Here is a 56515-nt window from a genome sequence, read left to right on the forward strand (position 1 = left end):
AGCGGCCGGCACTACCGTGTCCGTCTGCCGGAAGGGCTGGCGCCCCTCCGGCAACACAGTTGCTACATGGACGTATTTACGGCGTCCCCCTCAACCGGACCCACCCCGCCATCCCACGGAAAGCCAGCTTTTGAAGTTGACGTTGACGTTGATCTGCAGCGGGTGCAGGGCTGCAAGCCCTGCCGGAACCCTTACCCCGCCGGGGTAGCAGCACCATTCAAGTAATCCAGGCTCACCTGCATCAGCGCGCGGAACCCGACGTCCAACGCCTTCTCATCCAACAGGAACTTCGGCGAGTGGTTCGCCGGCGCCGTCGCCGGGTCGATGCCCACGCTGGTCGAACCCACGAAGAAGAACATGCCCGGCACCTCCTTCGCGTACAGCGAGAAATCCTCCGCGCCCATCTGCAGCGGCGGCTCGTACACGTTGTCCTTGCCCACCACCGCCTGCAGGCTCGGCAGCATCTTCGCGGTCAGCGCCGGGTCGTTCACCGTGGCCGGGTTGCCCTCCGCTTCGTAGATGTCGGTCACCGCCTTGGCACCGTGCGCGGCCGCGGTGTGCTCGGCCACGTTGCGCAGGTCGGCGAAGATCTGCTGGCGTATGCCCTCGTCGAAGGTGCGGATGGTGCCGACCATCTCCACTTCATCCGGAATGATGTTGTAGCGGATGCCGCCGTTGATCGCGCCGAAGGTCAGTACCGCCGGCTGCTTGGACAGGTTGGCGCGGCGGCTGACGATGGTCTGCGCGGTACCGATCAGATCGGCGGTGGCCACGATCGGGTCCACGCCATTCCACGGTGCCGAACCATGGGTCTGGCGACCGACCACCTTGATGCCGAAACGATCCGACGCCGCCATCAGCGGGCCGCCGCGCACCGCGATCTGGCCCGCCTGCACGCTGGAGAACACATGCAGGCCGAACACCGCTTCCGGCTTGAAGTCGGCGAACAGGCCTTCCTTCAGCATCAGCGCCGCACCGCCCTCTTCCGGCGGCGGCGCGCCTTCCTCGGAGGGCTGGAAGATCAGCATCACCTGGCCGGGCAGGTCCTTCTTCATCGCCACCAGCGCCTGCGCCACACCCAGCAGGGTGGCGGTGTGTGCATCGTGGCCGCAGGCATGCATCACGCCCACGGTCTGCCCGCGGTACTGCGCGGTGGCCTTGGAGGCGAACGGCAGGCCGGTCTGTTCGGTCACCGGCAACGCATCCATGTCCGCGCGCAGGGCGATCTTCGGGCCGGGCTTGCCGCCTTCGATGATCGCCACCACGCCGTGGTGGGCGATGCCGGTCTTCGGCTTCAGGCCCATCGCGCGCAGGCGCTTGGCGACCTCGGCCGAGGTGCGCTCCTCGCGGTTGGACAGTTCCGGGTGCTGGTGGAAATCACGGCGCCACTCCACCACCTGGGCCTGCAGGCGCTGCGCGGCGGCAGTCACCTCCGGGCGCTCGGCCTGCTGGGCGTGGGCAAGGGCCGGCAGGGCCAGCAGCAGGGCGGACAGCAGCAGCGAACGGCGCATCGGGGTCTCCACGGAAGGGGTCTGCACCTGAATGTAGGCCAACACCGCCGCTACGGGAACCTCCTTCGCTGCGCCCGGTCTTAGCGCCCGTCCCATACGTCATGCAGGAAACGTAGCGGGCCACAGGTATGCTTTGCGCATTGCCACCCGGGGTCCGCCCCGACCAGCCCTCTTGGAGTCCTTGAATGTCACGTGTTTGGAAGATCGTGCTGCTGGTCGTGGCAGTGCTGGTGCTGGCGGTGGTGGGCGTGCGCGTCCTCGGTGGCGGCAAGGACAAGGCCGGTGGCCAGGCCGCAGGTGCGCGCCAGGGCGGTGAGGATCCCGATGCCGGCCCGGTGCCGGTGACCGTGGTCGATGCCACGCGCCAGGACGTGCCGGTGTATGCCAGCGCGCTGGGCACGGTGACCGCGATGAACACCGTGACGGTGAGCCCGCAGGTCGGCGGCCAGCTGATGAGCCTCAATTTCCGCGAGGGCCAGGAAGTGAAGCAGGGTGACCTGCTGGCACAGATCGACCCGCGCAGCGCCCAGGCCAGCTACGACCAGGCCGTGGCCGCCAAGCGCCAGAACGAGGCGCTGCTGGCTACCGCCCGCTCCAACTACCAGCGCTCCAACGCGCCGGAGTACCGCCAGTTCGTCGCCAAGACCGATCTGGATACACAGCGAAACCAAGTGTCACAGTACGAAAGCGCCGTGGCCGCCAACGAAGCCAGCGCGCGTGCCGCGCAGGTGCAGCTGCAGTACACCCGCATCACCGCGCCGATCTCGGGCATCGCCGGCATCCGCGCGGTCGACGCCGGCAACGTGGTCAGCGCCGGTACCGCACTGGTCACCCTCACCCAGATCCATCCGATCCACGTGCTGTTCAACCTGCCCGAGCGCCAGCTCGGCGACGTGCGCCAGGCACAGAACGCCGGTGCCGTGCCGGTGGCCGCGCTGGACCGCGCCGATTCGCACGTGCTGTCCGGTGACGGCAAGCTGGACGTGGTCGACAACCTGATCAGCGCCGACAGCGGCACCTTCAAGGCCCGCGCGATCTTCGACAACACCGACAACGGCCTGTGGCCGGGCCAGTTCGTCAACGTGCGCATGCAGCTGCGCACGATCGGCGGCGGCGTGGTCATCCCCACCCAGGCGGTGCTGCGTGGCCCGGACGGCGAGTACGTCTATGTCGTGCAGGGCGACAACACGGTGAAGATGCAGACCGTGCGCAGCGGCGTGGAAGTGGGCGACAGCCAGGTGCAGATCGCCGAAGGCCTGAAGGGCGGCGAGCGCGTGGTCAGCGAAGGCCAGTTCCGCCTGAAGCCGGGCAGCAAGGTGACCGCGCTGAAGCCGGGCGAGACGCCGGCGGCACCGACCGAGGCCGAACTGAAGGCCGCCGAACAGAAGAGTGGCGGCAGTGCCCGTCGTGGTGGTGGCCCGCGCTGAGCGCAGGCCACCCTTTCCTTTCGCGCCGGCCTTGTAGCCGGCGCTGCCATTGAAGCGCCAGCAAGGATCAGTCCGTGGGCTTTTCGACGATCTTCATCCGCCGTCCCATCGCTACCTCGCTGTTGATGGCGGGCCTGTTGCTGCTGGGCATCCTCGGTTACCGCAAGCTGCCGGTGTCGGCGCTGCCGGAAATCGATGCGCCCAGCCTGGTGGTCACCACCCAGTACCCGGGTGCCAACGCGACCACCATGGCCTCGCTGGTGACCACGCCGCTGGAGCGCCAGTTCGGGCAGATCTCCGGGCTGGAACTGATGACCTCCGATTCCTCGGCGGGGTTGTCGACGATCATCCTGCAGTTCTCGATGGACCGCGACATCGACATCGCCGCACAGGACGTGCAGGCGGCGATCCGCCAGGCCACCCTGCCCTCCTCGCTGCCCTACCAGCCGGTCTACAACCGGGTGAACCCGGCCGATGCGGCCATCGTCACCCTCAAGCTGACCTCGGACACGCGCCCGCTGCGTGACGTCAACAACTACGCCGACTCGATCCTCGCCCAGCGCCTGTCGCAGGTGCAGGGCGTGGGCCTGGTGTCGATCGCCGGCAACGTGCGCCCGGCCGTGCGCATCCAGGTCAACCCGGCACAGCTGTCGAACATGGGCCTGACCATGGAGGAGCTGCGCAGCGCGCTCACCCAGGCCAACGTCAATGCGCCGAAGGGTTCGTTGAACGGCAAGACCCAGTCCTACAGCATCGGCACCAACGACCAGCTGGCCAGCGCCGCCGAGTACCGCGACACCATCATCAGCTACAAGAACGGCCGCCCGGTGCGGCTGTCCGACGTGGCCGACGTGATCGACGGCGTGGAGAACGACCAGCTCGCCGCCTGGGCCGATGGCAAGCCGGCCGTGCTGCTGGAAGTGCGCCGCCAGCCGGGCGCCAACATCGTGCAGACCGTCGAGCGCATCCGCGCGATCCTGCCGCAGCTGCAGGGCGTGCTGCCGGCCGACGTGCACCTGGAAATCTTCAACGACCGCACCGAGACCATCCGCGCCTCGGTGCACGAAGTGCAGTTCACCCTGATCCTCACCATCGGCCTGGTGGTGGCGGTCATCTTCGTGTTCCTTCGCCGGTTCTGGGCCACCATCATTCCCTCGGTGGCGGTGCCGCTGTCGCTGGCCGGCACCTTCGCGGTGATGGCCTTCACCGGCATGTCGCTGGACAACCTTTCGCTGATGGCGCTGGTGGTGGCCACCGGCTTCGTGGTCGACGATGCGATCGTGATGATCGAGAACATCGTCCGCTACATCGAGCAGGGCAAGAGTGGCAAGGAAGCGGCCGAGATCGGCGCGCGCCAGATCGGCTTCACCGTGCTGTCGCTGACCGTCTCGCTGGTGGCGGTGTTCCTGCCGCTGCTGCTGATGCCCGGCGTCACCGGCCGCCTGTTCCACGAGTTCGCCTGGGTGCTGAGCATCGCCGTCGTGCTGTCGATGCTGATCTCGCTGACGCTGACCCCGATGATGTGCGCCTACCTGCTCAAGCCCGATGCCCTGCCCGAGGGCGAGGACGCGCATGAGCGCGCGGCGGCGGCCGGAAAGCAGAACCTGTGGACGCGCACCGTGGGCCTGTACGAGCGCAGCCTGGACTGGGTGCTGGGCCACCAGCGCCTGACCCTGGCCGTGGCCGGCGCCGCACTGGTGCTCACCGTGCTGCTGTACGTGCTGATTCCCAAGGGCCTGCTGCCCGAACAGGACACCGGCCTGATCACCGGCGTGGTCCAGGCCGACCAGAACATCGCCTTCCCGCAGATGGAGCAGCGCACCAGGCAGGTGGCCGAAGCACTGCGCCAGGATCCGGACGTGACCGGCGTGTCGGCCTTCATCGGTGCCGGCAGCATGAACCCCACGCTCAACCAGGGCCAGCTGTCGATCGTGCTGAAGGAACGCGGCGAGCGTGACGGCCTGGATGAGATCCTGCCGCGCCTGCAGAAGGCCGTGGCCGGCATCCCCGGCGTGGCGCTGTACCTCAAGCCCGTGCAGGACGTGACCCTGGATACCCGCGTGGCCGCCACTGAGTACCAGTACTCGCTGTCGGACGTGGATTCGGCCACCGTGGCCACCCAGGCCACGCGCCTGACCGAGGCGCTGCGCAAGCGCCCGGAACTGGCCGACGTGGACAACAACCTGTCCAACCAGGGCCGCGCCCTGGAACTGAACATCGACCGCGACAAGGCCAGCGTGCTGGGCGTGCCGATGCAGACCATCGATGACACGCTCTACGATGCGTTCGGCCAGCGCCAGATCTCGACCATCTTCACCGAGCTCAACCAGTACCGCGTCGTGCTGGAAGTCGCGCCGGAGTTCCGCACCAGCACCGCGCTGATGGAACAGCTGGCCGTGGCCTCCAACGGTGCAGGCGCCCTCACCGGCACCAACGCCACCAGCTTCGGCCAGGTCACCTCGTCCAACTCGTCCACTGCCACCGGCATCGGCGCGCAGAACACCGGCATCACCGTCGGTGCGGGCAACATCATCCCGCTGTCGGCGCTGGCCGAAGGCAAGGTCACCAGCGCGCCGCTGGTGGTCAGCCACCAGCAGCAGCTGCCGGCAGTGACGGTGTCCTTCAACATCGCCCCGGGCTATTCGCTGTCCGATGCGGTCAAGGCCATCCAGGAAACCAAGGACAGCCTGGACATGCCGGCCCACCTGCATGCCGAGTTCATCGGCAAGGCCGCCGAATTCACCGGCAGCCAGACCGACGTGGTGTGGCTGCTGCTGGCCTCGCTGGTGGTCATCTACATCGTGCTGGGCGTGCTGTACGAAAGCTACATCCACCCCATCACGATCATCTCCACCCTGCCGCCGGCCGGCGTCGGCGCGCTGCTGGCGCTGATGGTGTGCGGGCTGAGCCTGTCGGTGGATGGCATCGTCGGCATCGTGCTGCTCATCGGCATCGTCAAGAAGAACGGCATCATGATGGTGGACTTCGCCATCGAAGCGCGCCGTGCGGGTGCCAACGCGCACGAAGCGATCCGCCGCGCCTGCCTGCTGCGCTTCCGCCCGATCATGATGACCACCGCTGCGGCCATGCTCGGTGCGCTGCCGCTGGCGCTGGGCACCGGCATCGGTTCGGAGCTGCGCCGCCCGCTGGGCATCGCCATCGTCGGCGGCCTGCTGCTCTCGCAGCTGGTCACCCTGTACACCACGCCGGTGATCTACCTGTACATGGAACGCTTCTCCGAGTGGCTGGCCCGCCGCCGCGAGCAGCGCGCCCTGCGTGACGGCACGCTGCAGGAGCCGCAGGCATGATCCACGCCCCGCTGCTGCGGGGGGCCGCACGATGAACCTGTCCGGCCCCTTCATCCGCCGCCCGATCGGCACTGCCCTGCTGGCCATCGGCTTGTTCATGATCGGCCTGATCTGCTACCTGCGGCTGGGCGTGTCGGCACTGCCGAACATCCAGATCCCGGTGATCTTCGTGCACGCCAGCCAGGCCGGTGCGGATGCGGCGACGATGGCCTCCACGGTGACCGCGCCGCTGGAACGCCACCTCGGCCAGCTGCCGGGCATCGACCGCATGCGCTCGTCGAGCTCGGAAGGCAGCTCGCTGGTCTTCATGATCTTCCAGACCGACCGCGACATCGATTCGGCCGCGCTGGACGTGCAGACCGCGATCAACTCGGCACAGGCCGACCTGCCCTCGGGGCTGGGTTCGCCCATGTACCAGAAGGCGAACCCGAACGACGATCCGGTCATCGCCATCGCCCTGACCTCGCAGACGCAGTCGGCCGACGAGCTGTACAACGTCGCCGATTCGCTGCTGGCCCAGCGCATCCGCCAGATCAGCGGCGTGGCCTCGGTGGACATCGCCGGTGCCTCGACGCCGGCCGTGCGCGTGGACGTCAACCTGCGCCTGATGAACGCCCTCGGCCTGACCGCCGACGATCTGCGCAATGCCGTGCGTGCGGCCAACGTGACCTCGCCCACCGGCTTCCTCAGCGACGGCAACACCACCACGGCGATCATCGCCAACGATTCGGTGGCGCGCGCCGCCGATTTCGCCGAGCTGGTGGTCAAGACCCAGGGCGATGGCCGGGTGATCCGCCTGAAGGACATCGCCAACGTCTACGACGGCCAGCAGGATGCCTACCAGGCCGCGTGGTTCAACCACAAACCGGCCGTGGTGATGTACGTGTTCACCCGTGCCGGCGCCAACATCGTCGAAACCGTGGACCGGGTGAAGGCGCAGATTCCCGCGCTGCGCGATTACCTGCAGCCCGGCACCACCATGACGCCGTACTTCGACCGTACGCCGACCATCCGTTCGTCGCTGCATGAAGTGCAGATCACCCTGCTGATCAGCCTGGCCATGGTGGTGCTGACCATGGCGCTGTTCCTGCGCCGGCTGGCGCCCACGCTGATCGCCGCAGTGACCGTGCCGCTGTCGCTGGCCGGTGCCGCGCTGGTGATGTACGCGCTCGGTTTCACCCTCAACAACCTGAGCCTGCTGGCCCTGGTCATCGCGATCGGCTTCGTGGTGGACGATGCCATCGTGGTGATCGAAAACATCATGCGCCACCTCGACGAGGGCATGCCGCGCCTGCAGGCCGCCTTCACCGGCGCGCGCGAGATCGGCTTCACCATCGTCTCCATCACCGCCTCGCTGGTGGCGGTGTTCATCCCGCTGCTGTTTGCCAGCGGCATGATGGGCGCGTTCTTCCGCGAGTTCACCGTCACCCTGGTGGCGGCCATCGTGGTCTCGATGATCGTCTCGCTGACCCTGACCCCGGCGCTGTGCAGCCGCTTCCTGAGCGCGCATGACCACACCGCCGCACCGTCGCGCTTCGGCCGCTGGCTCGATGCCGGGCACGACCGCATGCTGCGCATCTACACGGTGTTCCTGGACTTCTCGCTGCGCCATGCACTGCTGCTTTCGCTCACCCCGCTGATCCTGATCGGCGTCACCATCTTCCTGTTCGGTGCAGTGAAGAAGGGCGCGTTCCCGCCGCAGGACACCGGCCTGATCTGGGGCCGCGCCAATTCCAGCGCCACCGTTTCCTTCGAGGACATGGTGGCCCGCCAGCGCCGCATCACCGACATGCTGATGGCCGACCCGGCGGTGAAGACCGTGGGCGTGCGCCTGGGCAGTGGCCGCCAGGGTTCCAGCGCGCAGTTCAACGTCGAGCTGAAGTCGCGCAAGGAAGGCCGCCGCGAGACCACCGCCCATGCGCTGGCCCGCCTGAGCGCCAAGGCCGACCGCTACCCCGACCTGCAGCTGCGCCTGCGCGCGATCCAGGACCTCCCCAGCAACGATGGCGGCGGCAACAGCCAGGGCGCGCAGTACCGCATCTCGCTGCAGGGCAATGACCTGGCCGCGCTGCAGGAATGGCTGCCCAAGCTGCAGGCAGCGTTGAAGAAGAACCCGAAGCTGCGCGATGTCGGCACCGACGTCGACAACGCCGGCCTGCGCCAGAACATCGAGATCGACCGGGCCAAGGCCGCGCGCCTGGGCATCTCGGTGGGTGCCATCGATGGCGCGCTGTACGGGGCCTTCGGCCAGCGCCAGATCTCCACGATCTACTCGGACATCAACCAGTACAGCGTGGTGGTCAACGCGCTGCCGTCGCAGACCGCCACGCCGGCGGCGCTGGACGAGGTGTACGTGAAGGCGCGCAGCGGCGAGATGGTGCCGATCACCGCGGTGGCCCGCCAGGCACCGGGGCTGGCGCCGTCGCAGATCACCCATGAAAACCAGTACACGACGATGGACCTGAGCTACAACCTCGCACCGGGCGTCAGTGCCGGCGAGGCCAAGGCGATCATCGACGCGACGGTGGCCGGCATGCGCATGCCGGGCGACATCCGCCTGGCCGACGATGCGGGCTTCGGTTTCAATTCCGACCCCAGCGACATGCTGATCCTGGTGATGGCGGCGATCCTGACCGTGTACCTGGTGCTGGGCATGCTGTACGAGAGCCTGATCCACCCGGTGACGATCCTGTCCACCCTGCCGGCGGCCGGCGTGGGCGCGCTGCTGGCGCTGTTCGGCACCAACACCGAACTGTCGGTCATTTCGATGATCGCGCTCGTGCTGCTGATCGGCATCGTCAAGAAGAACGCGATCATGATGATCGACTTCGCCCTGGTGGCGCAGCGCGAGCATGGCCTGGCGCCACGCGAGGCGGCGCGCGAGGCCAGCATCGTGCGCTTCCGCCCGATCATGATGACCACCATGGTGGCGATCCTGGCGGCGGTGCCGCTGGCGATCGGCCTCGGCGAGGGCTCGGAGCTGCGCCGTCCGCTGGGTATCGCGATGATCGGCGGCCTGCTGTTCTCGCAGAGCCTGACGCTGCTGAGCACCCCGGCGCTGTACGTGATCTTCTCGTGCCTGGCCGAACGCTGGCGGGCACGCCGCGCGCGCAAGCGCGAAGCAAAGCTGCTCAAGCGCGCGCAGCGGGCATGATGGGAGGTGCCGGCCAGCGGCCGGCACTACCGCGGAAGGCCATCCACGCATGGCGTGGATCTACTGGTAGAGCCGGCCGCTGGCCGGCTGCCTGGCCCTCCGGGTTTGACGCGCCGTAACGAAAAGAGAACAATTCGCATCCAGCCACGGTCCTGCGCCGCCTCCCCCAGCGACGCCCCGCTGCCGCTTGCCGGCACGCCTGCGTGATCCCAGCCATCGACCCCTTCCCTTCCGCCACCGCGGACGGTCGCGTGCTGTCCGCCGAGGATCCCCCACCGATGCTGCCCACCCGTTCCCCCCGCCTGGCCGTGCTGGCCATGGCCCTGTCTGCCGCCTGTGCCGCCCACGCCGAAGCCCCGGCCGACACCCGCAGTGCCACCGACCTGGATGCGATCAAGGTCACCGCCGAACGCACCCATACCGAAGCCGGCGCCCTCGGTGACCGCGCCCTGCGCGACACCCCGTTCGCGATCACTGCGGTCGGCCGCGAGCAGATCGAGCAGCGCCAGGTCGTCTCGCTGGGCGAAGTCTTCCTGTTCGACCCGTCGGTCACCACCCAGGTCAGCGCCTACGCCAGCGGCTGGAGCTCGCCGATCCGCAACCGCGGCATCGACCTCAACTTCGACAGCTACCGCGTCAACGGCCTGCAGGTGTCCTCGTGGGGTACCGAATGGCCGCTGGAAGTGATGGAGCAGGTGGACCTGCTGAAGGGTCCCGGTGGCTTCCTGTACGGCTTCGGCGCACCCGGCGGCATCGTCAACTACATCACCAAGAAGCCGACCGACACCACCACCTTCAGCGCCCAGCTCGGCTGGCGCGAACAGGGCATCGCCAGCGGCGGCGTGGATGTCGGCGGCCGCTTCGGCAACGAGCAGATGTTCGGCTACCGCTTCAATGCGTACCAGGAAAAGGGCGAGACCTTCAACGGCGGCCATGTCGACCGCAAGGTCGGCGCGCTGTCGCTGGATGCGCGCCTGAGCGATGCGCTCACCTGGACCTTCGACGGCGTGTTCCAGTCGCGCGACCTGAGCGAGGAATCGCCGCAGTACTACTTCATCGGCCTGACCTCGCTGCCGCGCCCGATCGCCGGTGACGTCGACAACAGCGTGCCCGGCACCTACTACGACACCCGCTCCAGCCTGCTGTCGACCGCCCTCAACTGGCAGATCAACAGCGACTGGAAGGCCAGCCTGAGCTACGGCGTCACCACCTCGTGGAATGACGTCAACAAGATCTTCGCCTACATCGACGATGTGAACGGCGACTACGACGTGAACGTGTACGAGCTGGGCGGCAAGAGCGAGTGGAAGCTGGCCCAGGCGCTGGTGCAGGGCAGCTTCCGCACCGGCCCGCTGCAGCACCAGCTGGTGGCCGGCGTCAGCCACCAGACCGGGCTGGGCTGGGACCGTCCCTACGAGTGGAGCAACATCGGCCGCGCCAACCTCTACCAGCGTTCGGCCATCCGCCACGACGCGGTGGGCTCGCGCGTACTCAGCCGCGGCGATGAAACCGTGCAGCAGGCGGTCTTCGCCAGCGACACCATCGATGTCGGCGGCGGCTGGTCGGTGCTGGCCGGCTGGCGCTACAACGACTTCGAAACCAAGGGCAGCTACCACACCTACCCGGTCACCCCGACCTACGCGGTGATGTACAAGCCCAGCGATGCGGTGACCCTGTACGCCAGCTACATCGAATCGCTGGAAGCCGGCAGCCGCGTCGGCAGCACCTACATCAATGCCGGCGATGTGCTGGACCCGACCATCAGCAAGCAGTACGAGATCGGCGCCAAGGTGGAAGCACCACGCTGGAACGCGAACATGGCGGCGTTCCGGCTGGAACGCGGGGCCAACATCGACCTGCTGACCAGCGCCGGCAAGTTCCTGGTGCAGGACGGCATCACCCTGTATGAAGGCGTGGAAGCCAGCGCCGACCTGCACCTGAGCGACGCGCTGACCGTCGGCGGCGGCGTGACCTGGCTGGACCCGACCTACGACAAGCTGTCCCCGGCCAGTGCATCGCAGGAAGGCAACCGCACCGCCGGCGCGGCCCGCTGGAGCGGCGTGCTGCACGCCAACTACCAGTTGCCGTGGGTGGACGGGCTGGAAGCCTATGCGGCCGTGCGCTACTACGGCGATGTCTGGTACGACGCCGACAACACCCTGAAGCTGCCCGACTACACCCTGGTCAACGCCGGCGTCGGCTACCGCCTGCTCGCCTCGGGCCATCCGGTCACCCTGCGCGCCAGCGTGGAGAACCTGGGCAACCGCAGGTACTGGTCGAACGCGGGCGTCGGCCTGCCGCGCACCTTCGCCGTGAGCGTGCGCTGGGAGATGTAACCCAGCTCCCCGCCCAAGGTGGGTGCGGACCGCCCAAGGTGGGTGCGGACCGTTGGTCCGCACATCGGCTGATCCGGTGGGTGCGGACCGTTGGTCCGCACATCGGCTGATCCGGTGGGTGCGGACCGTTGGTCCGCACATCGCTCCCCCCATTTCACGCGCGCACCGCAATAATGGGGGGCATCCCGCCCCCCGAGCCTGCATGTCCACCCGCGAATCCCGCTTCAGCCGCCTGTGGGCACACGAAAAGGCCAGCTACGGCCTGCGCGTCTTCATCGCCCTGACCACGGCGCTGGGCGTGTGCTGGCACCTGGACGCGCTGCCGGCCCTGCCCGGAGTGTTCCTCGGCATCATCGCCAGTGCCATCGCCGAGACCGATGACAACTGGTGGGGCCGCACCAAGGCCGTGCTGCTGTCGCTGCTGTGCTTCTGCATCGCCGCCGCCTCGGTCATCTGGCTGTTCCCGCTGCCGTGGGTGTTCATCGGCGCGCTGGCGCTGTCCACGTTCTGCCTGACCCTGCTGGGCGCGCTGGGCGAACGCTACGCGTCCATCGCCCAGGCCACGGTGACCCTGGCCATCTACACCATGATCGGCCTGGAGCAGCACGGCGGCGCCGGCGACCTGCCGCGCGCCATGGAGGCGGCCAGCCACCTGCTGATCGGCGCGGTCTGGTACGGCCTGCTGTCGATCCTGTGGACGGCGCTGTTCGCCAACCGGCCCGTGCGCGAACGGGTCGCCCGCCTGTACGTGGAACTGGGCCGCTACCTGCAGCTCAAGGCCACGTTGTTCGAACCAGTGCGCGAAGCCGACCTGCAGCGCCGCCAGCTGGACCTGGCCGAACAGAACCGCCGCGTGGTCGGCGCGCTCAATGAAGCGAAGGCCGCGATCCTGGCCCGCTTCGGCCGCTCCGGTCGGCCCGGCGTCAATTCCGGCCTGTACCTGCGCCTGTACTACATGGCGCAGGATTTCCACGAACGCGCCAGTTCCTCGCACTACCCCTATGGCGCGCTGGTCGATGCGTTCTTCCACAGCGACGTGCTGTACCGCTGCCAGCGATTGCTTGACCTGCAGGGCCAGGCCTGTGCGCGCCTGGGCGAAGCCATCCGCCTGCGCCGCCCGTTCGTGTACGGCGAAAGCAACCAGCAGGCCGGCCGCGACCTGGCCGATGCGCTGGCCTACCTGCGCGACCAGCAGCGCCCGCAGTGGCAGCGCCTGCTCGGTTCGCTGGACCTGCTGGTGCACAACCTGCGCAGCATCGAACGCCGCCTGCTTGATGCCGAACGTTCCGAAGCCAGCCTGGACAACGTCGATACGCGCCTGCGCGACAGCAATCCACATACCCTGCGCGAGATGGGCGTGCGCATCCGCCAGCAGCTCACGCCGGGCTCGGTGCTGTTCCGCCACGGCCTGCGCATGGCCGTGGCACTGGTTGCCGGCTTCCTCGCCATCCGCCTGTTCGACGCGCAGCACGGTTCGTGGGTGCTGCTGACCATCGTCTTCGTGTGCCGGCCCAACTTCGGCGCCACCCGCCAGCGCCTGGCCCAGCGCGTGGTCGGCACCCTGGCCGGCCTGGTGCTGACCTGGGCGCTGCTGCAGCTGTTCCCGCAGCTGCACGTGCAGCTGCTGATCGCCCTGCTGTCGGCGCTGCTGTTCTTCTACAACCGCACCGATCGCTACCTGGTGGCCTCGGCGGCGATCACGGTGATGGCGCTGACCTGCTTCAACCTGATCGGCGACGGCTTCGTGCTGATCGTCCCGCGCATGGTCGACACGGTGCTGGGCTGTGCCATCGCCGCTGCCGCTGCGTTCCTGATCCTGCCCGACTGGCAGGGGCGGCAGCTGCACCTGGTGCTGGCACGGGTACTGGATACCGCCTCGCGCTACCTCGATTCGGTGCTGGGCCAGTACCGCAGCGGCATGCGCGATGACCTGGCCTACCGCATCGCCCGCCGCGACATGCACAACGCCGACGCGGCCCTGTCCACGGCGCTGTCGAACATGCTGCGCGAGCCCGGCCACGTGCGCCGCAACCTCGATGCCGGCTTCCACTTCCTGGCCCTGTCCAACACCCTGCTTGGCCACCTGTCCGCGCTGGGCGCGCACCGCGACCAGGTGGACAGCTACGCCGGCGATCCACTGGCCCTGGCCGCCGGTGACCGGGTGCGCAAGGCCCTGCAGCAGCTGGCCACCGCACTGACCGCACGGCAGCCTGTCAGCGAGGAGGACAACGATGCCGACCGTGCCGTGGCCGCCGAGCTGGAACAGATCGAAGAGGCGATGCCGCCGAAGCTGCAGTTGATCCGCACGCAGATGGCGCTGGTGCTGCGGCTGCTGCCGAAGGTGCGCGCGGCGGCGAACCAGGCGGTCACCACCCTGACCTGATGGGACGTGCGGACCAACGGTCCGCACCTACCAGGGCGGTTTCGTGCGGACCAACGGTCCGCACCTACCGGGGCGGTTTCGTGCGGACCAACGGTCCGCACCTACCGGGGCGGTTTCCATGCGGACCAACGGTCCGCACCTACCGGGGCGGTTTCATGCGGAGCAACGGTCCGCACCTGCCAATGCCGCACCATTGTGTTGCAGCTGGCGCTGCGTGCCGATCACAGCGTCGGGTGGATACTGGCCAATCTCCCCCTTGCTGGATGTTCCCCATGAAGATCGAACTGGGCGGCCGCACCGCGCTGGTCACCGCTTCCACCGCAGGCATCGGTCTGGCCATCGCCGAAGGCCTGGCCGCCGCCGGCGCTACGGTGGTCATCAACGGCCGCAGCGCCGACAGCACCGAGCGCGCCCGCCAGCGCCTGCTGGCCGCCGTGCCCGGTACCGAGGTGATCGGCGTGGCCGCCGACCTCTCCGATGCGGCCGGCGTGGACACCCTGCTGGCCGGCCTGCCGAAGATCGACATCCTGGTCAACAATGCCGGCATCTTCGGCCCGCAGGATTTCTTCGACACCGACGACGCCACCTGGGAACGCTACTGGCAGACCAACGTGATGTCCGGCGTGCGCCTGGCCCGCGCCCTGCTGCCGTCCATGGTCGATGCCGGCTGGGGCCGGGTGCTGTTCATTTCCTCCGAATCGGCACGCAACATCCCGGCCGACATGATCCATTACGGGGTCAGCAAGACTGCCCAGCTGTCGTTGTCGCGCGGCCTGGCCAAGCGCGTGGCCGGCAGCGGCGTCACCGTCAACGCGGTGCTGCCCGGCCCGACCTTGTCCGACGGCTTCGCGGCGATGTTCGAGGAAGAACGCGCACGCAGCGGCAAGCCGCTGGAGCAGATCGGCCGTGAATTCGTCATGGCCCACCGCCCGGCGTCGGTGATCCAGCGCGCGGCCACCGTCGAGGAAGTGGCCAACATGGTGGTCTACCTGGCGTCGGCGCAGGCCTCGGCCACGTCCGGCGCTGCCCTGCGCGTGGATGGGGGCGTGGTCGACGATATCGTGTAAGCGTTGGTGGGGGGGCGAGGTGTGCGGACCAACGGTCCGCACCCACCAGAGTCCGGGTCCGCACCCACCGTAGAGTCGAGCTTGCTCGACTGCCCTGCCTGACAGGCAGGAATGCTAGGCTGCGCCGGTCAAGGAGATTCCATGTCCGGTCACAGCCAGTTCGCCCTGCTCCGCCAGCGCCGCTTCCTGCCGTTCTTCATCGTGCAGGCGCTGGGTGCCTTCAATGACAATGTGTACCGGCAGGCCATCATCGGCCTGTTGTTCTACCTGGGCGTATCGGACGAACAGCGCTCGCTGTACACCACGCTGGCGCCGGCCATCTTCATCCTGCCGTATTTCCTGTTCTCGGCCCTGGCCGGGCAGATCGCCGACAAACTGGAAAAATCGCGGCTGATCGTGATCACCACCACCATGGAGATCGTGATCATGTCGCTTGCGGCAATCGGGTTCATCACCGAGAACCTGCCGTTCCTGCTGGTGGCGCTGTTCTGCACCGGCATGCAGTCGACCCTGTTCGGCCCGGTGAAGTACTCGGTGCTGCCCTCGGTGCTGAAACCGGAGGAGCTGACCGGTGGCAACGGCCTGGTCGAAATGGGCACCTCCATCTCGATCCTGTCGGGCATGATCATCGGCGGCTCGGTGTTCCTGCTGGCCGGCAGCCATGGTCCGATCGTGGCGGCAACGGCCGTCATCGCGCTGGCGATCTGCGGCAATCTCGCCGCGCGCATGATTCCCCGGGTCGACGCCGGCGACCCCGACCTGAAGATCAACTGGAACCCGCTGCCCGAGTCGCTGGTGGTGCTGCGCATGGCGCGGCAGCAGAAGGCGGTGCGCAACGCCATTCTCGGCGTGTCCTGGTTCTGGTTCGTCGGCACCGTGCTGACCTCGCAGCTGCCCAACTACGCGCTGGTCAACCTGGGCGGCGAGCCCAAGCTGTACCTGTTCGCGCTGGCGCTGTTCTCGGTGGGCACCGGCGTCGGTTCGCTGCTGTGCGAGAAGCTGTCGGCGCGCACGGTGGAAATCGGCCTGGTGCCGCTGGGTGCGTTCGGCATGACCGCCTTCCTGCTGGACCTGTACTTCGCCCGCACCGGCGAAGCGACCGTGCAGAACCTGGGCGTGCTGGCGTTCCTGCAGCAGCCGGGCAGCGTGCGCATCGTCATCGATCTTGTAGGCATCGGCCTGTTTACCGGTGTGTTCGTGGTGCCACTGTTCGCGCTCATCCAGAGCCGCACGCCGAAGTCGCAGATGTCGCGCGTGTTCGCTGCACTCAACATCCAGAATTCCGGCTTCATCGTCGCCGCGGCGCTGCTGTCGCTGGCCGCGCACCAGCTGCTGCACTGGTCCATCCCGCAGCAGTTCCTGGCGCTGGCCATCGCCAATGCCATCGTGGCGATCTACATCTTCACCATCGTCCCCGAATTCCTGATGCGCTTCCTCAGCTGGCTGATGGTGCGCTCGCTGTACCGGCTGCGCCCGCACGGCATCGAGGCCAACGTCCCCGACGAGGGCGCCGCACTGCTGGTCTGCAACCACGTCAGCTACATGGACGCGCTGATCCTGTCGGCGACGATCCCGCGCCCCGTGCGTTTCGTCATGTACTACAAGATCTTCAACATCCCGGTGATGCGCTGGATCTTCCGCACCGCCAAGGCGATTCCCATCGCCGGCGCGCGCGAAGACCCGGCGCTGATGCAGCGCGCGTTCGACGAGATCGATGCGGCCCTCGCCGAGGGCGAGCTGGTCTGCATCTTCCCGGAGGGCGCGCTGACCAAGGACGGCAGCATGGCGCCGTTCAAGTCCGGCGTAGAAAAAATCCTCGAGCGGCGCCCGGTGCCGGTAGTGCCGATGGCCCTGCGTGGCATGTGGTCGAGCATGTGGAGCCGGCGCGACACGCGCCTGGGCCGCATGCGCGTGCCGCGGCGCTTCCGCGCCACCGTGCAGGTGGTGGCCGCTGCGGCCGTGGACGGCCACAGCGCCGATGCGCCCGCGCTGGAGGCGCAGGTGCGCGCCCTGCGCGGCGACCACGCCTGAGCGTTTGCGCACCGAAGCAGGAACCCGGAAACCACTCCCGTACTCCCCCGTCTGCTGCCGAGCCAAGCGTGGCGGGGATGTAAACGCATACATGGGCCGCCGGTTGCGGTAGATTACGCACCCACAGGGGGGGAGGTTCGGTCTGTTTGCGACAGATCGACCGCCAAGGAATGGAGTCTTGCTTTGAATCAACCACCACAGCCCAGCCGTCCGGTCTACATCCCCAACCATCTGGTCTGGGCGATCCTGACGACGCTGTTCTGCTGCCTGCCACTGGGCGTGGTATCGATCGTGTATGCCTCGCAGGTCGATGGTCGCCGCGCGGCCGGTGATCTGGCCGGGGCTTACGCTGCATCGCGCAAGGCGGGCTGGTGGGCGGCGGCTTCGGCCGTGGCGCTGCCGGTCCTGTTGCTGTTGTGGTTCGGGCTGTTCGGCGGCTTGGCCGTTCTGGGCGCTCTTTCCGACCATTGATTCACCACCACCACCCATCGAGGAGCTTGAACCATGAATACCGCTACCCCGCAGATCCCGAACCACCTGGTCTGGGCCATCCTGTCCACGCTGTTCTGCTGCCTGCCGGCCGGCATCGTGTCGATCGTCTACGCCGCACAGGTCAACGGCAAGCTGGCCGCCGGTGACATCGCCGGTGCCCAGGAATCGTCGGAGAAGGCCAAGAAGTGGGCCATCTGGTCGGCCATCGCGGCGCTGGTCGTCGGCGTGCTGTACTTCATCCTGATCATGGCCATCGGCGGCATGGGCGCCCTGAGCGGCGGCAGCAGCTACTGATGCCTGCTACGGGATCCGGCCGCGCGCCGGGTCCCGTATCTCCCTGCATGCCTCCACCTCCCGTTCCTTCCCGCCTGGGCCGCTGGTCCCCGCTGCTGGCCGCTTCCGGCCTGGCCGCCGGCGCTGCCGTGGTGCTGCGCCACGTCAACCCGTATGTGCCCGGCAATCCGCTGCCGAGCTGCCCGCTGTATGCGCTGACCGGCTTCTACTGCCCCGGCTGCGGCAGCACCCGCTGCCTGTACTCGCTGGTCCATTTCGACCTGCCCGGCGCGATGGCGATGAACCCCCTGCTGGTCATCAGCCTGCCCTTCCTGTTCCTGATGCTGCTGCACATGGCGGGCGTGCGCATGAAAGCGCTCGATCCGTTGATGCGGCTGCTGGCCAACCCGAAGTTCTGGCTGTGGGTGCTGCCGGGGTATGCGCTGCTGCGCAACCTGCCGTGGGCGCCGTTCACTGCGCTGGCACCGGTGTAGGTAGCGTCGACTGTCAGTCGACTGGCACCGCGCCTGGCCCGGCCTCTGGCAGTTTCCGTGTGCGTCCACCACGGAAGAAAGAGAAGATCAAAAGCAGAAGCGGCTCACTTCGCTCGGCTATGCTGGTGCGATGACTGATCGACGCGATGAATTGACCGCGGCCATGAAGGCCGCTGGCTGCACTGATCCGCGCAGCTGGGTGAACAGCGAACTGGGCGAGAACCTGCCGCAGTTCGCGCGCTTCCTGATGCTGCGCGATGTGCACACGCTGGCCGACGATGTGGACAGTGCGTTGTCCGAGGCGCTGTTTGATCGCCCGGAACTGGAACAGACACTGGCCACACTGCGCGGTGCGGTGGATCCGCAGGCCCTGCACGCGCTGCTGCGTGCGTACGGCAAGGCGCTGGGCAACAGCTTCGTGATGGCCGTGGATGAAGGTCCGGCGATGCGCGAAGACGGCATGCCCGGCTGGCTGCTGATGGAAACCGACGCCAACGACGAACCGACCGGACGCCTGGTGCAGGGCCTGCACGAGGATTACCTCGACTTCGACGATCGTTACACGCCGTAGCGCTGTGCAGCACCGCGCCATCCACGCATGGCGTGGATCTACGTGACCCAGCCGGCGATGACCAGCAGCGCCAGCACCGCCAGCCACAGCAGCAGCATCCGCCACACCAGGCTCATCGCATCGCGCAGGTCCGGCAGCCGCTGCCATACCGGCAACAGGCCCGCTTCGGTGTAGTCATGCGCCTCTTCGCGCAGCTCGGCATTCACGCTGGCCCGCGCCACTGCGCCGAGGAAGCCGATGCCACCGGCCAGGCGCTCGCCATGGGCCTGCCGCCACGCCTTCCACGCCGTATCGAAGTTGCCGACCAGCGCCATCGAGAACGCCATCAGCTGCGCCACCGGCCATTCGATCCAGGCCAGCAGGCGCTGTGCCAGCGCCAGTGGCTCCACCGGCACGCGTGCCCGCATCGGGCTCTCGGCCATCAGCGCCAGCAGGCGATAGGCCAATGCACCGACCGGGCCCAGCAGCAGGAACCAGAACAGCACCGCAAACCAGCGTCGCAGTGCATTGAGCACGGTCGCCTCGACCAGCGAGGGCACGTCCTCGCGCAGGCTGCCACCGGCGGCCTGCAGGTGGCGTACCGCCGCCTGGCGGCCCGCTGCGTCGTCGGCATCGATGATCGCTTCGATATCACGGTCGAGGTCGCGCGGGCCCCAGCACCAGGCCAGGACCGCCACGCCCAGCAGCAGGCCGGGCAGGCCGAACAGCACCCCGCGCAGCAACCAGGCCAGCAGCGCCATCAGCAGCAGCGGCGGCACGATCGCCAGCGCCACGCCGGCCGGCGCCTGCCATGCCCGTCCGCCATGCCCGTCCAACCAGCCCAGCCAGCGCCGGAAGCCGTCGAAACGGCGCAGCGAGGCGGCAGCAGCCGGGGCAACGTGGCCCAGGGCCAGCGCCACCAGCACGGCGACCAGGGTGGTGAACATGGCAGGTCTCCCTACGAACAAGCATTCTGCGCCGCTACCTTACCTGCCGCAGCGGCGCGTTCAGCGATGAACCCGACTGTAACCCGGCGCGTGTTCAGGTGGCGGCAATGCGGCCACCGGCACCGGCCGGCACGGCCGCAGCGATCAGCCCTGCTGCTGCCGGTACCAGTGTTCGATCAGGCCGCGCGAGATCGAGATCGGCGGCGACAGGCGGATGCCTTCGCCATCGTCCTCGACGTCACGGGCCAGCGCCGCGCCCACCTCTTCAGCAGTGAACCAGCGTGCATCTTCCAGCTCGCCATTGACGGTCGGCACGTCGTCCTGCGCCTGCGCGCGGAACCCCACCATCAGCGCGCCGGGGAACGGCCACGGCTGCGAGCCGAGGTACTGGCAGGACGTCACCCGCACCTTGCTCTCTTCGTGCACCTCGCGCACCACGGTCTGCTCGAAGGTCTCGCCGGGCTCGACGAAGCCGGCCAGCACCGAATAGCGGCGCGGCGCCCAGTTGGACTGGCGGCCCAGCAGCAGGCGGCCCTGGTTTTCCACCGCGACGATCACCGCCGGGTCGACCCGCGGGTAATGCTCGGTGGAACACTGCGCGCAGCGGCCGACGAAGCCGCCGCGGGCGAAGGCCACCGCACCCCCGCACACACCGCAGAAGCGCGTGCGCGAATGCCAGTAGGACATGCCGCGGGCATAGCTGAAGGCGGTGGCATCGGCCACGCTCCACAGCAGTGCCGCCTGGCGCAGGTCGAGCCGGCGCGGTGCGGCCTGGGCAACGCTGGCCGCTTCGACGGAGAACCAGGCCTGGCCCGCGCGCAGGCCGAGGAAGATGGCCGCACCGGGGCCACCGCCGATATCGGCGCCAGTCAGGGCGACCGGCTGGTCGTCCTCATCGGTGAAGGCGGTGCCGTCCTGGTCCAGGACGAGAATGCGCGCATCCGGCCACAGGCGTGCCAGGGCATCGGCATCATCGCGCAGGGCATCGGCGCGCTCCAGCGGCTCGGCCACGAAGGCGAAACCGGAAAGCGGCGAAGGAGTATTGGGCATCCGACAAGCCTGCCGCCAATTGCCGCAGGTGGCAAGGTCGGCGCTGTGCGCAATCAGTCGGTCTTGCGCGCAACGGCAGCGCGAGGCATTGGCCGCGCGCCCGGCATCACATGCTGAAGCTGCTGCCGCAGCCGCAGGTGGTCTTCGCGTTCGGGTTGCGGATCACGAACTGCGCACCGGTCAGGCTCTCGGTGTAATCCACCTCGGCGCCCATCAGGTACTGCAGGCTGAGCGGATCAACCAGCAGGGTGACCCCGCTGGTCTGCACCGCCAGGTCGTCCTCGGCGCGGTTCTCGTCGAACTCGAAGCCGTACTGGAACCCGGAACAGCCACCGCCCTCGATGTACACGCGCAGGGCCAGGTCGGGGTTGCCCTCGTCCTGGATCAGTTCCTTCACCTTGGCCGCGGCCGATTCGGTGAAGTTCAGCGGCCGCTCCAGCGACTGGTAGTCGGGAGCGGCGGCCGGCGTGGCGCCGGGCAGGGAAACTAGCGTGCTCATGGCCTCAGCATGGGGGCGCCGGGGATGGCTTTCAAGCCATCGCCTCGGCCAGCTTGCGGCGCGCGGCGGTGCCGCCCTTGCCTTCCGCCGCTTCGCCTTCGCCTTCCGGCGCCGGCAGGGCCGCAACCGGGCTGCTGGCGTGGATCAGGCGGCCATTCAGCTGGGCGCCGGCGTTCATTTCCACCACCTGGTAGTGGACGTTGCCGTTCACCCGCGCGCTCGGGGTCAGTTCGACCTTCTCGCTGGCGTGCACGTCACCGTCGAGGCGGCCACTGATGACCACCACCTGGGCGCGGATCTCGCCTTCGATCACGCCATGCTCGGCCACCGTCAGGGTCGCGCCGCTGGCGCCTTCCTGGGCGATCACCTTGCCATGGATGCGGCCTTCCACGTACAGGCCACCACTGAATTCCACATCACCGCGGATCACCACCTGGTTGCCGATCAGGGCATCCACCACCAACTGGCCATCACGGCTGGATTTGCTGTTTCCGAACATCTGCCTACTCCCCTTTGCTGGCCGGTGCGCCGGCCTGTTTCCAGTCGAATACCTGCGTGGTGCCCCCTGCACCACTCCCCAGTGTCACCCTCACCCGTTGCGGGGTGAAGTCCGTCGGCAGCATCACACTGCCGGTGAGCTGCTGGAAGTACCGGAACGAGTAATCCTGTCCCGGCACCTTGCTGCGCTGGTGCAGCTCATCCCAGCTGATCGTGGCCAGCTTGCCGTTCTTCACGCCTTCCACGGTGAAGCGCATCTGCCCCTGGCTGATGGCCCCGCGGTTGAGGTTCTGGGTCAGCACCACGGCGTACTGCCAGGTGCCGGCCGATTCGGGGCTGAACTCGATCGAATGGGTGTTCAGGCCCTTGCGCTGGCTGGTCGAGCCGACCAGGCGCTCGTAGAAGGCCACGTCGGCACGCAGGCCCGCGATCTCTTCGTCGCGCTCGGCCAGCGAGGACTGCACCTCGGTGTTGGCGGCGCGGCTGATGCGGTCGGAGGCTTCCAGCGTGGCCTGCTTCTGGCGCAGCTCGGTCAGCTGTGCCTGCACCGTGTCGGCGCGCTTCTCGGCCGCCTGCAGGCGCTGCCCCTGGGCATCGCGCGGCGCGCCCAGCCAGCAGCCGCCCAGCACCGCCAGCACCAGGCTCAGCAGCCAGATGCCACCGATGACCAGCAGGCGGCGGCGGTCGAGCGGCTGCGGCTTGGCACCGGGCAGTCGGACCTGTACGCGCATGGGTGGGCGGTTGTTCATGGGTAGTCTCCGTGGACTCGCAATGGCGACACCAGCACGGCCCCTGTAGCAAACGACGGACTAGTGTATGACAGGAACGGGGGCTTTCCCCGGTGCCGGCCGTCAGGGGCCGGTGGTGTTCAGCCACGTCATCGCCGATAGTGTGGCACCCTGCACAGTTCCGTCGCCGGAGCCCCGCCATGACCGAAGCCCATCTGTTCGTGATCGGCATCCTGCTGGCCTGGCTGGCCGGCATCCGCGTGTACCTCACCGTATTCGGCGTCGGCCTGGCCGGCCTGCTCGGCTGGGTCGACCTGCCACCGGCCCTGCAGGCCACCGAATCGTGGTGGGTGCTGGGCACCTCGGCGGCCCTGGCCATCGCCGAATTCTTCGCCGACAAGATCCCTGGCGTCGATTCCATCTGGGATCTCGTGCATACCCTGGCGCGGGTACCGGCCGGCGCCTTCCTGGCCGCCGCCACGCTCTCGCCCGATGGCCAGCTGGGCACCGGCACCCTGCTGGCCGGCGCCGGCGTGGCCCTGGCCAGCCACGGCCTGAAGGCTGGCACCCGTGCGCTGCTCAATACTTCGCCGGAACCGGCCAGCAACTGGGTCGCCTCGGTCGCCGAGGACACCGTGGTGGTCGGCGGCCTGGCACTGGCACTGGCCCATCCCTGGATCGCCCTGGTCGTGGTGCTGGCCTGCAGCCTGGCCGGCGCACTGCTGGTGTGGCTGGTCTGGCGCACCCTGTGGAAGGGCGTGCGATGGCTTGCACGTGCTGGCGGCACGGCCTCTGCAGGCCAACCACGCACCGGCTGACTGCCGGGCTTGGCGCATAATGGCGGCGAACACCAGGAGCTTTGATGTCCGCAAATGAATCCCCCGCGGGCGCACGCCCCGGACGCGCTGAAACCCCTCCGGCCGATCATTGGCAGCGCTGGGCCAGTGCCCCGGCCGCCGCCGCGCCCAGTCTTGCCGTGGTCCCCTCCGCACCGGCAGATGCGACCGACGGGCTGGCCACGCCGCCGCCGCTGCCGTCCGCGCCGATGGATGCAGACGACAGCAGCAATGCCCCGGTGCCGTCCGACTCGCCGTACCGCGTGCTGATCGTCGAAGACGACCGCGCCCAGGCCCTGTTCGCACAGAGCGTGCTGCACGGTGCCGGCATGCAGGCGGAGGTGCTGTCCGACGCCGATGGCGTACAGCAGGCGATCCGCGAACAGCGCCCCGACCTGATCCTGATGGACCTGCACCTGCCGGGCCTGGATGGCATGCGGCTGACCGCGATGATCCGCCAGCAGCCGGGCATGCAGCTGCTGCCGATCGTCTTCCTCAGTGGCGACCCGGATCCGGAGCGCCAGTTCGAAGTGCTCGACAGCGGCGCCGACGACTACCTGAGCAAGCCGATCCGCCCGCGCCACCTGATCGCGGCCGTGGCCAACCGCATCCGCCGTGCCCGCGCACAGGCCGCCACCCTGCCCGGCGCCAACGGTGCGCCGGCCACCAGCAACCCGGAAACCGGCCTGCCCACCCGCCACCATGTGCTGCAGCAGCTCAACGCCGCACTGGAACAGCGCGACCGTGGCGGCGTGTTCTTCGTGGAAATCTCCAGCGCGCTGGGCCTGCGCGAGCGCTATGGCTACGCCGCCTTCGAGCGGCTGATGGTGCAGGCTGGCCAGCGCCTGGCCGAGGCCGGCCACCCGCACCTGCTGGCACGCCTGAACGACAACAGCTTCCTGCTGCTGGCCCGCGGTGCCGACGAGGAAAGCCTGGAAGGCATCGCCGCCGCGCTGCGCGAACAGCTGTCCGCACGCGCCTTCGTCATCCGCGATGATGAATCGGTACACCTGCGTGGCGTGGTCGGCTATGCGCCGCTGTCGCCGGGCTTCGACGATGCCAACAGCGCGCTGGAAGCCATCGAACGCACCACCCTGCAGGCGCGCCTGCTCACCGCCGGCGTGGCCGGCCACGTGCATCGCCAGGCGATGACCGAGCAGGAACACCTGGCCCTGCTGGAAGGCCAGCTGGAACTGGCCTACCAGCCGATCGTGGCCGTGGCCGGTGGTGATACCGCGCAGTACCAGCTGCTGCTGCGCCTGCGCCAGGCCGATGGCACCGTGCTCACCGCCGGCCAGGTCATTCCGGCGGCCGAAGCGGCCGGCCGCATCGCCGATCTGGACCAGCAGGTGCTGGAGCATGCGATGGGCCTGCTCGACCTGTACCGCCACGCGACGCAGCCGCTGAACCTGTTCGTCTCGCAGTCGCTGCGCACGCTGCAGCGCGATGCCTTCACCGATTGGCTGCTGGAATCGCTGCAGCAGCGCGACCTGCCCGGCAGCGCGCTGGTGATCGACGTGCGCCTGCCCGACGCGCTCATCCATACCGTGCCGCTGCAGCAGTTCTGCCAGCGCATGGCCAGTGCCGGCGTGCGCTTCTGCCTGAGCCAGTTCGAGCCCGGCAGTGAAGCCGATGCCCTGCTCACCCAGCTGCCGCTTTCGTTCGTGCGCATGGCCGCGCGCTTCTCCAGCAGCCATTCCAACCCGGGCACCCGCGAGGAACTGCGCCGGGCGATCGATCGCGCGCATGCCGCAGGTCTGCAGATCATCGGCCAGCAGATCGAGGATCCGCAGGCAGCCGCGGCGATGTGGGTCGGTGGCGTGGACTACATCCAGGGCAACATGGTGCAGTCGGCGGGCAGCGACCTGAACTTCGACTTCCACAACGCGGTGCTCTGAGTGCCGCTGACGGTCACGCTGCTGGCGGCACTGGTGCTGGCCATCGGCGTGGCACTGGCCCTTGGCCTGCGCCTGCGGCAACGCGGACAGGCGCTGGCGGCACTGCAGCGCGAACGCACGGTGCTGGCCAGCGAGCGCGACCAGCTGCGCCGCACCACCGAGCGCCAGGGCCAGCTGGAGCAACAGCTGCTGCAGGCCAAGCAGGCCGCCGAAGCGGCCGCGCTGGCCAAGGGCGAATTCTTGGCCACCATGAGCCACGAGATCCGCACGCCGCTCAACGGCATCCTGCCGATGCTGGAGCTGATCGCACGCGGGCCGCTGGGCGACGACCAGCGGCAGATGCTGGCCACCGCATCGGTCAGCTCGCAGCAGCTGCTGCGCATCGTCGATGACATCCTCGACTACTCGCGCCTGGAAGCGCAGGCGCTGGAGCTGGAGATCACCAGCTTCAACCTGCGCGAACTGCTTGATGGCGTGGTGCAGCTGCTGCAGCGCGCCGCCGAATCGAAGGGCCTGGTGCTCGGCCTGCAGCTGGACCCTGCCGTGCGCCTGCCGGTGCGTGGCGATCCGGTGCGCCTGCGCCAGGTGCTGACCAACCTGCTGGCCAATGCCATCAAGTTCACCGCACGCGGCCAGGTCCAGCTGCGCGTGCAGCGCCTGGGCGAAGGCCCGGCCCAGCACCAGCTGCGTTTCGAAGTGGCCGACACCGGCATCGGCATCGACGCCCCGCTGCAGTCACGGCTGTTCCAGTCCTTCAGCCAGGCCGATGCGTCGACCACCCGCCTGTACGGCGGCACCGGCCTGGGCCTGGCCATCTGCAAGCGCATCATCGACCTGATGCACGGCCAGATCGGCGTGCAGTCCACGCCCGGCCAGGGCGCCACGTTCTGGTTCGAGATCCCGCTGCTGAAGATTCCCGGCGACCTGCCGGCACTGGCGCGCGCGCCCTCGCCGCTGCTGCTGCACAGTGCCGATGTGGCCCTGCAGGCGCGCGTGGAACGCATTGCCGCCCACCACGGGCTGCCGGTGCAGGTGCTGGCCGAACGCGATCTGCTGCTGGAGCGCCTGCGTGCGGCGCCACGCCCCGGCCAACCGCCGCCGGCGTGGCTGCTGGTGGACGCCCGCCAGCGGCGCGGCGGCGAAGCGACGCTGCTGCGCACGCTGGCCGAGCGCGGCACGGAAGACACGCTGCAGGTGCTGTGGCTGCAGGACGAGCCCGCGCCCACGCAGGCCCGCCAGCAGCAGTTGCCGGGCGGCTTCAGCGACGCCACCCTGCACGCCCTGCTGGCCACGCCCACCGCCAGCGTACGGCCGGCGGCCCTGCTGGCCACGGCCGAGCATGGCCAGGCACCGGCGATGCTGCCGCCCCTGGGCCTGCGCGTGCTGCTGGTGGAGGACAACGCGGTCAACCGCATGGTGGCCGAACAGCTGCTGCGGGTGTTCCAGTGCGAGGTGCGCAACGCCGCCGACGGCGAGCAGGCCCTCGTGGCGCTGCGCCAGGGCGGTATCGACGTGGTGCTGATGGATTGCCAGATGCCGGTACTGGATGGCTATGCCGCCACCGGCCAATGGCGGAGCGAGGAAGCGGCACAGGGCCGCGTGCGGCTGCCGATCATCGCCATGACCGCCAACGCCATGGCCGGCGACCGCGAACGCTGCCTGCAGGCCGGCATGGATGATTACCTGTCCAAGCCGATCAACCGCGAAACCCTGCATGCGCTGCTGCAGCGCTGGGGCGAAGCGCCTGTGGCTGTCGACCGTTGCGATGCTCCCGAAATCGTAGAGTCGAGCTTGCTCGACTGCCGCCATGCCCAAAACAGTCGAGCAGGCTCGACTCCACCTCCGCCGCCCGAAGCAGACACGCCGACGCAGCCGGTGCTCGACCGCAGCGTGCTTGAGGAACTGCAGGCGGTGATCGGAGCGGCCGCACTGCAGATCGTGGCCGTGTTCCTCGAAGATGCTCCCGCGATGGTGCAGGCCCTGCAGCAGGCTGCGCAGGGCAACGACATCGAGCGCCTGCAGGCGCTGTCGCACAGCCTCAAGTCATCCAGCGCCAATGTCGGCGCACTGTCACTGTCGGCCGTCGCCCGGCGCATCGAGCACGAAGCCCGCGCCGGCAGCCTGCAGCGCCCCGCCGTGGCAGTGGCGCTGCTGGTGGCCGAGTTCGCCCGCGCACGCGTGGCGCTGACCGGCTACCTGGCCCAGGAACGGTAGCGCCGAGCTTGCTCGACTACCGTTTTGTAGAGTCGAGCCATGCTCGGCTGCTGTTGGAAGACGCAGTCGAGCAAGCTCGACTCTACAGGCTGAATCAGTCTTCCAGCTTGCTCAGCAGGTACTTCGGCTCGCCGATGCGCTCGACCAGGTCCAGCTGGGTTTCCAGCCAGTCGATGTGCTCTTCCTCGGCATCGAGGATGCTGGTGAACAACGAACGGCTCACGTAGTCACCCACCGAATCGGCGTAAGCCACGGCGTTGCGCAGCACCACCACGCCGTCCTGTTCCAGCGACAGGTCACACTGCAGCATTTCCGGCGGGTTCTCGCCGATGCGCAGCTTGCCCAGCGCCTGGAAGTTCGGCAGGCCTTCAAGGAACAGGATGCGGTCGGACAGCGCGTCGGCGCGCTTCATCGCGTGGATCGATTCCTTGTACTCGTACTCCGCCAGTTCCTTGATGCCCCAGTTCTTGAACATCTTGGCGTGCAGGAAGTACTGGTTGATCGCGGTCAGCTCGTTGAAGAGGACCTTGTTGAGGAATTCGATGACCTTGGCGTCGCCTTTCATGGCTGGCTCCTAGCGCTGAGAACGCGGGCACTGTATCGCTTTGAAGGCGCGCGTGAAGGAACGCGAATCGTGCGCATTGGCCTGTGCGGCCAGTGGCGGAACGTCAGGGACGCGGCGTCATGGCGCCGCGGGGTACGGCTCAGGCAGCCTGCAGGCCGAGAACGGGCAGCGGCAGGTCGTGGGTGGCCATGGCCTTGGCCAGCAGATCACCAGCCATGTCCAGGCAGGAACCGCAGGTGGCGCCGCAACCGGTACGCATGGTCAGCTCGCCCACCGTGGTGACGCCATGGCTGGCGGCCTCGCGGATCTGGTGGTCGGTGACTCCGTTGCAGATGCAGACGTACACAGGCGGGAACCGGGCTGACAGGCCAGAAGCGGCCTGGTGCCCATTCCAATGGAAACGAGAATGGTTGTCAATCAGAGACCTGAACCATTCTCGCTACCGTTCATCCCCTCAGCTGGCGGGCGCGTCGCCCTGCGCCTTGCGTGGCCAGTAACCCTTGCTGCGCGGGCGCTTGCGGGGGCGGTCGTGGCCTGCGGTATTGCCCGGCATCCAGGCCTCGGCCGCGGTCTTGGGCATGGCGGTCACCCCCTGCCCGGCCACCCCGCGCGCCAACGGCGCCAAGTGGCGCAAGGCACGCGCATAGACCCCCCGCTTGAACATCACCACGTGCTCGACCGGGTACCAGAAATCGACCCAGCGCCAGTTGTCGAACTCGGGCGAGTCGGTATGGTCCAGCCGCACATGCGATTCATCGCCGGTGAGGCGCAGCAGGAACCAGACCTGCTTCTGGCCGATGCAGACCTGCCGCTCGTTACGGCGGATGGCCCGGGCCGGCAGCTTGTAGCGCAGCCAGCCCGGTGTCGCCCCCAGCACTTCTACGTGCTCGGGCAGCAGGCCGGTCTCTTCCTGCAGTTCACGATACATGGCCTCGACCGGGGTCTCGTCGGTGTTCATGCCACCCTGCGGGAACTGCCAGCCATCCCGGCGCACGCGTCGTGCCCAGAACACCTGCCCGTCCTGCCGCATCAGCACGATGCCGACGTTCGGTCGATAGCCGTCCGGATCGATCACGATGCGGACTCCTAAGAAAATCTACTGGTCGGGACTATCCCATGCCGTCTGTCGGCCCACAAGCTCGGCACAAAAGTGTTGACAGGCCCGATACACATGAGCAGAATAGCTGGCTCACCGAGGCTATGTAGCTCAGCCGGTTAGAGCACAGCACTCATAATGCTGGGGTCGGTGGTTCGAGTCCACCCATAGCCACCACACTGAAAATCAAGTTGTTTTTCAGCGTGAAAAGTGACAAAATAGTTTTTCGTTACATTGCCCCTTAGCCAAGCGGTAAGGCACCTGACTCTGACTCAGGCATCGGTGGTTCGAATCCATCAGGGGCAGCCAGATTAAAAAGAAAAAGGCCTGATCGAAAGATCAGGCCTTTTTCTTTTTAATTTGGTCACGCATTCCACCTGATCCCCGCGCCTCTCTGGAGAGAGGAGTCCAGGGTCGGACATGCAAAAAGACGGGTAGTGCCGGCCGCTGGCCGGCAACCAGGGAATGCACTCCCCCGAAACGACAAAAGCCCGGCCGAAGCCGGGCTTTTGCTTTTCCAACCAGCGGGCTCCCGAAGGAGCCCAACCAGGCGCGGTAAATCAGCGCTTGGAGAACTGGGTGGCGCGGCGGGCCTTGTGCAGACCGACCTTCTTACGCTCGACTTCACGGGCGTCACGGGTCACGAAGCCAGCCTTGCGCAGCTCGGACTTCAGGGTTTCGTCGTACTCGACCAGAGCACGGGCGATGCCCAGACGGATCGCACCGGCCTGGCCGGTGGTGCCGCCGCCAGCGGCGGTGACCAGGATGTCGAAGCTTTCGGTGTTCTTGGTCAGCTCGAGCGGCTGGCGCACGATCATGCGCGCGGTCTCACGACCGAAGAACTCGTCCAGCGGACGGCCATTGACGGTGATGTTGCCCGTACCCTTGCGCAGGAACACGCGAGCGGTGGAGGACTTGCGGCGGCCAGTGCCGTAGTTTTGAGTGATAGCCATGATTAGATATCCAGAACCTGCGGCTGCTGTGCGGCGTGCGGATGCTCAGTGCCGGCGTAGACCTTGAGCTTGCGGTACATCTGGCGACCCAGCGGGCCCTTCGGCAGCATGCCCTTGACGGCAGTCTCGATGACGCGCTCCGGGTGACGCTCCAGCGCCTGGGCCAGGGATTCGGTCTTCAGGTTGCCGATGTAACCGGTGAAACGGTGATACATCTTGTCCTGCAGCTTCTTGCCGGTGACGGCAATCTTTTCTGCATTGATGACGACCAGGTAGTCGCCGGTATCAACGTGGGGGGTGTAGACCGGCTTGTGCTTGCCACGCAGACGGCGGGCCAGCTCGGTGCAGAGACGGCCCAGGGTCTTGCCCTCGGCGTCGACGAGGTACCAGTCGCGCTGGACGGTCTCGTTCTTGGCAGTGAAAGTGCTCATGAAGAACTCTAGGTTAGGTCGGGCTCATTGCGGCGAAAGGCTCGCCGGAACTCTGCCACGCGTTGTGAAAAGGTGAAGCGTAAGAGGCGGGATTGTACTCACCCGGGCGCCCCGGCGCAAGCCGCCCCCTGTACCGGGTTGGCAGAGAACCGGGGCCGGGCGAGAATCGGGGGTCCCCCCGCCCCACCCATGCCGCCATGACCGTGCTCCGCCAGACCACCCCGCTGGACCATCTGCTGACCGAGGCGCAGCGCGCCCTGGACACGGTGTTCGGCAACCCGCCGGCATCACGCCCCTACCCGGCGGCCGAAACCGGCGAGCCGGGCATGGACACGGCGCAGCGCCGCCATGCCGCTGGCCTGATGCGGATCAACCACGTCGGCGAGGTCTGCGCGCAGGGCCTGTATTTCGGCCAGGCCGCGGTCGCCCGTGACCCCTCCACCCGCGAGCACCTGCTGGAAGCGGCGCAGGAAGAAACCGACCACCTGGCCTGGTGCGCCACCCGGCTGGCCGAGCTGGACAGCCGCCCCAGCCTCTTCAACCCGCTGTGGTACGCCGGCAGCTACACCATCGGCACCCTGGCCGGGCTGCGCGGCGATGGCTGGAACCTCGGCTTCGTGGTCGAGACCGAGCGTCAGGTGGAAGCCCACCTGGACGAGCACCTGGTCGACCTGCCGGCCGGCGACCTGCGCAGCCGCGCGGTCATCCGGGTGATGAAGGAAGACGAGGCCCGCCATGCCGAGCACGCCGAGCAGGCCGGCGCCCGCCGCCTGCCGTTCCCGATCCCGGGCGCGATGGCCCTGGCGTCGAAGGTGATGAAGCACATCGCCTACCGCATTTGAACGGCCGCCCCCACCAACGGTGAGGGCCTACCAAAGGTGCGGTGGGGCCCGACCGTTGGTCGGGCCGTCGGGTCGCCTTAATTGGGCGACACCAGCTTCAGGCCGATCACACCGGCCACGATCAGGCCCACGCAGGCCAGGCGCGCCGGCGACGCGCTGTCGTTGAACAGGAAAATGCCCAGCACCGCCACGCCCATGGCGCCGATGCCGGTCCAGATGGCATAGGCCGTGCCGACCGGGATGGCCTTCATTGCCTGGCTCATCAGGTACAGGCTGATCAGGGCCGACACCACGGTGGCAGCAGTGGGCAGCGGCTTGCTGAAGCCTTCGGAGTACTTCATCCCGAGCGCGAAGCCGATTTCGAACAGGCCGGCCAGCAGCAGGTAGATCCAGGGCATGGGTGGGGGCTCCTCACCTTGTTGAAGAGAAACAAAACGGCCCGGTGTTTTCACACCGGGCCGTGGGTCGGCACATCACCGTGGAACTGCAAACTGCGCGAAAAGCGCGTTCCACGGGGCGGGTCGTCCCGCCTGGGTGGCGATGCCGGAGGGCATCGCGCACGGGTCTTACTCGGACAGGTTGCGGCCGTGGAACAGCTCTTCGATCTCGCGCTTGAGCAGCGCTTCGATCTTCATGCGTTCCTTGAACGACAGGTTCTTGGCCTTTTCCTCGAACAGGTACTGGTCCAGGTCGAAGTCCTTCAGGTGCATCTTCGTGTGGAAGATGTTTTCCTGGTAGACGTTGACGTCGAACATCTCGTAACGCGACTTGATGTTCTTGGCCAGGAAGTTCTGGATCGAGTTGATCTTGTGATCGATGTAGTGCTTCTTGCCCTTCACATCGCGGGTGAAGCCACGGACACGGTAGTCCATGATCACGATGTCCGATTCCAGGCTCTCGATCAGGTAGTTCAGGGCCTTCAGCGGCGAAATGACGCCACAGGTGGCCACGTCGATGTCGGCACGGAACGTCGCGATACCTTCCTGCGGATGGGTCTCCGGGTAGGTGTGGACAGTGATGTGGCTCTTGTCCATGTGCGCGACCACGGCATCGGAGATCAGCTCCTTGCCGGCCTGCTTCTTGTCGATCACCGGCTCTTCGGAGATCAGGATCGTCACCGAGGCACCCTGCGGATCGTAGTCCTGGCGGGCCACGTTCAGGATGTTCGCGCCGATGATCTCGGCGACATCGGTCAAGATTTGAGTCAGCCTGTCGGCGTTGTACTCTTCATCGATGTATTCAATGTAACGCTGACGCTCCTCTTCGGTGCGCGCGTAACACACGTCATAGATGTTGAAGCTCAGCGCCTTGGTGAGGTTGTTGAAACCCTGCAACCTCAGGCGAGGCAACGGCTTGACCACGGCGGTCGATTCCTGTGTAAGAAGGGAAAGGGTGAATTATGGGGCAAAGTGCCCCCGGGGGGAACGTGAAGAGCTCACGACTCTGGCACACTATTTGCCCTTAACAGGTGCGCTGGTTAAGCTCCGCCATCGAACCTGTGAATCCGTTCATGCGCAGAGGGAGCGCCCCTATCGTGTCAACCGTGCGCCTAGCTAGCAGCCCATTGGCCTTGGACATCGCCACAATCGACCGTTTCCTGGCTCACAGCCATCGGCGGCGATACCCCACCCGGACCGACGTCTTCCGCCCTGGAGACCCGGCGGGGACCCTGTATTACGTCATCAGCGGCTCGGTTTCGATCATGGCCGAGGAAGATGACGACCGCGAGCTGGTGCTGGGCTATTTCGGCGCAGGCGAGTTCGTCGGTGAGATGGGCCTGTTCGTGGAGTCGGACCGCCGCGAGGTGATCCTGCGCACGCGCACCGCCTGTGAACTGGCCGAGATCAGCTACGAGCGCCTGCATCAGCTGTTCCTGGGTCCGCTCTCGGCCGATGCCCCGCGCCTGCTGTACGCGCTGGGCCAGCAGATCTCCAAGCGCCTGCTCGATACCAGCCGCAAGGCCAGCCGCCTGGCGTTCCTGGACGTGACCGACCGCATCGTGCGCACCCTGCACGATCTGGCCCAGGAGCCGGAATCGATGAGCCACCCGCAGGGCAGCCAGCTGCGCGTCTCGCGCCAGGAACTGGCGCGCCTGGTCGGCTGCTCGCGCGAAATGGCCGGCCGCGTGCTGAAGAAGCTGCAGACCGACGGCCTGCGGCAAGACCGTGGTGCTGTACGGCACCCGTTGATTGCTGGGGCAACCGTGTAGAGCCGAGCCCATGCTCGGCTGCTGTGTGCCAACGGCAGCCGAGCATGGGCTCGGCTCTACACGGCTCCTGCGCAACCTGCTGGGCTAGGCTCGGTGCATGGAACTGAGCAGCGAATTCTGGTGGTTCATCCTCATCGGCCTGGGCGCGCAGCTGGTCGATGGCGCATTGGGCATGGCCTTCGGCCTGGTGTCCTCGTCGGTGATGCTCGCCATGGGCATCCCGCCGGCACAGGCCAGTGCGGCCATCCACACCGCCGAAGTGTTCACCACCGGCGCCTCCGGTGTGTCGCACCTCGTCGCCGGCAATGTCGATAAACGCCTGTTCTTCCGCCTCGCCATACCCGGCGCGATAGGCGGCGCGGTGGGCGCCTACGGGCTGACCCAGTTGCCCGGCGACGTGATCCGCCCGCTGATCTACCTCTACCTGCTGGTGCTGGCCATCATTATCCTGGCCCGTGCCGCTGGCCGGCTGATGCCCAAGGGCGAGGTCAAGCGCGTGCCCGTGCTGGGCTTCGTGGCCGGCTTCCTCGATGCCAGCGGCGGCGGTGGCTGGGGCCCGGTGGCCACCTCCACCCTGCTCGCCCGCGGCGGCCAGGCGCGCACCACCATCGGCACGGTGAATGCGTCCGAGTTCGTGGTGACCCTGACGGTTTCAGCCACTTTCCTGATGTCGATGGGGCTGCATCACCTGCAGATCGTGGCCGGCCTGCTGATCGGCGGCATGATGGCCGCCCCGGTGGCGGCGCTGCTGGTGAAGCGGCTGAAGGAACGCTGGGTGCTTATTGCCGTGGGCGTGCTGGTGCTGGCCATCAGCCTGTTCCAGATCGGCCACGCGCTGTTCGGGTATCTGGGGCGCTGATTGATCGCCGGGCATGGCCCGGCGCTACCCCTGGCCGCATCGGTAGCGCCGGGCCACGCCCGGCGAATCCATCACCGTGCGATGGGCTCAGGCCTTCTCGCCGCCGCGGTCCACGCAGCCCCAGTTGAGGATGCGGGTACCGGCCGGCAGCACGCGGCGGAAGAAGTCCACCTTGCCCGGCTTCGGGTTCACCACCACCGGTGCCTTGGCCGCCAGCAGCAGCGGCAGGTCAGCGGTGCTGTCGGAGTAGGCAATGTCGATCTGCCCATAGCCGCGCTCGCGCAGCATGCGCATCTTCTCTTCGTTGTGGCAGTGCCGGGTCGGGCCAACACCGCCCAGCCGCGGGCCGACCTCGGTGCCGATCACCGGCACGTCCTGGTGGGCCACGAAGGCCAGGATGGCGCGGGCCAGCTCCGGCGGCGCGCCGGTGGCAACCACCACGCGGTCGCCCTTGGCCCGGTGCGCGGCGAACACCTCCAGCGCCTGCGGCAGCAGCTTGGCGCGCATCTGCGCCTCGTTGCGCAGCACGTAGGCGTCGATGACCTTGTTGAAGTCACGCGCCCGGTGCAGGCCGAAGCTGCCGATCCACACATAGACCGAAATGCCGGCACGGCGGGTCGGCAGCATCGCCACCATCGGCCCGGCGATCGGCGTGACCAGCAGCGCGGCCAGCATGCGCAGCGGGTTGCGCTTGATCAGCGAGGCGAACAGGTGGGTGCCCGAATCGCCGTCGTAGAGGGTGTGGTCGAAGTCGAAGACCACCAGCGGCGCATCCTCGCGCGGCGTTGGATAGTGCGTTGTCATGCCGCGAAGAATAGCTGACGCAGGCCCTCGCCCGGCTCTTCCACGCGCATGAAGGCCTCGCCGACCAGGAAAGCGTGAATGCCGGCGTCGCGCATCAGGGCCACGTCCTGCGGGCCGAGGATGCCGCTTTCGGTCACCAGCAGGCGGTCACGCGGCACCGCTTTCTGCATGTCCAGGGTGGTCTGCAGCGAGACTTCGAAGGTGCGCAGGTTGCGGTTGTTGATGCCGATCATCGGCGCCGGCACCTGCAGCGCGCGCTCCAGCTCGTCGATGTCGTGCACTTCCACCAGCACGTCCATGCCCAGCGACAGCGCCAGTTCGGACAGGGTGGCCAGCTGGGTGTCGTCCAGCGCGGCGACGATCAGCAGGATGCAGTCGGCGCCCAGCACGCGCGCCTCGTACACCTGGTAGGCGTCGATCACGAAGTCCTTGCGCAGCACTGGCAGCGTGCAGGCCTCGCGGGCCTGCTGCAGGTAGGCGTCGGCGCCCTGGAAGAAGTCCACGTCGGTCAGCACCGACAGGCAGCTGGCACCGCCGAATTCGTAGCTGACGGCGATGTCGGCCGGGCGGAAGTCCGGGCGGATCACGCCCTTGGAGGGGCTGGCCTTCTTCACTTCGGCGATGACCGCCGGGTCGCCGTTGGCCACGGCCGCCTGCAGGGCGCGCACGAAGCCACGGACCGGCGGGGCGCTGGCCAAGGCGGCCTGCAACGCCTCGAGCGGGCGCTGGGCGCGGCGCTGGGCCACTTCTTCGGCCTTGCGGGCCAGGATCGTCTGCAGGATGTCGCTCATCGTCGTCGGTTCAATGCGGGGGCGGTGAGGACGGCCATTATCGGCCATCGGGTGGGTCAGGCTGAACCGCGCGCTCAGGCAACCAGCGCGCGGGTGGTATCAACGTACTGCTGCAGGCGCTGGCGGGCGCTGCCGTTGGCGATGGCGGCACGGGCGCGGGCCAGGCCGTCGCCGATGTCGCTGGCCACGCCGGCCACGTACAGGGCGGCGCCGGCATTGAGGGCCACGATGTCCAGCGCCGGCCCCGGGGTGTTGTCCAGCACCGCGCGCAACATCTGGATCGACTGCTCCGGGCTGTCCACGCGCAGGTTGCGGCTGGCCGACATGGCGATGCCGAAGTCTTCCGGGTGGATCTCGTACTCGCGCACCTTGCCGTCGCGCAGCTCGCCGACCAGGGTGCCGGCGCCCAGCGAGATCTCGTCCATGTTGTCGCGGCCCCAGACCACCATGGCGCGCTCGGTACCCAGCTCGCGCAGCACGCGCGCCTGGATGCCCACCAGATCGGGGTGGAACACGCCCATCAGCACCGACGGTGCGCTGGCCGGGTTGGTCAGCGGGCCGAGGATGTTGAAGATGGTGCGCACGCCCATCTCGCGGCGCACGGGCGCGACGACCTTCATCGACGGGTGGTGGATCGGCGCGAACATGAAGCCGATGCCGGTCTGTTCGATCGCGGCGGCCACCTGGGCCGGCTGCAGTTCGATGGCCGCACCCAGCGCTTCCACCGCATCGGCGCTGCCGGACTTGGACGACACGCTGCGGTTGCCGTGCTTGGCCACGCGCGCACCGGCGGCGGCGGCGACGAACATCGCGCAGGTGGAGATGTTGAAGGTGTGCGAGCCATCGCCACCGGTGCCGACGATGTCGACCAGGTGGGTGTTGTCGGCCACCGGCACCGCCAGCGCGAATTCGCGCATGACCGTGGCCGCCGCAGCGATCTCGTCGATGGTTTCCTTCTTCACCCGCAGGCCGGTGAGGATGGCGGCGGTCATCATCGGCGAGACGTCGCCGCGCATGATCTGCCGCATCAGATCGACCATTTCGTCGAAGAAGATTTCGCGGTGCTCGATGGTGCGTTGCAGGGCTTCCTGGGGGGAGAAGCTCATGGGAATGCTCCTTGGATCAGGCCGCCGGGCGCTGCAGGAAATTGCGCAGCAGGGCGTGGCCGTGTTCGGTGAGGATGGATTCGGGGTGGAACTGCACGCCTTCCACCGGGAACTGGCGATGGCGCAGGCCCATGATCTCTTCGATCGAGCCGTCCTCGTTCTCGGTCCAGGCGGTCACTTCCAGCGCGTCGGGCAGGCTGTGCTTGTCCACCACCAGCGAGTGGTAGCGGGTGGCCTGGTAACGGTCCGGCAGGCCGGCGAACACGCCCTTGCCTTCATGGCGGATGGGCGAGGTCTTGCCATGCATGATGTTGCCGGCGCGGATGACCGTGCCGCCGTAGACCTGGCCGATGCCCTGGTGGCCCAGGCACACGCCGAGGATGGGCGTGGTCGGGCCCAGGCGCTCGATGAGCTCCAGCGACACGCCCGCTTCGTTGGGCGTGCACGGGCCGGGCGAGATGACGATGCGCTCGGGTTTCTGCGCGGCGATCTCGTCCACGCTCATCGCATCGTTGCGCACCACCTTCACTTCGGCGCCCAGCGTCTGCAGGTACTGCACGAGGTTGTAGGTGAAGCTGTCGTAGTTGTCGATCATCCACAACATGGTCAGGTTCCGTCGCTTATCAGGAAAATGGCGTACACGTTTTCGGTGTAGGTGATGGGGCCGGCTTCGAGGGATTCCGGCGCCCTGGGCGCGGCACTGCCGGTCACGGTGATGTCGTTCGCGCGCGGCTCGGGAACATCGACCTCATCCCCTTCGTCCGACGCCGGCCATCGACCCGCCTGGATGCCGTAGGCGAAGTTCGGCGCCACATCGGAAATGCTGTACAGCCCGCGCAGCTGGGTGCCGTAGGCCTTGGCCAGGCCCTGCGCGGACTGGCGCGTCTGTGCCGCCGCCTCACCCTTGAGTTCGCGTCGCAGCGCCACTTCGCCCGAATAGGAGGGGGCGACGCTGCTGACCTGCACGTTCTCGTTGGCTTTCAGCGCCCCCAGCACGTCCTGCATCGCCTTCACGCTGGCGAAGCTGGCACGCAGCTGGCGCGACACGCGGGTGCCGATGAAGACCTGCCGGCTCTGCTCATAGCGCGTCGCCGGGCCAATGCGCAGGTTGTCCGCGCGCACGCTGCCTTCCACCGCATTGTTCTGCTTGAACAGCGCCAGCGCGCGGGCGACGTTGTCCTGCACGCGGCGGCGCGCGGCGTCGGCGTCCATGTCGGTTTCTTCGATGTTCAACTGCAGGCCGAACCGGTCGGGCATCACCGTGCGGGTACCCTGCCCCTTCACCAGCAGGTGTGGCTGCGAGGGAATGGTGTTGGCCTGCGCCCATGCAGAGGGGGCCATCGTGGCCAGCAGCGACGACCACAGCAATGCGCTCAGCAGCTTCATGCGGTACTCCTTGTCGGCAGGTGGGGAGGGCGGGAGACGCGTTGCTGCAGACGATACGCACGGTCAGGCAAGGCGCCCACTCCAGGTGCCCGCTGCGTCGCATCAGTATGTCGGGGGTACGCTTTGTGCAGCAATCAACCAGCTCCTGTTGGGGGAGCCGCCGTGCCGGGGAGCGTTCTATTGGATCTTGCCCGCCGATACGGCGGCAAGGTGCGGTCCGGGACCGCGACGACCTGCCGCTTCCTATTGGAAGCGCCACCACTTGGCTACATTGTTCAGCAGGGTGCGGGTCATCGGACAACTCTGGGGGCGATTACCGGAGGCAGCGGCCTGGAAGCGCCGTTGCGGTGTATGGGTCCAAGCGTATCAGATCCCGAACGCCCCGGGGCGGGGAGATTTATCTGCCTGATCAGGGAGCAGAACCGGGGCCACCTCGTGTATGACGCAATTGCCTTGGTGCGGAAAGGGCTCCGTCCTGGTTTTTCAGACTTTTACCTGGCCCTATGTGACCGCCCTTGCAGTTGCGTGCCAGTGCAATTGAGGCGGCGTTCCCTCCCGCTCATCCTCCTTCGCACTCTCCAGCAGCACAGGAGCGCCAGGATGGCGCGATTGTTCATCGTCGTGGGCGACAGACTCAGTAGTGGCGGCAGCGTTCTCACCGGATCACCGTTCACCGATATCGAGGGGCGGCCCATGGCTCGAGTAGGTGACCGCACGATCTGTCCGACGCATGGCCCCGGCACGATCATTACCGGCGATGCCACGCTGATCGTGGACGGAAACGCGGCTGCCAGGCATGGCGACCGGGCAAGTTGTGGATGCTCGCTGATTGCGGGGCGGCAGAACCTGGTTTTCGTGGATCAGGGAGTTGCATCGACCCCCAGTGCTCAGGCACCACCCACGGCTACGACGCGCCAGGCAGGCGCCACTTCGAACATTCCGGCAGAGTCGCCGGATCGGAGATCCACGCTCAGATCACGGCGAAGGGCTTCAGTATGCTGGGCCGAGGATCACGAGATTGAGGTAGCGACAAATGCACATGGACGCTACTACCTCGTGCATGACGAGAACGGAAACCCTCTGGACCTAAGCCTGCAAAGAAAGTTCAAAATCTCTGTACCACTGAAATCCACAGGCGATGTGGAAGTACTGGTTCGTATCAAGGCAACTGCTGTGCAAGCTGGATCAGGTGCTGGCGCAACAGTTTCGCAAGAGGACATGGATGCGGCCAAGTCGCGGATGGAGGCAGGCATTCAGACACTGTGGAACAACAAATTCACGCTGGAGATATTCGATGCCCCGTGCGGCACCAAAACCTTCCCCATAGTATTCAAAGTCGAATGGGTTGCCAGAGGCCATCACTACGCAATGAATGTAAGTCCAAGCCAACTGCGTGAGCACGTCGTAAACATGAATATCAACGTGTGGAAGGATACAACCACATGGACCTTTGCGCATGAGTATGCACATTGCTTCGGCGTAGCTGACGAGTATTCCTACGACCGGATGAACGCCTGGACATTGAGATACTATCGCCCCGATGGAACATTGAGCCCAGATGCCCTACAGATTCCAGCAAACAAGGCAGATGACGATCCGGGCGCCACAATCATGTCAACCCAGAACAACACCAGCGTAGAGCTCAGGCATGCGTGGCAGATCGCCCTGGAAGTTCAAGCATTTCTAGCGCGCCACACAGGTAGGAGAATCGAATGCAGCGTCAGATAGCCTTTTGCATTGCAATGGGATTCAGCAGCCTAATCAACGCAGGAGATCGCTCCATGGATAGAAATCCTGACTTTGAAATCACTGCCAGCTGCAAGGGGCAGACTCCCTGCATCTTTGATGGCGACAGAATCGCCTTCGATATCAGCGTCAGGAACGTCAAGGACACGCCCATCAATCTGCCATTGGAATTCATTCGCTACGGTGGCCCTTACATTGTTCTTCATGACAACCGGACGCAGCGCCAGCTGACGCTTCCCTCGCACATGCTCGATGGCGCCCTTCTGTCCAACGTGACCGCAGTAGCACCAGGCCAGTCGGTGTCCGTATCCGGTTCCATCGATGCATCCTATCTGGATGCGTGGGGAGGTGAGGATGCAGATGTGACTGCCATGATAAAGCTCGCCGCACCTTTGGACGGATCCAAACAGTTCCAGTCGATTGGAACGACGGCGCTTCGAATCGTCGGAAGCAAGGCATTCACAGGTAAGGGGTGAATCGTACGGCCGTGCCGGGAGGCGACGGCCGGTCACATCAGCGGACATGCCCATGCCGACCGGGCGCTCAACAGGGCGCCCAGCAACTACAACCCCTTGGCGGCCTGGGCGACGGCGCGGAACAGCGCGCGGCCCTTGTTCATCGTCTCGTCCCATTCCTTGTCCGGGTCCGAGTCGTAGACGATGCCGGCGCCGGCCTGCACGTACAGGCGGCCGTCCTTGATCACCGCGGTGCGGATCGCGATCGCGGTATCGGCATCGCCATGCCAGCCGATGTAGCCGATGCTGCCGGCGTAGACGTTGCGCTTGATCGGTTCCAGCTCGCGGATCACTTCCAGCGCGCGGATCTTCGGCGCGCCGCTGACCGTACCGGCCGGGAAGGTGGCGCGCAGCACGTCGGCGTAGCTCAGGCCCGGCTGCAGCTGCCCGGTCACTTCGCTGACGATGTGCATGACGTGGCTGTAGCGTTCGATCACGAACTGCTCGCCCACTTCCACGGTGCCGGCCTTGGACACGCGGCCGGCATCATTGCGGCCGAGGTCGATCAGCATCAGGTGCTCGGCACGTTCCTTCGGGTCCGCCAGCAGCTCGGCTTCCAGCGCCTGGTCCAGCTCGGGCGTGGCGCCGCGCGGGCGGGTGCCGGCAATCGGCCGCACGGTCACTTCACCGTCCTGCAAACGCACCAGGATTTCCGGCGAGGAACCGACCACCTGCAGGTCGCCGACGTCGAGGAAATACATGTACGGCGAGGGATTCAGTGCACGCAGCGCGCGGTACACATCCACCGGGCGCGCCTTGAACGGCACGCTCAGGCGCTGGCTGAGCACCACCTGGAAGATGTCGCCGGCGCGGATGTATTCCTTGCTGCGCTGGACCGCATCGACGAAGCCTTCGCGGGTGAAACCGGAAACGAAATCGGATTCGTCCAGCACATCGCTGTTGAGCGGGGCGGGATAGCCCGCACCCGGCGCACGCAGCTTGGCGGTCAGGGCATCCAGGCGGGCCTGGGCCTGCTCGAAGGCACCTTCGACACGCGGGTCGGCATGCACGATCAGGTACAGGCGGCCCTTGAGGTTGTCGAACACCGCCAGCTCGTTGGAATCCAGCAGCAGGATGTCCGGCGTGCCCAGCTCATCGCGGCCGGCCGGCGGCGCCAGGCGCGGTTCGATGTAGCCGATGCATTCGAAGCCGAACCAGCCGACCAGGCCGCCGGTGAAGCCCGGCAGGCCGTCCAGCTTGGGCACCGAGTGGGCGCTGCGCAGCGCCTCGACCTCGGCGAAAGGATCGGCCACTTCGCGGGTGTCCACCACCTGGCCATCCTCGCGCACGGTCAGGGTGTGGCCGTGGAAGGCGTACACGCGGCGCGCCGGCAGGCCGATGATCGAATAACGACCAAAGCGCTCGCCGCCTTCGACGGATTCAAACAGGTAGGTATTGGGGCCGTCGGCGAGCTTCAGGTAGACCGAAAGCGGCGTGTCCAGGTCGGACAGCACTTCACGGACGACGGGAATGTGGGTGTGGCCTTCAGCGGCCTGCTGCTGAAACTGAGCGAGCGAATTCAAGACGACTTTCCTTCCGGGACACAGCGTTATGGGGGCGGACGACGGCAACGGGCCACCATCGCCACCAACGGCGTGCGGAAGAAAGAGTATGCGGGGTCGTCAGGCTGGACACCCCTTGACTGTAACGCAGCTTGCCCGGGAGGGAAACCCTGTGAAACTGAACCGGCCGTTGGGGTGATGGCCGGACGGACGAGGGGCTTGGGGGCGTTGGGGCGCCGGTAGAGTCGACTGTCAGTCGACTGCTCTTGGCGGGACCGCTGAAAACCCCGCGCTGCGCGCGCAAGTCGACTGACAGTCGACTCTACCCACTCGACGCTACCCCGTTAGCGCTACCCCTGCCCGGCCAGCAGCGCGCAGTCGGCCGGCAGGTGCATGCGCACCCGCCCGGCCACGCAGTCGATGTGGAAACGTTGCGCCTGCACCGGCTCGCCATCCAGGTTCAGGGTCAACGCCTGCGGGGCGTCGATCTGCAGCCACGGCAGCTGCGCGCGGGTCGCCACCCGCTCCAGTGCCGCCTCCTTGCCACCGGTCAGCATCTGGCCCAGGGTCGCGGCCACCTCGCCGTCCAGTTCGGGCACCACGGTGACGTCCAGCAGGCCGTCGTCGATCAGCGCCTGCGGGCACAGCTGCTGGCCGCCACCGGCCTGGCGACCGTTGCCGATGCCCAGCGCGATGAATCCGCCCTCCCAGCTGAAATCCGGGCCGGACAGACGCGCAGTGATCGGTTCGATGCGGCCCAGCTTGGCAATGCCGGTGATGACGTAGGCCAGTCCGCCCAGCATTTTCTTCAGGCCGGCATCGGTTTCCACAGTCACCTGGGTCCCGAAGCCGCCGCTGGCGAGGTTGGCGCACCACCAGGGCGTGCCATCGGCCTCCACACGCAGCAGGTCGATGGGCCTGGCCGGCACCTGCCCGATCAGGGCGAAGGCCTCCGAGGGTTCGGTAGGAATGCCGGCCGACGTGGCGAAATCGTTGGCCGTGCCCATCGGCACCAGGGCCAGCGATGGCAGTGCGTCGGCCGGTTCATCGCGATGGGCGAGGGTTTCGGCGACCGCACTGAGCGTGCCGTCACCGCCGGCCGCCACGATCACATCCACGCCATGGCCGATGGCTTCAGCCACGTAGCGTTCGGCGTCGCCCTCCTCCCACGTCACCCGCACTTCCAGCTGCACGCCCTGCCCGCGCCAGTGGCCGACGGCACTGCGCAGATCGTCATTGCCAGCGGATTTTCCGTTGAGTATCAGGCGCCAGCGCGGGGTGGTCATGCAGGTGCTTCCGGTGGGGGTGGCACAGGCTAGCAACCGCGCGTTCGCGGCCGGTGAAGCCTCCGTGTCATGCAGGTGTCATCGCCGACCCGGAACATGGGAGGCCATAGCAGGGACGACGGATGGAGGCAGGATCAGCCTCCCACGAATGCAGCAGGGCCGCGCCAGTGTTTGGCGCGGTCTTTTTTTTGCCTCAACCGTTGGCGAAATCGTGCAGCGCCTGGCCCTGCAGCCGGTACACGGTCCACTCGTCCTGCGGCTTCGCACCGGCAGCGGTGTAGAACTCGATGGCCGGGGTATTCCAGTCCAGCACCGACCATTCGAAGCGACCGCAGCCCTCGGCCACGGCCTGACGCGCGATGTACTTCAGCAGCGCCTTGCCGGCGCCGGCACCGCGCTTTTCCTGGCTGACATACAGGTCTTCCAGGTAGATGCCCTTGCGGCCCAGCCAGGTCGAGTAATTGTAGAAATACACCGCATAGCCGATGGCCTCGCCGCCGGCTTCGCAGATCAGCGCGCGGGCGGTGGCATCGGCGCCGAACAGGCTCTCGGCGATGCCGATCTCATCGGTCTGCACCGAATGCTCGGCCTTCTCGTAGATGGCCAGCTCGCGGATGAACTGCAGGATCAGGCCGGCATCGGCCACGGTGGCCGGGCGGATGTTCAACACGGCCACCATACTCATGGCTCAGCCCCGCGCCGCAGTGACATTCGCGCGCATCTGCGCGATCACGTCCTGGTAGCTGGTCTTGGCGTTGAAGATGGCCGAACCTGCGACGAAGGTGTCGGCGCCGGCAGCGGCGATCGCACCGATGTTGTCGGCCTTCACGCCGCCGTCGATCTCCAGGCGGATGTCCTTGCCGCTGGCGTCGATCTTCTGGCGGACCACGCGCAGCTTGTCCAGCGCCGAGGGAATGAAGGCCTGGCCGCCGAAGCCCGGGTTGACCGACATCAGCAGCACCAGGTCCAGGTCATCCAGCACCCAGTCCAGGATGTCCACCGGGGTGGCCGGGTTCAGCACGATGCCCGGCTTGCAGCCCAGCGAGCGGATCAGCTGGATGGTGCGGTGCGGGTGGCGGCTGGCCTCCGGGTGGAAGCTGATGTAGGTGGCGCCGGCCTCGGCGAAGTCCGGGATGATGCGGTCCACCGGCTCGACCATCAGGTGCACGTCGATCGGCGCGGTCACGCCGTGCTTGCGCAGGGCCTGGCAGACCATCGGGCCGATGGTCAGGTTGGGCACGTAATGGTTGTCCATCACGTCGAAGTGGACCCAGTCCGCACCGGCGGCCAGGACGTTGTCCACTTCCTCGCCCAGGCGGGCGAAATCGGCGGACAGGATGGACGGGGCGATGAGGCAGTTGGACATGGCCGGGGCCTTGGGGCGAGGGAAAGGGGTCAGCGCTTGCGCAGCGTCTTGATGCGGTCGTAGGCGGCGTTGATCCGCCGCGACTTCTGCTCGGCCTGCTGCTGCAGCTCGGGGGCCGCGCCGCCGAGCTTGTCGGGGTGGTACTGGGAAATGAGCTTGCGGTAGGCCCGCTCGACCTCGGCGTCGGTGGCCTCGGAGGTCAGCCCCAGCTCCCGGTACGGGTTTTCCTTGTTCAGGCGGAACCAGTCCGAGTCGAAGGCATGGCCGAGCAGCAGGCCGATGACCGCCCCGAACAGCGGATTGGGCCGGAACAGCAGGGCCCCGGCGATGAAACCGAGCAGTTTTCCGTACCAGCGCATGGCGCCCCAGGGTCGACCGGCGAAATGGATGCTCATTTTACGTCACAGCGGGCCCGGACCGCTTTACACTAGGCCGCCCGCTGGTCAGCGGGCCCGCCGGGTCCGCTGGGCAGCCGTATCGACAACGCCCCAGGAGTGCCCGTGCCAACCACGCTGTTGCAATCCGATCTCCCCGGCCTGCCCTTGCGCCATCGCGGCAAGGTGCGTGATGTGTTCGATATCCCGCGCGAGCGGCTGCCTGCAGGGACCCCGCCGGGCGACTACCTGCTGATGGTGGCCACCGATCGCCTGTCGGCGTTCGACGTGGTCCTGCCCGACCCGATCCCGGGCAAGGGCGAGATGCTCTGCCAGGTCTCCAACTTCTGGTTCGCCAAGACCGCGCACCTGATGCCCAACCACCTGACCGGCATCGACGTGGCCAGCGTGCTGCCTGAGGGCGTGGACCCGGCCCTGTACGCCAAGCGCGCGGTGGTCACCCGCAAGCTGAAGCCGGTGCCGGTGGAAGCGATCGCCCGCGGCTACCTGATCGGCAGCGGCTGGAAGGACTACCAGCGCACCGGCAAGGTCAGCGGCATCGACCTGCCCGATGGCCTGCGCCAGGCAGAGCAGCTGCCCGAGCCGATCTTCACCCCGTCCACCAAGGCCGCCGTCGGCGACCATGACGAGAACATCGATTTCGATGCGATGGTCAAGCAGGTAGGCGCGGACCTGGCCGAGCGCGTGCGCGATGCCACCCTGCGCATCTACAAGTTCGCCGCGGACTATGCCCGCGAGCGCGGCATCATCCTGGCCGACACCAAGTTCGAGTTCGGCACCGATGCCGATGGCCGCCTGTACATCATGGACGAGATGCTGACGCCGGATTCCTCGCGTTACTGGCCGGCCGACGAGTACGAGGTGGGCACCAGCCCGCCGAGCTACGACAAGCAGTTCGTGCGTGATTACCTGGAGACGCTGGACTGGGGCAAGACCGCCCCGGGCCCGGCCATCCCGGCCGAAATCATCGAGCGCACCCGCGCCAAGTACGCCGAGGCGCTGCAGCGCCTGGCCGGCATCAGCGTCGACTGATGCCCCTGCGCCCCGGCCGGTCTGGCCGGGGGCGTTCGCGCAGCCAGGCATGGCCTGGCTCTACTGCGGGCGTGGCGGGAGATGCGCCCGATGAATTGGACCCGGTAGAGTCGACCGTTGGTCGACTATCGCGCGCAGCGCGGGAATTTCGCGATCTGATGGTAGAGCAGTCGACTGACAGTCGACTCTACCAAGTCGACTCTACCAAGTCGGCCCCACCCCGTCGGCCCACCATTTTGCGCCCCCCATGATCGCGCGGTGCTGCGGGAGTATGCTGGCAGCATGCAGACCACCACCCAGCTTGCGCGGCCGATCGACCGCTACTTCGCCAGCTACTCCGACGACCACCGCAATGTGATCAACCAGCGCATCCACGTGGTGGCGGTACCGGCGATCCTGTGGTCGGTGGTGGCCCTGCTGTGGTGCGTACCGCCGCTGATCACCTGGTTCCAGTACGGCATCTGGGCCGCCTTTGCGATGTTCAGCGCCTGGTGCTTCTACAACAAGCTGTCGCGCCCGCTGGGCATCGGCATGCTCATCCAGTTCTTCGTGTTCGGCTGCCTGTGCCGCCTGCTGGAGGCCGAGATCGGCCTGCACAACCTGTTCTGGCTGGCGGTGGGCGTGTTCGTGGTGGCCTGGGTGGCGCAGTTCATCGGCCACAAGTTCGAAGGCCGCAAACCCAGCTTCCTGACCGACCTGACCTACCTGCTGATCGGACCGGCCTGGGTGATGGCCAAGGCCTACCGCAAGCTCGACTGGCGCTACTGACACCTCCCGCCGCGCCCTCCGGCCATCGTTTCCTGAACGGGCGCGGCCCGTCACCCCTGCTGCACGATCGACCTGCCAGCCTGCGATGCACGGGCGGCACAGGCCTGCCTGCGCGTCCGCCGTGAAAGCCACAGCCGTTGCCACGCGGGGGCGCAGGCCGCCATGCGCGGGCGTAGGGAGCCGATCCGGCAAAGCCGGCGACCACACCCTGCAAGGCACGGAAAAGGGCGTGCCGCACCGCAAAAAAGATGAATAGCGCACGTTACATGCCGTTTGTGGCCGTTACATGGGTTTCGGCGACATTTGGCTGACTGTTAGACTCAATGACCTGCTCGTGAATCATGGATTCCCTGCATGCTCCCCAGCCTGCCCCTGCTGCTGGCCCTGCCGTTCCTGATGGCAGTGGCTGTTGCGGCCTTCCCCCGTAGTTCCCGCTCGACAGCCGCCTGGCTGGCGGCGCTGGCGCCGTTGGGCGGCCTGGCCATCCTCGGCTGGCTGACCCCGGCGGTGATGGACGGGCAGGTGGTCCGCACCCTGGTGCCCTGGCTGCCGCAGATCGGGCTGGATTTCGTCCTGCGCCTGGATGGCCTGGCCTGGATGTTCGCCGGCATGGTGCTGGGCATCGGTGCGCTGGTGGTGCTGTACGCGCGCTACTACCTCAGCAGCCAGGACAACGCCCACCGCTTCTACTGTTACCTGCTGCTGTTCATGGGCGCCATGCTGGGCATGGTGATCTCCGGCAATCTGCTGTTGCTGATGATCTTCTGGGAGATGACCAGCATCAGCTCGTTCCTGCTGATCGGCTTCTGGTCGCACCGCAAGGATGCCCGCGAGGGCGCGCGCATGGCGCTGGTGATCACCGGCGGCGGCGGCCTGGCCCTGCTCGGTGGCGTACTGCTGATCGGCCGCATCGTCGGCAGCTTCGACCTGGACGTGGTGCTGGCCGCCGGCGAGCAGATCCGCGCCAGCGCGCTCTACCCCTATGCCCTGTTCCTGGTGCTGGCCGGCATCTTCACCAAGAGCGCGCAGTTCCCGTTCCACTTCTGGCTGCCGCACGCCATGGCCGCGCCCACCCCGGTGTCGGCCTACCTGCATTCGGCCACCATGGTGAAGGCCGGCGTATTCCTGCTGGCGCGCCTGCACCCGGCCCTGGCCGGCAGCGACCTGTTCTTCTACACGGTCAGCGGCATCGGCGCGCTGACCCTGCTGATCGGCGCCTGGAACGCGATCTTCCAGCACGACCTGAAGGGCCTGCTGGCCTATTCGACGATCTCGCACCTGGGCCTGATCACCCTGCTGTTCGGCCTGTCCACGCCGATGGCGGTGGTGGCCGGCGTGTTCCACATCCTCAACCACGCCACCTTCAAGGCCTCGCTGTTCATGGCCGCCGGCATCATCGACCACGAGACCGGCACCCGCGACATGCGCAAGCTGGGCGGGCTGCGCAGGCTGATGCCCTTCACCAGCGCGCTGGCGATCATCGCCTCGCTGGCGATGGCCGGCATCCCGCTGCTCAACGGATTCCTGTCCAAGGAAATGCTGTTTGCCGAGGCGCTGACCGCCGGCGGGCCCGGCACCATGCGCACGGCCGTGTCGATCGCCGCGCTGCTGGCCGGTGTGTTCGGCGTGGCCTACAGCCTGCGCTTCGTACACGACACCTTCTTCGGGCCCGGCCCGCACGATCTGGACCGCGTGCCCCACGAGCCGCCGCGCTGGATGAAGGTGCCGGTGGAGATCCTGGTGGTGATCTGCGTGGCGGTGGGCATCGCCCCGGCGCTGACCGTGGCACCGGTGCTGCACGCTGCGGCCGGTTCCATCCTCGGCAGCGCCATGCCCGAATACAGCCTGTCGGTCTGGCACGGCTTCAACCTGCCGCTGGCGATGAGCGCGATCGGCGTGGTCGGCGGCGTGGCCCTGTACTTCGGCCTGCGCAAGCTGATCAACCTGCACGGCGTGCAGAACACCACCACCGGCCGCAACGTCTTCCACGCGCAGCTGGACACGATTTCCGCGCTGGCCATGCGCCTGACCAACGGCATCGCCAACGGCAGCCTGCAGCGCATGCTGCTGGGCCTGGTACTGGTGGCGATCACCGTGGCCGCCGCACCGTACATCGCCAACCCGGCCTCGCCCAACTGGACCCGGCCGCAGCCGATCCCGCTGCTGGGCTGGGCGCTGTGGCTGGTGATGATGGCCTGTGCGGTGGCCCCCCTGCGCGTGTACAAGCAGCGCCTGCTGGCGGTGCTGCTGGTCGGTGGCGTGGGCCTGATGGTGTCGCTGACCTTCGTGTTCCTGTCCGCGCCGGACCTGGCGCTGACCCAGCTGCTGGTGGAGATGGTGACCCTGGTGCTGATGCTGCTGGGCATGAACTACCTGCCCGCCCAGTCGGGGCCGGAGCGGCCACGCTGGCGCAAGCGCCGCGATGCGGTCATCGCGATCCTCGCCGGCAGCGGCCTCGGCGCGCTGGCCTACAGCGCGATGACCCTGCCGCCGAACACCATGGCCGGCGAGATGCTCGCCCGCGCCCTGCCCGAGGCCTATGGGCAGAACGTGGTCAACGTGATCCTGGTCGACTTCCGCGGCTTCGATACCTTCGGCGAGATCACCGTGTTCGGCATCGCCGCGCTGGTGGTGCATGCCCTGCTGCGGCGCACGCGCATGGCGCCGGAACAGATCATGCCCGGCCCGCCGATCAAGCTGCCGGTGCCGGCCGATCTGGCCCAGATCATGTTCCCGCTCACCCTGACGGTGTCGATCTTCCTGTTCCTGCGCGGCCACAACGCGCCCGGCGGCGGCTTCATCGCCGGCCTGGTGCTGGCGGTGCCGCTGCTGATCCAGTACGTGATCCAGGGCACCGCCTCGGTCGAATCACGCTTCGGCTTCGACTACATCCGCTGCATCGGCATGGGCCTGCTGATCGCCCTGCTCAGCGGCAGCGCCTCGATGCTGTTCGGCGTGCCGTTCCTGACCAGCGGCCACGTCGACCTGCACCTGCCGCTGATCGGTGAGGTGCCGCTGGCCAGCGCCATTGGCTTTGACATCGGCGTCTACCTGGTGGTGTTCGGCGGCGCCATGCTGATGCTGTCGATGATGGGCACGGTCAAGCCGTCGCGCACGCGCACCGCGCGCCGCGGCGAGATCGACCTGCAACGCCGTTCGGCCCGCACCGGGGAGATGCACTGATGGAACTGGCCCTGGCCACCGCGATCGGCGTGCTGACCGCCATTGGCATCTACCTGCTGCTGCGCGCGCGCAGCTTCGATGTGATCCTCGGCATGACCTTCCTGTCCTACGCCACCAACCTGCTGATCTTCGCCGGTGGCCGCGTGGTGCTGGGCAAGGCGCCGGTACTGAAGGAAGGCGTGGACAGCAACCTGGGCAACTACACCGACCCGCTGCCGCAGGCGCTGGTGCTGACCGCCATCGTCATCGCCTTTGCGATGACCGCGGTGACCATCGTGCTGGCCATGCGCAGCCGCAGCGACAACCACAGCGACCACGTGGATGCGCACGAGCCGGATGAAGACGCACCGCCGCGTCGGGGCGAGGACCAGGCATGAATCATCTGGTGATCCTGCCGATCCTGGTTCCGCTGCTCGGCGCCGCGCTGTCCCTGTTCGTCGAACACCGCCGCTATGGCCCGAAGGTGCAGCGCAGCGTGGCCTGGACCGCGATGGCGGCGCTGGCCGTGGTGGTGGGCCTGCTGTTCGCGCAGACCGCCGGCGGTGACATCAACGTCTACCTGCTGGGTGACTGGCCGTCGCGCCTGGGCATCGCGCTGGTGGCCGACCGCCTGTCGGCGTGGATGCTGCTGACCACCCTGCTGCTGGCCATCCCCTGCCTGATGCACGCCTGCTCGGGCTGGGACCGGCGCGCGCCGCACTTCCATGCCCTGTTCCAGTTCCAGCTGGTGGGCCTGAACGGTGCGTTCCTCACCGGCGACATCTTCAACCTGTTCGTGTTCTTCGAGGTGATGCTGATCGCCTCCTACGGCCTGCTGCTGAGTGGTGGCCGCGGCCTGCGCATGCGCATCGGCCTGCATTACGTGGTGTTCAACGTCACCGCCTCGACCTTGTTCCTGATCGCGCTGGGCCTGCTGTACGCCTCGCTGGGGTCGCTGAACATGGCCGAGCTGTCGCAGCGCATCGCCGAAGTGCCGGCCTCGCAGCTGACCCTGGTGAAGGCGACCATCGGCCTGTTGCTGCTGGTGTTCTGCGCCAAGGCCGCGCTGATGCCGCTGTACCTGTGGCTGCCCGAATCCTATGCGCGTGCACCGGCTGCGGTGGCGGCACTGTTCGCGATCATGACCAAGGTCGGCCTGTACGCGGTGCTGCGCGTGCAGATGCTGTGGTTCGGCGAGGACGCCGGCGCGCTGGCCGGCTATGGCCGCGACTGGCTGCTGTGGGCCGGCGTGGCCACCCTGGTGCTGGGCGGCCTGGGCGCACTGGCCGCAGCCCGCCTGCGCGTGCTGATCTCCTATCTGGTCGTCGTCTCGGCGGCGACGCTGTTCATCGCCTTCGCGGTGGGCACGCCGAAGGTGCTGTCGGCCGGCCTCTACTACCTGCCGCACAGCAGCTTCGTTGCGGCGGCGCTGTTCCTCATCGCCGACCTGATCCGCCGCCGCCGTGGCGGTGCCAGTGATCGCAAGGAAGTGGTGGCACCGATGCCGGGCAAGGAAACGCCGGCCGTGCTGTTCCTGATCGGCGCGGTCTCGGTGGCCGGCCTGCCGCCGCTGTCCGGCTTCCTGGCCAAGGCCGCGCTGCTGGCGGGCATGCCCGCGCAGTACACCGGTGCGGTGTGGACGGCGGTGCTGGCCAGCAGCCTGCTGGTCATCATGGGCCTGACCCGCGGTGGCATCCGCCTGTTCTGGCGCGTGCCGCTGCCCGACCCGGAGGCACCGCCGCCGCGCAAGGCACCGCTGCGCCGCATCGAGCTGTACGCCGCCTGCCTGCTGCTGGCCTACGGCATCGGCATGACCCTGGGTGCCGCACCGCTGATGCGCCACACCGATGCCATCGCTGCCCAGCTGCTGCAGCCGGGTGACTACGTGCAGCAGTTGCGCGCAACCACGCCGGAGATCCGCCAGCCATGACCGCCAAGCGCTCCTTCCGCCGCCGCGTGTTCCCCTCGCCCGCCCTGAGCATGATGGTGGTGGCGTTCTGGCTGCTGATGTCCGACAGCTTCACCCTCGGCCAGATCGTACTGGGCCTGGTGCTGGGCGTGGTGGTGCCGCTGTTCGCCGCGCGCCTGGACCGCGAGTTCGCCCGCATCGGCACGCTGCGGCCGGTGCCCAAGCTGCTGGTGGTCACCCTGTGGGACATCCTGATGTCCAACATCCGCGTGGCCATCCAGGTGCTCGGCCCGGAGCGCAACATCCACCCCGGTTTCATCTGGTTGCCGCTGGATATCGCCAACATCCATGGCATCGCCGCGCTGACCAGCATGATCACCCTGACCCCGGGCACCGTGTCGGCCGCGCTGAGCGATGACCGCAAGTACCTGCTGGTGCACGTGCTGCACCTGGAAGACCCGCAGGAGCTGATCGACACGATCAAGCGACGTTACGAAGCCCCGTTGATGGAGATCTTCCCATGACTGGATTCCAGATCATCCAGACCACCCTGGTGGTGTGCATGCACGTGGTCGGCCTGGCCATGCTGCTGGGCACCTGGCGCCTGCTGCGCGGCCCGACCGTGCCCGACCGCATCCTCGCGCTGGACACGCTGTCGGTGACCGCCATCGCCGAGCTGATGCTGTTCGGCATGTACCTCAACTCGGCGATCTACTTCGAAGCGGCGCTGGTCATTGCCATGCTCGGCTTCGGCAGCACCGTGGTGCTGAGCAAGTTCGTGCTGCGCCGGGACATCGTCGAATGATCACCTTCATCCAGATCGCCCTGTCGGTGCTGCTGCTGTTTGGCTGCTTCTTCATCCTGGTCGGTGCGCTGGGGCTGGTGAAGCTGTCGACCTTCTTCAAGCGCCTGCACGCGCCGACCAAGGCCAGCACGCTGGGCGTGGGCTGCGTGCTGGCGTGTTCGGTCTGCTACCACATCTTCCTGGGCCAGGACCCGCAGCCGCGCGAGCTGCTGATCACCGTGTTCCTGTTCATCACCGCGCCGATCAGCGCGCACATGATGGCCAAGGCCGCGCTGTCGCTGCTGATGGAAACCCGGCCCAGCCTGCCGGGCAACGAACGCGCCAAGGAAGAACAGCTGCCGCCGCCGGAACCGGCGCGGGAAGAGGACACGCCGCAGAACCTGTAGGTGCCGACCGTTGGTCGGCACAGCTCATTGATGGTGGGTGCCGACCGTTGGTCGGCACGGTCCGTCATCCACGCATGGCGTGGATCTACAGGACCAGGGCGATCTCCAGCCCCACCCACGCGACAAATGCGCCCAGCAGGATCGCGCCTTCCACCCGGCTGATGCGCAGGTCGCCGCGCAGCATCGGGTACAGCACCAGGGCGAAGGCCAGCAGCGCCGGCAGTTCCAGGCGAACGAACGAGGCCGGCAGCGCCAGCGGCTGCAGCAGGCCCATCGCACCGATCACCAGCAGCAGGTTCACCACGCTGGAACCCAGCACGTGGCCCAGCACCATGTCGCCGTGGCCGCGCCGCGCCGCCGCGATCGCCGCGGCCACTTCCGGCAGCGCGGTGCCGATGGCCACTGGCAACAGGCCGACCAGCAGCGGGGTCCAGCCCAGCGCCGTGCCGAAATCCGCCGCAGCGCCCACCACTAGGCGCGCGCCCCAGTAGAGCGTGAGCGCGGCGATCAGCACGCGCAGCACGTTCAGCGGCAGGCTGGTGCGGCTCAGCGCGGATTCGGCGATGACCGCCTGCACGTCCGGCGCTTCCAGGCGCCCGCGACGCAGCAGCACGATCTGCACCAGCACGAAGCCCGCCACCAGCACGCCGGCTTCCCAGCGCTGCAGGCGCCCATCCAGGCCGAACACGATCAGCAGCAGGCCGGCGGCCAGCAGCGACCACCACAGCACGCCCTGCAGGCGCGCGCGCAGCAGCAGCGGCGCGGCGATGGCAGCCACGGCCAGGGTCAGGCCGAGATTGGCGATGCTGCTGCCAATGGCGTTGCCCAGGGCCAGTTCGGGCTGGCCAACCCACAGCGCGCGCGCATTGACCGCCAGTTCCGGCAGCGACGTGGCGACGCCGAGCAGCAGCAGGCCGGCAGTGAAGGCACTGGCGCCGAAGCGCTGGGCGAGGCCGGCGACGGCCTTGACGATGGAATCCCCGCCCAGCGCCAGCAGCAGCAGGCCAAGCAGGAACCAGGCAATTGAAATGGCGATCATCGAGCACTCCCCAGCGGTCGTGGCGCGATTCTACGCGTGGCCCACCCTTGGCGGGTGAGCCACGGCGGCCGTGGTCAGCCGCAGCCTTCCACGTAATCCACCTGCGGGGTCTGGCCGACCCGCCAGCTGCCGACCTTGCCGTCGGCGCCCAGCGCGAAATCGATGATGGCCGCGCCGTCCTGGGCCGGGCGCACGCGCAGGTGCTGGGCCTTCTCGTCGTACTTGTCCGGGCCGAGGTCGGCGCGCTCGGGGTACAGCAGCTGCAGTTCGCCCAGGGTCATGCCGACCTTGCCGCCGCCCGGGGCGACGATGCCGGTGCTGCGTACGTCGTAGCGCACCAGCTTGCGGCCCTCGATCATCAGGCGCGGGTCCTCGGCATCCTGCGGGCGCAGGAAGTAGCAGCCGTCATTGTTGTCATCGGCCGGCAGCGGCTTGCCTGCCGCATCGGTGCCCAGTCCCTGCAGCGGTGCGCCGTAGCCACTGCGCACCTCGGCGATGGGCGCGCCCAGGCGGGCACCGCCGAAGCCCTCCAGCCGCGCCGGGCTGTCAGTGCGCGGGTCGGCCGGGGACGTCGGCGCCAGGTCGGCATCGGCCGGGGCGGTGGCGGTCGCCGTGTCCTTGGCCGGGGCAGAGGCCTCGGCGGGGGCGTCGGCGGTGCGGTTGCAGGCGGCCAGCGACAACAGCAGCAGGCCGGCGATGGGCAGGTGTTTCATGGGTGCGGGTCCTTGGCACGGGGTGCTGGCACGCTAGCGCAGCGCGCGTGCAGGCGCTGCATTGTCATCGCCGTTTCATGGCCCTCGTTCAGGCTCGGCGTGCACCGACTTGGCTGTCCTTTCCATGCAACCGCGCAAGACCGACCTCGCCCGAACCGCGCTGCAGGCCCACCGCGCGCCGCTGGACATGCGCCAGCGCCGGCTGCTGATCCTGTGTGACGGCCAGCGCAGCATCGCCGACCTGACCGGCTTGATCGGCCAGGAGGCGCCCGCCATGGTGATCCAGCTGGTCCAGGGCGGCTACCTGGAAACCGGCGCGCCCGCGTCACCACCGCCGGCACCGTCACCGCCCGTGGCTCCCCGCCCGACGGCGGCGGTGGCACCCGCAGTGGCCCCTGCAGTTGCGCCTGCGCCTGCACCCGCCGCCCCGGTGGAGCGCCGCCGCTCGCTGGTGGCCGCGCGCATCTACCTGCTGGGCATCCTGGAAATGCAGCGCAATCCGATGGCCGCCGCCCTGTTCCGCGACCTGCAGCAGGCCCGCGCCGAAGATGATGTGGTGAAGGTGCTGCAGGCAGCGTTGCAGGCGTTGCCGGGCATGACCTCCGACGGGTACTGCGAGCGCGTGCGGCAGCGCCTGCTGGAGGCGCTGCCGACGGAGCATTGCGACGCCTTCGCGGCAACGGCGTAGGGTCGCGAAAACATCCACGCATGGCGTGGATCTACAACATCACCGGTCGGATTGACCACGTGGATCCACGCCATGCGTGGATCCCGCATCCCGCCAGTAGATCCACGCCATGCGTGGATGCAATGGATCAGCGGAAATTGTTGCGCAGGCCGTTCCAGCACTGCTGGTAATCGCCCTGGCGGTGGCCGGCGGACAACGCCTGCGCGCTCGGGCGGATCACCGCGCGGGTCTCGAACATGAAGGCCATCGTGTCCTTGATGACATCGGCCTTGGACAGGTCGGCGTTGGACGCCTTGTCGAAGGTCGGCGCATCCGGGCCATGCCCGCTCATGCAGTTGTGCAGCGATGCGCCACCCGGCACGAAGCCTTCGGCCTTGGCGTCGTAGGCGCCGTGCACCAGGCCCATGAACTCGCTGGCGATGTTGCGGTGGAACCACGGCGGGCGGAACGTGTTCTGCGCCACCA

Annotated in this window: 53 protein-coding genes, 2 tRNA genes and 1 pseudogene (1 of these 56 cut by a window edge); 30 read left to right on the forward strand and 26 right to left on the reverse strand. The window is 67.5% G+C overall.

Annotated features, from left to right (window positions below; all coding sequences use genetic code 11):
- Positions 1-191 precede the first annotated feature (191 nt).
- Entirely contained in the window at positions 192-1511 is a 1320-nt protein-coding gene (locus QMZ26_RS01310) for a M20 family metallopeptidase (RefSeq protein WP_283220315.1), read from the reverse strand.
- 185 nt (positions 1512-1696) lie between these two features.
- On the opposite strand from QMZ26_RS01310, the gene QMZ26_RS01315 reads away from it, so the two are divergent.
- The 11 genes from QMZ26_RS01315 to QMZ26_RS01365 all read left to right on the forward strand — a co-directional run bounded on the left by QMZ26_RS01315 (position 1697) and on the right by QMZ26_RS01365 (position 19047).
- Positions 1697-2938 (forward strand): efflux RND transporter periplasmic adaptor subunit, encoded by a 1242-nt coding sequence (locus tag QMZ26_RS01315; protein ID WP_283220316.1) that lies wholly within the window; start codon positions 1697-1699, stop codon positions 2936-2938.
- 74 nt (positions 2939-3012) lie between these two features.
- Positions 3013-6246, forward strand: coding sequence for an efflux RND transporter permease subunit (locus QMZ26_RS01320; protein WP_079223830.1), 3234 nt, complete (start codon positions 3013-3015; stop codon positions 6244-6246).
- A 31-nt stretch (positions 6247-6277) separates the two neighbouring features.
- Positions 6278-9400 carry an efflux RND transporter permease subunit gene (locus QMZ26_RS01325; protein WP_079223831.1) on the forward strand — a complete coding sequence of 1041 codons (3123 nt, stop codon included), beginning with the start codon at positions 6278-6280 and terminating at the stop codon, positions 9398-9400.
- A 278-nt stretch (positions 9401-9678) separates the two neighbouring features.
- Positions 9679-11736 carry a TonB-dependent receptor gene (locus QMZ26_RS01330; protein ID WP_283220317.1) on the forward strand — a complete coding sequence of 686 codons (2058 nt, stop codon included), beginning with the start codon at positions 9679-9681 and terminating at the stop codon, positions 11734-11736.
- Positions 11737-11938: 202 nt separating this feature from the next.
- Positions 11939-14119 (forward strand): YccS family putative transporter, encoded by a 2181-nt coding sequence (gene yccS, locus QMZ26_RS01335; protein WP_079223835.1) that lies wholly within the window; start codon positions 11939-11941, stop codon positions 14117-14119.
- A 272-nt stretch (positions 14120-14391) separates the two neighbouring features.
- On the forward strand, positions 14392-15186 hold the full coding sequence (locus QMZ26_RS01340) for an SDR family oxidoreductase (protein ID WP_283220318.1): 795 nt from the start codon (positions 14392-14394) through the stop codon (positions 15184-15186).
- Between the two features lie 141 nt (positions 15187-15327).
- A complete protein-coding gene (locus QMZ26_RS01345; protein ID WP_283220319.1) occupies positions 15328-17217 on the forward strand; it encodes an MFS transporter in 1890 nt (629 codons plus the stop codon).
- 183 nt (positions 17218-17400) lie between these two features.
- A complete protein-coding gene (locus tag QMZ26_RS01350; RefSeq protein WP_108747523.1) occupies positions 17401-17688 on the forward strand; it encodes a CD225/dispanin family protein in 288 nt (95 codons plus the stop codon).
- Positions 17689-17721: 33 nt separating this feature from the next.
- Positions 17722-18003: a CD225/dispanin family protein gene (locus QMZ26_RS01355; RefSeq protein WP_079223850.1), complete on the forward strand. Its 282-nt coding sequence runs from the start codon at positions 17722-17724 to the stop codon at positions 18001-18003.
- A 47-nt stretch (positions 18004-18050) separates the two neighbouring features.
- Positions 18051-18476, forward strand: coding sequence for a DUF2752 domain-containing protein (locus QMZ26_RS01360; protein ID WP_079223852.1), 426 nt, complete (start codon positions 18051-18053; stop codon positions 18474-18476).
- 130 nt (positions 18477-18606) lie between these two features.
- The gene (locus QMZ26_RS01365) at positions 18607-19047 is read left to right on the forward strand and encodes a hypothetical protein (protein WP_159095384.1); all 441 of its coding nucleotides are present in this window, start codon (positions 18607-18609) and stop codon (positions 19045-19047) included.
- 38 nt (positions 19048-19085) lie between these two features.
- On the opposite strand, the gene ampE is transcribed toward QMZ26_RS01365, so the two are convergent.
- The 5 genes from ampE to QMZ26_RS01390 all read right to left on the reverse strand — a co-directional run bounded on the left by ampE (position 19086) and on the right by QMZ26_RS01390 (position 22769).
- Entirely contained in the window at positions 19086-19973 is an 888-nt protein-coding gene (gene ampE, locus QMZ26_RS01370) for a regulatory signaling modulator protein AmpE (RefSeq protein ID WP_283220320.1), read from the reverse strand.
- A gap of 144 nt (positions 19974-20117) precedes the next feature.
- Positions 20118-21023: an NAD(+) diphosphatase gene (gene nudC / locus QMZ26_RS01375; RefSeq protein ID WP_283220321.1), complete on the reverse strand. Its 906-nt coding sequence runs from the start codon at positions 21021-21023 to the stop codon at positions 20118-20120.
- A gap of 106 nt (positions 21024-21129) precedes the next feature.
- Positions 21130-21522 carry an iron-sulfur cluster insertion protein ErpA gene (gene erpA, locus QMZ26_RS01380; RefSeq protein WP_108747525.1) on the reverse strand — a complete coding sequence of 131 codons (393 nt, stop codon included), beginning with the start codon at positions 21520-21522 and terminating at the stop codon, positions 21130-21132.
- 31 nt (positions 21523-21553) lie between these two features.
- Entirely contained in the window at positions 21554-22021 is a 468-nt protein-coding gene (locus QMZ26_RS01385; protein ID WP_108747526.1) for a polymer-forming cytoskeletal protein, read from the reverse strand.
- 4 nt (positions 22022-22025) lie between these two features.
- Positions 22026-22769: a DUF6776 family protein gene (locus QMZ26_RS01390; RefSeq protein WP_283220322.1), complete on the reverse strand. Its 744-nt coding sequence runs from the start codon at positions 22767-22769 to the stop codon at positions 22026-22028.
- A 179-nt stretch (positions 22770-22948) separates the two neighbouring features.
- Here QMZ26_RS01390 and QMZ26_RS01395 point away from each other — a divergent pair, with 179 nt between their 5' ends.
- From QMZ26_RS01395 to QMZ26_RS01405, 3 genes are read left to right on the forward strand one after another with little or no spacing between them, the layout of a single operon-like run.
- Complete coding sequence (locus QMZ26_RS01395; protein WP_079223863.1) at positions 22949-23566, forward strand: DUF4126 domain-containing protein; 618 nt, start codon at positions 22949-22951, stop codon at positions 23564-23566.
- Positions 23567-23610: 44 nt separating this feature from the next.
- Entirely contained in the window at positions 23611-25482 is a 1872-nt protein-coding gene (locus QMZ26_RS01400; protein ID WP_283220323.1) for an EAL domain-containing protein, read from the forward strand.
- Positions 25483-27696, forward strand: coding sequence for an ATP-binding protein (locus tag QMZ26_RS01405; RefSeq protein WP_283220324.1), 2214 nt, complete (start codon positions 25483-25485; stop codon positions 27694-27696).
- A 94-nt stretch (positions 27697-27790) separates the two neighbouring features.
- Here the strand turns inward: QMZ26_RS01405 and bfr are convergent, their stop codons facing one another.
- The 3 genes from bfr to QMZ26_RS01420 form a co-directional block, all read right to left on the reverse strand.
- The gene (gene bfr, locus QMZ26_RS01410) at positions 27791-28261 is read right to left on the reverse strand and encodes a bacterioferritin (protein ID WP_079223868.1); all 471 of its coding nucleotides are present in this window, start codon (positions 28259-28261) and stop codon (positions 27791-27793) included.
- Between the two features lie 139 nt (positions 28262-28400).
- Positions 28401-28607, reverse strand: coding sequence for a bacterioferritin-associated ferredoxin (locus tag QMZ26_RS01415; RefSeq protein WP_200732463.1), 207 nt, complete (start codon positions 28605-28607; stop codon positions 28401-28403).
- A gap of 108 nt (positions 28608-28715) precedes the next feature.
- Positions 28716-29336 carry an RNA pyrophosphohydrolase gene (locus QMZ26_RS01420; RefSeq protein ID WP_200732464.1) on the reverse strand — a complete coding sequence of 207 codons (621 nt, stop codon included), beginning with the start codon at positions 29334-29336 and terminating at the stop codon, positions 28716-28718.
- A gap of 121 nt (positions 29337-29457) precedes the next feature.
- Between QMZ26_RS01420 and QMZ26_RS01425 the strand changes: the two genes are divergently transcribed.
- Positions 29458-29534: transfer RNA gene (locus QMZ26_RS01425), tRNA-Met, on the forward strand.
- A gap of 58 nt (positions 29535-29592) precedes the next feature.
- Positions 29593-29666: transfer RNA gene (locus QMZ26_RS01430), tRNA-Gln, on the forward strand.
- Positions 29667-29917: 251 nt separating this feature from the next.
- Here the strand turns inward: QMZ26_RS01430 and rpsI are convergent.
- Together rpsI and rplM are read right to left on the reverse strand one after the other, a co-directional pair.
- Entirely contained in the window at positions 29918-30310 is a 393-nt protein-coding gene (gene rpsI, locus QMZ26_RS01435; protein WP_079223875.1) for a 30S ribosomal protein S9, read from the reverse strand.
- A 2-nt stretch (positions 30311-30312) separates the two neighbouring features.
- Positions 30313-30741, reverse strand: coding sequence for a 50S ribosomal protein L13 (gene rplM / locus QMZ26_RS01440; RefSeq protein ID WP_079223878.1), 429 nt, complete (start codon positions 30739-30741; stop codon positions 30313-30315).
- Between the two features lie 197 nt (positions 30742-30938).
- Here rplM and coq7 point away from each other — a divergent pair, with 197 nt between their 5' ends.
- Complete coding sequence (gene coq7, locus QMZ26_RS01445; protein WP_283220325.1) at positions 30939-31583, forward strand: 2-polyprenyl-3-methyl-6-methoxy-1,4-benzoquinone monooxygenase; 645 nt, start codon at positions 30939-30941, stop codon at positions 31581-31583.
- Between the two features lie 77 nt (positions 31584-31660).
- On the opposite strand, the gene sugE is transcribed toward coq7, so the two are convergent.
- The gene (gene sugE, locus QMZ26_RS01450; RefSeq protein ID WP_079223883.1) at positions 31661-31981 is read right to left on the reverse strand and encodes a quaternary ammonium compound efflux SMR transporter SugE; all 321 of its coding nucleotides are present in this window, start codon (positions 31979-31981) and stop codon (positions 31661-31663) included.
- 168 nt (positions 31982-32149) lie between these two features.
- Positions 32150-32944 (reverse strand): adenosylmethionine decarboxylase, encoded by a 795-nt coding sequence (gene speD, locus QMZ26_RS01455; protein ID WP_006473908.1) that lies wholly within the window; start codon positions 32942-32944, stop codon positions 32150-32152.
- Between the two features lie 149 nt (positions 32945-33093).
- On the opposite strand from speD, the pseudogene crp reads away from it, so the two are divergent.
- Together crp and QMZ26_RS01465 are read left to right on the forward strand one after the other, a co-directional pair.
- Positions 33094-33772: pseudogene (gene crp / locus QMZ26_RS01460) on the forward strand (cAMP-activated global transcriptional regulator CRP).
- A 117-nt stretch (positions 33773-33889) separates the two neighbouring features.
- Complete coding sequence (locus QMZ26_RS01465; protein WP_108759043.1) at positions 33890-34651, forward strand: sulfite exporter TauE/SafE family protein; 762 nt, start codon at positions 33890-33892, stop codon at positions 34649-34651.
- Positions 34652-34738: 87 nt separating this feature from the next.
- Here the strand turns inward: QMZ26_RS01465 and QMZ26_RS01470 are convergent, their stop codons facing one another.
- From QMZ26_RS01470 to QMZ26_RS01490, 5 genes are all read right to left on the reverse strand, one after another.
- On the reverse strand, positions 34739-35455 hold the full coding sequence (locus tag QMZ26_RS01470; protein ID WP_079223887.1) for a haloacid dehalogenase-like hydrolase: 717 nt from the start codon (positions 35453-35455) through the stop codon (positions 34739-34741).
- A complete protein-coding gene (trpC, locus tag QMZ26_RS01475; RefSeq protein ID WP_108747535.1) occupies positions 35452-36246 on the reverse strand; it encodes an indole-3-glycerol phosphate synthase TrpC in 795 nt (264 codons plus the stop codon). The genes QMZ26_RS01470 and trpC overlap by 4 nt, the downstream gene beginning before the upstream one ends.
- A 74-nt stretch (positions 36247-36320) precedes the next feature.
- The gene (trpD, locus tag QMZ26_RS01480) at positions 36321-37352 is read right to left on the reverse strand and encodes an anthranilate phosphoribosyltransferase (protein ID WP_108747536.1); all 1032 of its coding nucleotides are present in this window, start codon (positions 37350-37352) and stop codon (positions 36321-36323) included.
- A 16-nt stretch (positions 37353-37368) separates the two neighbouring features.
- Positions 37369-37956: an aminodeoxychorismate/anthranilate synthase component II gene (locus QMZ26_RS01485; RefSeq protein WP_283220326.1), complete on the reverse strand. Its 588-nt coding sequence runs from the start codon at positions 37954-37956 to the stop codon at positions 37369-37371.
- Between the two features lie 2 nt (positions 37957-37958).
- Entirely contained in the window at positions 37959-38738 is a 780-nt protein-coding gene (locus QMZ26_RS01490) for an SIMPL domain-containing protein (RefSeq protein WP_283220327.1), read from the reverse strand.
- 600 nt (positions 38739-39338) lie between these two features.
- Between QMZ26_RS01490 and QMZ26_RS01495 the strand changes: the two genes are divergently transcribed.
- Positions 39339-40466 (forward strand): PAAR domain-containing protein, encoded by a 1128-nt coding sequence (locus QMZ26_RS01495; RefSeq protein ID WP_283220328.1) that lies wholly within the window; start codon positions 39339-39341, stop codon positions 40464-40466.
- A complete protein-coding gene (locus QMZ26_RS01500; protein ID WP_283220329.1) occupies positions 40451-40960 on the forward strand; it encodes a hypothetical protein in 510 nt (169 codons plus the stop codon). The genes QMZ26_RS01495 and QMZ26_RS01500 overlap by 16 nt, the downstream gene beginning before the upstream one ends.
- An 86-nt stretch (positions 40961-41046) precedes the next feature.
- Here the strand turns inward: QMZ26_RS01500 and trpE are convergent, their stop codons facing one another.
- The 5 genes from trpE to QMZ26_RS01525 form a co-directional block, all read right to left on the reverse strand.
- On the reverse strand, positions 41047-42522 hold the full coding sequence (gene trpE, locus QMZ26_RS01505; RefSeq protein WP_283220330.1) for an anthranilate synthase component I: 1476 nt from the start codon (positions 42520-42522) through the stop codon (positions 41047-41049).
- 329 nt (positions 42523-42851) lie between these two features.
- Positions 42852-43787, reverse strand: a complete 936-nt coding sequence (gene yegS / locus QMZ26_RS01510; RefSeq protein WP_283220331.1) for a lipid kinase YegS — start codon at positions 43785-43787, stop codon at positions 42852-42854.
- Positions 43788-43980: 193 nt separating this feature from the next.
- Positions 43981-44463 carry a GNAT family N-acetyltransferase gene (locus QMZ26_RS01515; protein WP_283220484.1) on the reverse strand — a complete coding sequence of 161 codons (483 nt, stop codon included), beginning with the start codon at positions 44461-44463 and terminating at the stop codon, positions 43981-43983.
- Between the two features lie 12 nt (positions 44464-44475).
- Complete coding sequence (rpe, locus tag QMZ26_RS01520; protein ID WP_079223905.1) at positions 44476-45153, reverse strand: ribulose-phosphate 3-epimerase; 678 nt, start codon at positions 45151-45153, stop codon at positions 44476-44478.
- A gap of 29 nt (positions 45154-45182) precedes the next feature.
- Positions 45183-45512 carry a DnaJ domain-containing protein gene (locus QMZ26_RS01525; RefSeq protein WP_079223907.1) on the reverse strand — a complete coding sequence of 110 codons (330 nt, stop codon included), beginning with the start codon at positions 45510-45512 and terminating at the stop codon, positions 45183-45185.
- A gap of 141 nt (positions 45513-45653) precedes the next feature.
- On the opposite strand from QMZ26_RS01525, the gene QMZ26_RS01530 reads away from it, so the two are divergent.
- From QMZ26_RS01530 to QMZ26_RS01565, 8 genes are all read left to right on the forward strand, one after another.
- On the forward strand, positions 45654-46580 hold the full coding sequence (locus tag QMZ26_RS01530; protein ID WP_079223909.1) for a phosphoribosylaminoimidazolesuccinocarboxamide synthase: 927 nt from the start codon (positions 45654-45656) through the stop codon (positions 46578-46580).
- Positions 46581-46862: 282 nt separating this feature from the next.
- Entirely contained in the window at positions 46863-47348 is a 486-nt protein-coding gene (locus tag QMZ26_RS01535) for an Mpo1-like protein (RefSeq protein ID WP_079225412.1), read from the forward strand.
- A gap of 354 nt (positions 47349-47702) precedes the next feature.
- A complete protein-coding gene (locus QMZ26_RS01540; protein WP_283220332.1) occupies positions 47703-50531 on the forward strand; it encodes a monovalent cation/H+ antiporter subunit A in 2829 nt (942 codons plus the stop codon).
- Entirely contained in the window at positions 50531-50908 is a 378-nt protein-coding gene (locus QMZ26_RS01545; protein ID WP_283220333.1) for a Na+/H+ antiporter subunit C, read from the forward strand. The genes QMZ26_RS01540 and QMZ26_RS01545 overlap by 1 nt, the downstream gene beginning before the upstream one ends.
- Entirely contained in the window at positions 50905-52440 is a 1536-nt protein-coding gene (locus tag QMZ26_RS01550) for a monovalent cation/H+ antiporter subunit D (protein ID WP_283220334.1), read from the forward strand. Before QMZ26_RS01545 ends, QMZ26_RS01550 begins: the two co-directional genes overlap by 4 nt.
- Entirely contained in the window at positions 52437-52943 is a 507-nt protein-coding gene (locus tag QMZ26_RS01555; RefSeq protein WP_200732477.1) for a Na+/H+ antiporter subunit E, read from the forward strand. Before QMZ26_RS01550 ends, QMZ26_RS01555 begins: the two co-directional genes overlap by 4 nt.
- Complete coding sequence (locus QMZ26_RS01560) at positions 52940-53224, forward strand: K+/H+ antiporter subunit F (protein ID WP_079223917.1); 285 nt, start codon at positions 52940-52942, stop codon at positions 53222-53224. The genes QMZ26_RS01555 and QMZ26_RS01560 overlap by 4 nt, the downstream gene beginning before the upstream one ends.
- Positions 53221-53610, forward strand: coding sequence for a Na+/H+ antiporter subunit G (locus tag QMZ26_RS01565; RefSeq protein ID WP_283220335.1), 390 nt, complete (start codon positions 53221-53223; stop codon positions 53608-53610). Before QMZ26_RS01560 ends, QMZ26_RS01565 begins: the two co-directional genes overlap by 4 nt.
- 85 nt (positions 53611-53695) lie before the next feature.
- On the opposite strand, the gene QMZ26_RS01570 is transcribed toward QMZ26_RS01565, so the two are convergent.
- The gene (locus QMZ26_RS01570; RefSeq protein WP_283220336.1) at positions 53696-54649 is read right to left on the reverse strand and encodes a sodium:calcium antiporter; all 954 of its coding nucleotides are present in this window, start codon (positions 54647-54649) and stop codon (positions 53696-53698) included.
- Positions 54650-54723: 74 nt separating this feature from the next.
- Positions 54724-55362, reverse strand: a complete 639-nt coding sequence (locus tag QMZ26_RS01575) for a hypothetical protein (protein ID WP_283220337.1) — start codon at positions 55360-55362, stop codon at positions 54724-54726.
- A gap of 124 nt (positions 55363-55486) precedes the next feature.
- Here QMZ26_RS01575 and QMZ26_RS01580 point away from each other — a divergent pair, with 124 nt between their 5' ends.
- Complete coding sequence (locus QMZ26_RS01580) at positions 55487-56050, forward strand: hypothetical protein (protein ID WP_283220338.1); 564 nt, start codon at positions 55487-55489, stop codon at positions 56048-56050.
- Between the two features lie 127 nt (positions 56051-56177).
- On the opposite strand, the gene hmgA is transcribed toward QMZ26_RS01580, so the two are convergent.
- Positions 56178-56515 carry the 3' portion of a homogentisate 1,2-dioxygenase gene (gene hmgA / locus QMZ26_RS01585; protein ID WP_283220339.1) on the reverse strand. Its footprint extends 961 nt past the window's final position, so only the last 338 of its 1299 coding nucleotides appear in the window; the start codon falls outside the window, past its right edge — the gene reads right to left on this strand; its stop codon occupies positions 56178-56180.

The organism is Stenotrophomonas sp. PFBMAA-4 (assembly GCF_030053215.1).
Taxonomy (GTDB): Bacteria; Pseudomonadota; Gammaproteobacteria; order Xanthomonadales; family Xanthomonadaceae; genus Stenotrophomonas.

Bases quoted from the DNA above. Each gene is read 5' to 3' on its own strand.
- QMZ26_RS01310 (WP_283220315.1), bottom strand. From the start codon at position 1,511: ATGCGCCGTTCGCTGCTGCTGTCCGCCCTGCTGCTGGCCCTGCCGGCC.
- QMZ26_RS01315 (WP_283220316.1), top strand. From the start codon at position 1,697: ATGTCACGTGTTTGGAAGATCGTGCTGCTGGTCGTGGCAGTGCTGGTG.
- QMZ26_RS01325 (WP_079223831.1), top strand. From the start codon at position 6,278: ATGAACCTGTCCGGCCCCTTCATCCGCCGCCCGATCGGCACTGCCCTG.
- QMZ26_RS01330 (WP_283220317.1), top strand. From the start codon at position 9,679: ATGCTGCCCACCCGTTCCCCCCGCCTGGCCGTGCTGGCCATGGCCCTG.
- yccS (WP_079223835.1), top strand. From the start codon at position 11,939: ATGTCCACCCGCGAATCCCGCTTCAGCCGCCTGTGGGCACACGAAAAG.
- QMZ26_RS01340 (WP_283220318.1), top strand. From the start codon at position 14,392: ATGAAGATCGAACTGGGCGGCCGCACCGCGCTGGTCACCGCTTCCACC.
- QMZ26_RS01345 (WP_283220319.1), top strand. From the start codon at position 15,328: ATGTCCGGTCACAGCCAGTTCGCCCTGCTCCGCCAGCGCCGCTTCCTG.
- QMZ26_RS01355 (WP_079223850.1), top strand. From the start codon at position 17,722: ATGAATACCGCTACCCCGCAGATCCCGAACCACCTGGTCTGGGCCATC.
- QMZ26_RS01360 (WP_079223852.1), top strand. From the start codon at position 18,051: ATGCCTCCACCTCCCGTTCCTTCCCGCCTGGGCCGCTGGTCCCCGCTG.
- QMZ26_RS01365 (WP_159095384.1), top strand. From the start codon at position 18,607: ATGACTGATCGACGCGATGAATTGACCGCGGCCATGAAGGCCGCTGGC.
- ampE (WP_283220320.1), bottom strand. From the start codon at position 19,973: ATGTTCACCACCCTGGTCGCCGTGCTGGTGGCGCTGGCCCTGGGCCAC.
- nudC (WP_283220321.1), bottom strand. From the start codon at position 21,023: ATGCCCAATACTCCTTCGCCGCTTTCCGGTTTCGCCTTCGTGGCCGAG.
- erpA (WP_108747525.1), bottom strand. From the start codon at position 21,522: ATGAGCACGCTAGTTTCCCTGCCCGGCGCCACGCCGGCCGCCGCTCCC.
- QMZ26_RS01385 (WP_108747526.1), bottom strand. From the start codon at position 22,021: ATGTTCGGAAACAGCAAATCCAGCCGTGATGGCCAGTTGGTGGTGGAT.
- QMZ26_RS01390 (WP_283220322.1), bottom strand. From the start codon at position 22,769: ATGAACAACCGCCCACCCATGCGCGTACAGGTCCGACTGCCCGGTGCC.
- QMZ26_RS01395 (WP_079223863.1), top strand. From the start codon at position 22,949: ATGACCGAAGCCCATCTGTTCGTGATCGGCATCCTGCTGGCCTGGCTG.
- QMZ26_RS01400 (WP_283220323.1), top strand. From the start codon at position 23,611: ATGTCCGCAAATGAATCCCCCGCGGGCGCACGCCCCGGACGCGCTGAA.
- bfr (WP_079223868.1), bottom strand. From the start codon at position 28,261: ATGAAAGGCGACGCCAAGGTCATCGAATTCCTCAACAAGGTCCTCTTC.
- rpsI (WP_079223875.1), bottom strand. From the start codon at position 30,310: ATGGCTATCACTCAAAACTACGGCACTGGCCGCCGCAAGTCCTCCACC.
- rplM (WP_079223878.1), bottom strand. From the start codon at position 30,741: ATGAGCACTTTCACTGCCAAGAACGAGACCGTCCAGCGCGACTGGTAC.
- coq7 (WP_283220325.1), top strand. From the start codon at position 30,939: ATGACCGTGCTCCGCCAGACCACCCCGCTGGACCATCTGCTGACCGAG.
- sugE (WP_079223883.1), bottom strand. From the start codon at position 31,981: ATGCCCTGGATCTACCTGCTGCTGGCCGGCCTGTTCGAAATCGGCTTC.
- QMZ26_RS01465 (WP_108759043.1), top strand. From the start codon at position 33,890: ATGGAACTGAGCAGCGAATTCTGGTGGTTCATCCTCATCGGCCTGGGC.
- QMZ26_RS01470 (WP_079223887.1), bottom strand. From the start codon at position 35,455: ATGACAACGCACTATCCAACGCCGCGCGAGGATGCGCCGCTGGTGGTC.
- trpC (WP_108747535.1), bottom strand. From the start codon at position 36,246: ATGAGCGACATCCTGCAGACGATCCTGGCCCGCAAGGCCGAAGAAGTG.
- trpD (WP_108747536.1), bottom strand. From the start codon at position 37,352: ATGAGCTTCTCCCCCCAGGAAGCCCTGCAACGCACCATCGAGCACCGC.
- QMZ26_RS01485 (WP_283220326.1), bottom strand. From the start codon at position 37,956: ATGTTGTGGATGATCGACAACTACGACAGCTTCACCTACAACCTCGTG.
- QMZ26_RS01490 (WP_283220327.1), bottom strand. From the start codon at position 38,738: ATGAAGCTGCTGAGCGCATTGCTGTGGTCGTCGCTGCTGGCCACGATG.
- QMZ26_RS01495 (WP_283220328.1), top strand. From the start codon at position 39,339: ATGGCGCGATTGTTCATCGTCGTGGGCGACAGACTCAGTAGTGGCGGC.
- QMZ26_RS01500 (WP_283220329.1), top strand. From the start codon at position 40,451: ATGCAGCGTCAGATAGCCTTTTGCATTGCAATGGGATTCAGCAGCCTA.
- yegS (WP_283220331.1), bottom strand. From the start codon at position 43,787: ATGACCACCCCGCGCTGGCGCCTGATACTCAACGGAAAATCCGCTGGC.
- rpe (WP_079223905.1), bottom strand. From the start codon at position 45,153: ATGTCCAACTGCCTCATCGCCCCGTCCATCCTGTCCGCCGATTTCGCC.
- QMZ26_RS01525 (WP_079223907.1), bottom strand. From the start codon at position 45,512: ATGCGCTGGTACGGAAAACTGCTCGGTTTCATCGCCGGGGCCCTGCTG.
- QMZ26_RS01535 (WP_079225412.1), top strand. From the start codon at position 46,863: ATGCAGACCACCACCCAGCTTGCGCGGCCGATCGACCGCTACTTCGCC.
- QMZ26_RS01540 (WP_283220332.1), top strand. From the start codon at position 47,703: ATGCTCCCCAGCCTGCCCCTGCTGCTGGCCCTGCCGTTCCTGATGGCA.
- QMZ26_RS01545 (WP_283220333.1), top strand. From the start codon at position 50,531: ATGGAACTGGCCCTGGCCACCGCGATCGGCGTGCTGACCGCCATTGGC.
- QMZ26_RS01550 (WP_283220334.1), top strand. From the start codon at position 50,905: ATGAATCATCTGGTGATCCTGCCGATCCTGGTTCCGCTGCTCGGCGCC.
- QMZ26_RS01555 (WP_200732477.1), top strand. From the start codon at position 52,437: ATGACCGCCAAGCGCTCCTTCCGCCGCCGCGTGTTCCCCTCGCCCGCC.
- QMZ26_RS01560 (WP_079223917.1), top strand. From the start codon at position 52,940: ATGACTGGATTCCAGATCATCCAGACCACCCTGGTGGTGTGCATGCAC.
- QMZ26_RS01565 (WP_283220335.1), top strand. From the start codon at position 53,221: ATGATCACCTTCATCCAGATCGCCCTGTCGGTGCTGCTGCTGTTTGGC.
- QMZ26_RS01570 (WP_283220336.1), bottom strand. From the start codon at position 54,649: ATGATCGCCATTTCAATTGCCTGGTTCCTGCTTGGCCTGCTGCTGCTG.
- QMZ26_RS01575 (WP_283220337.1), bottom strand. From the start codon at position 55,362: ATGAAACACCTGCCCATCGCCGGCCTGCTGCTGTTGTCGCTGGCCGCC.
- QMZ26_RS01580 (WP_283220338.1), top strand. From the start codon at position 55,487: ATGCAACCGCGCAAGACCGACCTCGCCCGAACCGCGCTGCAGGCCCAC.